53 protein-coding genes and 4 tRNA genes (1 of these 57 running past the window's edge) are annotated in these 57,671 nt (G+C 33.5%); 38 read left to right on the plus strand and 19 right to left on the minus strand.

The genetic code is table 11. The features are described 5' to 3' along the window. Positions 1-113 precede the first annotated feature (113 nt). A complete protein-coding gene (locus OH814_RS18635; RefSeq protein ID WP_308829195.1) occupies positions 114-998 on the minus strand; it encodes a DUF4349 domain-containing protein in 885 nt (294 codons plus the stop codon). Between the two features lie 68 nt (positions 999-1,066). Between OH814_RS18635 and OH814_RS18640 the strand changes: the two genes are divergently transcribed. The 6 genes from OH814_RS18640 (at position 1,067) to OH814_RS18665 (ending at position 9,368) form a co-directional block, all read left to right on the plus strand. After that, the gene (locus tag OH814_RS18640; RefSeq protein WP_308829196.1) at positions 1,067-2,134 is read left to right on the plus strand and encodes a DUF2891 domain-containing protein; all 1,068 of its coding nucleotides are present in this window, start codon (positions 1,067-1,069) and stop codon (positions 2,132-2,134) included. 6 nt (positions 2,135-2,140) lie between these two features. Further along, positions 2,141-2,992, plus strand: coding sequence for an AraC family transcriptional regulator (locus tag OH814_RS18645; RefSeq protein WP_308829197.1), 852 nt, complete (start codon positions 2,141-2,143; stop codon positions 2,990-2,992). Positions 2,993-3,084: 92 nt separating this feature from the next. Beyond that, positions 3,085-4,395, plus strand: coding sequence for a TolC family protein (locus tag OH814_RS18650; protein ID WP_308829198.1), 1,311 nt, complete (start codon positions 3,085-3,087; stop codon positions 4,393-4,395). Positions 4,396-4,419: 24 nt separating this feature from the next. Then, positions 4,420-5,535 carry an HlyD family secretion protein gene (locus OH814_RS18655; RefSeq protein WP_308829199.1) on the plus strand — a complete coding sequence of 372 codons (1,116 nt, stop codon included), beginning with the start codon at positions 4,420-4,422 and terminating at the stop codon, positions 5,533-5,535. 94 nt (positions 5,536-5,629) lie between these two features. Continuing rightward, on the plus strand, positions 5,630-7,222 hold the full coding sequence (locus OH814_RS18660; protein ID WP_308829200.1) for an MFS transporter: 1,593 nt from the start codon (positions 5,630-5,632) through the stop codon (positions 7,220-7,222). 262 nt (positions 7,223-7,484) lie between these two features. Next, entirely contained in the window at positions 7,485-9,368 is a 1,884-nt protein-coding gene (locus OH814_RS18665) for a PEP/pyruvate-binding domain-containing protein (RefSeq protein WP_308829201.1), read from the plus strand. A 459-nt stretch (positions 9,369-9,827) separates the two neighbouring features. On the opposite strand, the gene OH814_RS18670 is transcribed toward OH814_RS18665, so the two are convergent. The 4 genes from OH814_RS18670 to OH814_RS18685 all read right to left on the minus strand — a co-directional run bounded on the left by OH814_RS18670 (position 9,828) and on the right by OH814_RS18685 (position 14,548). Next, a complete protein-coding gene (locus OH814_RS18670; RefSeq protein WP_076559686.1) occupies positions 9,828-10,385 on the minus strand; it encodes a DUF4956 domain-containing protein in 558 nt (185 codons plus the stop codon). Between the two features lie 255 nt (positions 10,386-10,640). After that, positions 10,641-12,095, minus strand: a complete 1,455-nt coding sequence (locus OH814_RS18675) for a sigma 54-interacting transcriptional regulator (protein WP_308829202.1) — start codon at positions 12,093-12,095, stop codon at positions 10,641-10,643. 214 nt (positions 12,096-12,309) lie between these two features. Continuing rightward, positions 12,310-13,452 carry a VWA domain-containing protein gene (locus tag OH814_RS18680; protein WP_308829203.1) on the minus strand — a complete coding sequence of 381 codons (1,143 nt, stop codon included), beginning with the start codon at positions 13,450-13,452 and terminating at the stop codon, positions 12,310-12,312. A gap of 106 nt (positions 13,453-13,558) precedes the next feature. Beyond that, positions 13,559-14,548: a PDDEXK nuclease domain-containing protein gene (locus tag OH814_RS18685; RefSeq protein ID WP_308829204.1), complete on the minus strand. Its 990-nt coding sequence runs from the start codon at positions 14,546-14,548 to the stop codon at positions 13,559-13,561. A 177-nt stretch (positions 14,549-14,725) separates the two neighbouring features. On the opposite strand from OH814_RS18685, the gene OH814_RS18690 reads away from it, so the two are divergent. The 6 genes from OH814_RS18690 to OH814_RS18715 all read left to right on the plus strand — a co-directional run bounded on the left by OH814_RS18690 (position 14,726) and on the right by OH814_RS18715 (position 20,626). Continuing rightward, entirely contained in the window at positions 14,726-15,430 is a 705-nt protein-coding gene (locus OH814_RS18690; RefSeq protein ID WP_308829205.1) for a class I SAM-dependent methyltransferase, read from the plus strand. Between the two features lie 379 nt (positions 15,431-15,809). Then, on the plus strand, positions 15,810-16,361 hold the full coding sequence (locus OH814_RS18695) for a ferritin (RefSeq protein ID WP_115618781.1): 552 nt from the start codon (positions 15,810-15,812) through the stop codon (positions 16,359-16,361). A gap of 153 nt (positions 16,362-16,514) precedes the next feature. Then, positions 16,515-17,606: a redox-regulated ATPase YchF gene (gene ychF, locus OH814_RS18700; RefSeq protein ID WP_308829206.1), complete on the plus strand. Its 1,092-nt coding sequence runs from the start codon at positions 16,515-16,517 to the stop codon at positions 17,604-17,606. Positions 17,607-17,690: 84 nt separating this feature from the next. After that, positions 17,691-18,791 carry a hypothetical protein gene (locus tag OH814_RS18705; RefSeq protein ID WP_308829207.1) on the plus strand — a complete coding sequence of 367 codons (1,101 nt, stop codon included), beginning with the start codon at positions 17,691-17,693 and terminating at the stop codon, positions 18,789-18,791. 47 nt (positions 18,792-18,838) lie between these two features. Continuing rightward, a complete protein-coding gene (locus tag OH814_RS18710) occupies positions 18,839-19,777 on the plus strand; it encodes a helix-turn-helix transcriptional regulator (protein ID WP_308829208.1) in 939 nt (312 codons plus the stop codon). Positions 19,778-19,861: 84 nt separating this feature from the next. Further along, a complete protein-coding gene (locus OH814_RS18715; protein ID WP_308829209.1) occupies positions 19,862-20,626 on the plus strand; it encodes an SDR family oxidoreductase in 765 nt (254 codons plus the stop codon). A gap of 88 nt (positions 20,627-20,714) precedes the next feature. Here OH814_RS18715 and OH814_RS18720 read toward each other — a convergent pair whose 3' ends face one another. Further along, positions 20,715-21,863 carry a methionine aminotransferase gene (locus OH814_RS18720; RefSeq protein ID WP_308829210.1) on the minus strand — a complete coding sequence of 383 codons (1,149 nt, stop codon included), beginning with the start codon at positions 21,861-21,863 and terminating at the stop codon, positions 20,715-20,717. A 173-nt stretch (positions 21,864-22,036) separates the two neighbouring features. Between OH814_RS18720 and OH814_RS18725 the strand changes: the two genes are divergently transcribed. The 4 genes from OH814_RS18725 to OH814_RS18740 are packed head-to-tail and all read left to right on the plus strand — an operon-like array spanning position 22,037 to position 27,684. Continuing rightward, positions 22,037-23,920: a DNA topoisomerase IV subunit B gene (locus OH814_RS18725; RefSeq protein WP_279195949.1), complete on the plus strand. Its 1,884-nt coding sequence runs from the start codon at positions 22,037-22,039 to the stop codon at positions 23,918-23,920. A gap of 33 nt (positions 23,921-23,953) precedes the next feature. Continuing rightward, entirely contained in the window at positions 23,954-24,436 is a 483-nt protein-coding gene (locus OH814_RS18730) for a hypothetical protein (RefSeq protein ID WP_308829211.1), read from the plus strand. Between the two features lie 3 nt (positions 24,437-24,439). Then, positions 24,440-27,025, plus strand: a complete 2,586-nt coding sequence (locus OH814_RS18735) for a DNA gyrase/topoisomerase IV subunit A (RefSeq protein WP_308829212.1) — start codon at positions 24,440-24,442, stop codon at positions 27,023-27,025. A 5-nt stretch (positions 27,026-27,030) separates the two neighbouring features. Then, complete coding sequence (locus OH814_RS18740; RefSeq protein ID WP_308829213.1) at positions 27,031-27,684, plus strand: rhomboid family intramembrane serine protease; 654 nt, start codon at positions 27,031-27,033, stop codon at positions 27,682-27,684. Between the two features lie 78 nt (positions 27,685-27,762). Here OH814_RS18740 and OH814_RS18745 read toward each other — a convergent pair whose 3' ends face one another. From OH814_RS18745 to OH814_RS18765, 5 genes are all read right to left on the minus strand, one after another. Continuing rightward, on the minus strand, positions 27,763-28,221 hold the full coding sequence (locus tag OH814_RS18745; RefSeq protein WP_308829214.1) for a hypothetical protein: 459 nt from the start codon (positions 28,219-28,221) through the stop codon (positions 27,763-27,765). A gap of 99 nt (positions 28,222-28,320) precedes the next feature. Further along, on the minus strand, positions 28,321-29,253 hold the full coding sequence (gene prmC, locus OH814_RS18750) for a peptide chain release factor N(5)-glutamine methyltransferase (RefSeq protein WP_308829215.1): 933 nt from the start codon (positions 29,251-29,253) through the stop codon (positions 28,321-28,323). Continuing rightward, complete coding sequence (gene yaaA, locus OH814_RS18755; protein WP_308829216.1) at positions 29,253-30,011, minus strand: peroxide stress protein YaaA; 759 nt, start codon at positions 30,009-30,011, stop codon at positions 29,253-29,255. The genes prmC and yaaA overlap by 1 nt, the downstream gene beginning before the upstream one ends. Continuing rightward, positions 30,008-30,715 carry a CPBP family intramembrane glutamic endopeptidase gene (locus OH814_RS18760; RefSeq protein WP_308829217.1) on the minus strand — a complete coding sequence of 236 codons (708 nt, stop codon included), beginning with the start codon at positions 30,713-30,715 and terminating at the stop codon, positions 30,008-30,010. The genes yaaA and OH814_RS18760 overlap by 4 nt, the downstream gene beginning before the upstream one ends. A gap of 13 nt (positions 30,716-30,728) precedes the next feature. Further along, positions 30,729-31,340: an L-threonylcarbamoyladenylate synthase gene (locus OH814_RS18765; RefSeq protein WP_076559723.1), complete on the minus strand. Its 612-nt coding sequence runs from the start codon at positions 31,338-31,340 to the stop codon at positions 30,729-30,731. A gap of 100 nt (positions 31,341-31,440) precedes the next feature. Between OH814_RS18765 and OH814_RS18770 the strand changes: the two genes are divergently transcribed. The 5 genes from OH814_RS18770 to OH814_RS18790 all read left to right on the plus strand — a co-directional run bounded on the left by OH814_RS18770 (position 31,441) and on the right by OH814_RS18790 (position 32,213). Beyond that, positions 31,441-31,513 (plus strand) — tRNA-Met (locus OH814_RS18770). Positions 31,514-31,550: 37 nt separating this feature from the next. Next, positions 31,551-31,623 (plus strand) — tRNA-Met (locus OH814_RS18775). Positions 31,624-31,662: 39 nt separating this feature from the next. Beyond that, positions 31,663-31,735 (plus strand) — tRNA-Met (locus OH814_RS18780). Positions 31,736-31,772: 37 nt separating this feature from the next. Beyond that, a tRNA-Met gene (locus OH814_RS18785) sits at positions 31,773-31,848 on the plus strand. A 128-nt stretch (positions 31,849-31,976) separates the two neighbouring features. Beyond that, the gene (locus tag OH814_RS18790) at positions 31,977-32,213 is read left to right on the plus strand and encodes a hypothetical protein (protein WP_076559836.1); all 237 of its coding nucleotides are present in this window, start codon (positions 31,977-31,979) and stop codon (positions 32,211-32,213) included. A gap of 48 nt (positions 32,214-32,261) precedes the next feature. Here the strand turns inward: OH814_RS18790 and OH814_RS18795 are convergent, their stop codons facing one another. Beyond that, positions 32,262-32,834 carry a hypothetical protein gene (locus tag OH814_RS18795; RefSeq protein ID WP_308829218.1) on the minus strand — a complete coding sequence of 191 codons (573 nt, stop codon included), beginning with the start codon at positions 32,832-32,834 and terminating at the stop codon, positions 32,262-32,264. A gap of 329 nt (positions 32,835-33,163) precedes the next feature. Between OH814_RS18795 and OH814_RS18800 the strand changes: the two genes are divergently transcribed. From OH814_RS18800 to OH814_RS18815, 4 genes are all read left to right on the plus strand, one after another. Further along, positions 33,164-33,529, plus strand: a complete 366-nt coding sequence (locus tag OH814_RS18800) for a BlaI/MecI/CopY family transcriptional regulator (protein WP_066679295.1) — start codon at positions 33,164-33,166, stop codon at positions 33,527-33,529. 1 nt (position 33,530) lies between these two features. Beyond that, entirely contained in the window at positions 33,531-35,336 is a 1,806-nt protein-coding gene (locus OH814_RS18805) for a M56 family metallopeptidase (RefSeq protein ID WP_308829219.1), read from the plus strand. Between the two features lie 183 nt (positions 35,337-35,519). Beyond that, positions 35,520-36,350 (plus strand): GLPGLI family protein, encoded by an 831-nt coding sequence (locus tag OH814_RS18810; RefSeq protein WP_308829220.1) that lies wholly within the window; start codon positions 35,520-35,522, stop codon positions 36,348-36,350. A 1-nt stretch (position 36,351) separates the two neighbouring features. Beyond that, positions 36,352-37,248, plus strand: a complete 897-nt coding sequence (locus OH814_RS18815; RefSeq protein WP_308829221.1) for a GLPGLI family protein — start codon at positions 36,352-36,354, stop codon at positions 37,246-37,248. A 103-nt stretch (positions 37,249-37,351) separates the two neighbouring features. Here OH814_RS18815 and OH814_RS18820 read toward each other — a convergent pair whose 3' ends face one another. From OH814_RS18820 to OH814_RS18845, 6 genes are all read right to left on the minus strand, one after another. Beyond that, positions 37,352-37,696 carry a hypothetical protein gene (locus OH814_RS18820; RefSeq protein WP_308829222.1) on the minus strand — a complete coding sequence of 115 codons (345 nt, stop codon included), beginning with the start codon at positions 37,694-37,696 and terminating at the stop codon, positions 37,352-37,354. Between the two features lie 256 nt (positions 37,697-37,952). Further along, on the minus strand, positions 37,953-39,809 hold the full coding sequence (locus OH814_RS18825) for a peptidase M61 (protein WP_308829223.1): 1,857 nt from the start codon (positions 39,807-39,809) through the stop codon (positions 37,953-37,955). Between the two features lie 128 nt (positions 39,810-39,937). Beyond that, positions 39,938-41,566 carry a M1 family metallopeptidase gene (locus OH814_RS18830; protein ID WP_308829224.1) on the minus strand — a complete coding sequence of 543 codons (1,629 nt, stop codon included), beginning with the start codon at positions 41,564-41,566 and terminating at the stop codon, positions 39,938-39,940. A 131-nt stretch (positions 41,567-41,697) separates the two neighbouring features. Further along, a complete protein-coding gene (gene tatC, locus OH814_RS18835; protein WP_308829225.1) occupies positions 41,698-42,528 on the minus strand; it encodes a twin-arginine translocase subunit TatC in 831 nt (276 codons plus the stop codon). A 47-nt stretch (positions 42,529-42,575) separates the two neighbouring features. Further along, positions 42,576-43,145 carry a hypothetical protein gene (locus OH814_RS18840; protein ID WP_308829226.1) on the minus strand — a complete coding sequence of 190 codons (570 nt, stop codon included), beginning with the start codon at positions 43,143-43,145 and terminating at the stop codon, positions 42,576-42,578. 1 nt (position 43,146) lies between these two features. Next, positions 43,147-44,106 (minus strand): KpsF/GutQ family sugar-phosphate isomerase, encoded by a 960-nt coding sequence (locus tag OH814_RS18845; RefSeq protein ID WP_308829227.1) that lies wholly within the window; start codon positions 44,104-44,106, stop codon positions 43,147-43,149. Between the two features lie 146 nt (positions 44,107-44,252). On the opposite strand from OH814_RS18845, the gene recQ reads away from it, so the two are divergent. The 11 genes from recQ to OH814_RS18900 all read left to right on the plus strand — a co-directional run bounded on the left by recQ (position 44,253) and on the right by OH814_RS18900 (position 53,355). After that, positions 44,253-46,457, plus strand: a complete 2,205-nt coding sequence (gene recQ, locus OH814_RS18850) for a DNA helicase RecQ (RefSeq protein WP_076559851.1) — start codon at positions 44,253-44,255, stop codon at positions 46,455-46,457. Between the two features lie 16 nt (positions 46,458-46,473). Further along, complete coding sequence (locus OH814_RS18855) at positions 46,474-46,722, plus strand: hypothetical protein (RefSeq protein WP_308829228.1); 249 nt, start codon at positions 46,474-46,476, stop codon at positions 46,720-46,722. After that, the gene (locus tag OH814_RS18860) at positions 46,710-47,033 is read left to right on the plus strand and encodes a hypothetical protein (RefSeq protein ID WP_201133942.1); all 324 of its coding nucleotides are present in this window, start codon (positions 46,710-46,712) and stop codon (positions 47,031-47,033) included. Before OH814_RS18855 ends, OH814_RS18860 begins: the two co-directional genes overlap by 13 nt. 39 nt (positions 47,034-47,072) lie before the next feature. After that, on the plus strand, positions 47,073-48,158 hold the full coding sequence (locus tag OH814_RS18865; protein ID WP_308829229.1) for a glycosyltransferase: 1,086 nt from the start codon (positions 47,073-47,075) through the stop codon (positions 48,156-48,158). Positions 48,159-48,219: 61 nt separating this feature from the next. Then, a complete protein-coding gene (locus tag OH814_RS18870) occupies positions 48,220-48,564 on the plus strand; it encodes a hypothetical protein (protein WP_308829230.1) in 345 nt (114 codons plus the stop codon). 227 nt (positions 48,565-48,791) lie between these two features. Beyond that, positions 48,792-50,195 carry a dihydrolipoyl dehydrogenase gene (gene lpdA / locus OH814_RS18875; protein WP_076559861.1) on the plus strand — a complete coding sequence of 468 codons (1,404 nt, stop codon included), beginning with the start codon at positions 48,792-48,794 and terminating at the stop codon, positions 50,193-50,195. Positions 50,196-50,326: 131 nt separating this feature from the next. Next, on the plus strand, positions 50,327-50,611 hold the full coding sequence (locus OH814_RS18880) for a hypothetical protein (RefSeq protein WP_308829231.1): 285 nt from the start codon (positions 50,327-50,329) through the stop codon (positions 50,609-50,611). Positions 50,612-50,685: 74 nt separating this feature from the next. Beyond that, positions 50,686-50,928, plus strand: coding sequence for a hypothetical protein (locus tag OH814_RS18885; RefSeq protein ID WP_308829232.1), 243 nt, complete (start codon positions 50,686-50,688; stop codon positions 50,926-50,928). A gap of 149 nt (positions 50,929-51,077) precedes the next feature. Then, positions 51,078-51,953 (plus strand): DUF4476 domain-containing protein, encoded by an 876-nt coding sequence (locus OH814_RS18890; protein ID WP_308829233.1) that lies wholly within the window; start codon positions 51,078-51,080, stop codon positions 51,951-51,953. A 9-nt stretch (positions 51,954-51,962) separates the two neighbouring features. Next, positions 51,963-52,451: a hypothetical protein gene (locus OH814_RS18895; protein ID WP_308829234.1), complete on the plus strand. Its 489-nt coding sequence runs from the start codon at positions 51,963-51,965 to the stop codon at positions 52,449-52,451. 79 nt (positions 52,452-52,530) lie between these two features. Further along, positions 52,531-53,355: a S1 RNA-binding domain-containing protein gene (locus OH814_RS18900; protein ID WP_076559866.1), complete on the plus strand. Its 825-nt coding sequence runs from the start codon at positions 52,531-52,533 to the stop codon at positions 53,353-53,355. Positions 53,356-53,412: 57 nt separating this feature from the next. On the opposite strand, the gene OH814_RS18905 is transcribed toward OH814_RS18900, so the two are convergent. Then, positions 53,413-56,607 (minus strand): T9SS type B sorting domain-containing protein, encoded by a 3,195-nt coding sequence (locus OH814_RS18905; protein WP_308829235.1) that lies wholly within the window; start codon positions 56,605-56,607, stop codon positions 53,413-53,415. A 168-nt stretch (positions 56,608-56,775) separates the two neighbouring features. Between OH814_RS18905 and OH814_RS18910 the strand changes: the two genes are divergently transcribed. Further along, positions 56,776-57,369, plus strand: a complete 594-nt coding sequence (locus tag OH814_RS18910; protein WP_076559870.1) for a TetR/AcrR family transcriptional regulator — start codon at positions 56,776-56,778, stop codon at positions 57,367-57,369. Between the two features lie 92 nt (positions 57,370-57,461). Then, positions 57,462-57,671, plus strand: the beginning of a protein-coding gene (locus tag OH814_RS18915; RefSeq protein WP_076559872.1) for a TolC family protein. 1,143 nt of this gene lie beyond the right edge of the window; only the first 210 of its 1,353 coding nucleotides appear in the window; it begins with the start codon at positions 57,462-57,464; the stop codon falls past the right edge of the window.

Genomic DNA, 57,671 nt, shown 5'->3' on the forward strand with positions numbered 1-57,671 from the left:
TCAAAATGCTCAATCAAGAGTTCAGGTAAAAATAATTTGAGGAGTTCGGCATCGTTTAACATTCCACAAAATTATCAATATTTTTTTTCTCCCCAAGTTTTGTGATTGATCCATTATTCTATTTTCTTTTTGTTTCTCCATTTTTTCCAGATTAAAATAACAAGTGGGATTAATAAAAAGAATGGCCAAAGAGAAATAATTCCAAGGAAAAATGCTACAAAACTGTTCCAGCCTTCTGTGAAAGAATCTCCGAAAAGATTTCCAAAACCAATTTTCGAAGTTGCAGAGCTCCTTACTTTTTCTTTGTACAGCATTAAATTCAAGGTACTATAATTTACTCTATCGTCAATAAAGCGAAGTCTGCCTTCTGCAACGTCGATTTCATCTTCAAGTTCACGAATGTTTTCCTGAATTTCCAGCATGTCTTTCGTAGTTTTTGCATTTCGAAGCATATCTCGGTATTTTTCGAGATATATTTTTTTGTTGGCTAATTTTATTGAAACATCGGTGTATTCCTCGGTTACGTTATTGGAAGCAATATTTTTTGATAAAACAGAACCAATTCCGTTTGAAAAAGAATTGATTAAAGCATCAAAATTTTTATGTGGAACACGGATGGTGAAAAACTGCCTTTCATCAATATCAGTATTATTAAAACGTTCAGTTTGTATATAAGCGTTGTTGCTTTTTATAATTTCATTGACTTGTTGATGTGCTTTTTTAATATCACCCACCTGAATATCAAGATCGCCATTTTTGATAACTTTTTTAACAATAATAGTATTACTTTGTAATGGAGAAGATTTTGGTTCTGTATTGACAGATTTAGCCGAAACCATTGCATCTACGGGTATTTCTTGAGCAGGTGAAGCATTTATATCCATTACTTTATCTTCTGAGATAATCTCAACTAAATCAGATTTTATTTCTTGTGGATTGCCAGATTTATTGCAGTTAATAAGAATTAAGAGAAATAAAGGGATAAATAATTTTTTCATAAATCGATTTTGTGAATTTGAGCAAAAACTATGCTTAAAATCTAGAATTACTTTTATATTTTTATTGAATGAAAAAAAGTCTTTTAGCATTGGCATTTTTACCGGTTTTAATTTTCGCTCAGGAAAACCCCAAGTTGACGGATGAAATGGCAATAAAACTATCCGAAAAACCGCTTCATTGCATCAATCAGGAATATCCGAATAAAACGGCACACATTATTAATAATGCTAATGAAGTGATTTTGACACCGAAAGATCTTCATCCTAGTTTTTATGGTTGTTTTGATTGGCATAGCTCCGTTCATGGTCATTGGATGCTAGTTCGATTGCTAAAAACAAAACCGAATTTATCAGTTGCTAAAGACATTGAAAAAATATTAGACAATTCATTTACAAAAGAAAATTTACAGACTGAAGCTGATTATTTTACGAAATATCAGTTAACAACGACTTTTGAAAGAACTTACGGTTGGGCATGGTTATTAAAGTTAGATGAAGAATTAATGACCTGGAACCATCCGAAAGCTAAAATCTGGCATCAGAATCTAAAGCCTTTAACAGATAAAATTCTGAGCTCCTGGAAAACTTATCTTCCGAAGCAAACGTATCCCAACAGAACTGGTGTTCATCCCAATACGGCTTTTGCAATGGTTTTTGCATTAGACTGGGCAAGAGCAACAGGTGATAAAACTTTTGAAAACGAATTGATTGAAAAAGCAAAATATTTCTATTTAAATAATACCAAAACTCCGGCATATCTCGAACCGGACGGCTCTGATTTTTTCTCGCCAAGTTTGGAAATTGCAGATTTAATGAGAAGAATTCTTCCTCAGAAAGAATTTGTAAAATGGCTTGACCAATTTTATGAAAAAAGAAGTATTGAGAATATCGAAAAAATTCCTGTAGTAAGTGATTTGAGCGATTATCAAACCGTACATTTAGTTGGTTTATCTTTCACTAAAGCTTGGTGTATGAAAGGCATCGCAAACTCTCTTCCAGATAATCATCCACTAAAAAAGCAATTCCAAAATACGGCAAATATCTTTTTAAACAATGGTCTTCCCTTATTATTTCAAGGGAATTATGGTGGAGATCATTGGCTGGCAAGTTTTGCGGTGTATGCTTTGGAAGATTAAATTGAAATGGATAAAATGACTGCTTTAGAAAAATTTGGAGTTGATGTTTTTACGCAACATAATATTTTCGAAAGAATATCTGTGGATAAACCTTTCCGCCCAGATAATCCGGCTTTTATCTTTATTAAAAGTGGGTCTATAAAGCTTCGTCAACATTTCAACGATCTTGAGCTTACTGCCAATACATTTATGGTGACAGATCCGCAAACGGTTTATGAGATGATTTCTGTGAGTGATGATTTCCAATCGAGAATGGTTTCTTATAAACGTGAATTTATTTCTGCTTTGTCGTTGAAATTCAATAGGTTGATTACGTACCGGTATTTTCGACAGCAAATGAATGTAGGAGTTCCTTTTTCTCAGAATGATTTGGATTTAATTTGGAAAAGTGTCAATTTTTTAAAATATATTTTAGATTCTGAAACCGAAATGACTTATAAAAAAGAGATTGTAGAGCATCTTTTTTCGGTGTTCTGTTATCAGATAGCAGGAATTATTTCTAATGAAGATAGCCGTGCAATGAATCAGATGTCGAGACAGCAAGAGATCGTTTTTGTTTTCCTAAATGATTTATCGTCTCACCATCTTAATAATAGAACAGTAGAGTTTTATGCCGAGCGACAGTCGATTACAACCAGACATCTTTCATCGGTTGTGAAGTCGGTAACAGGTAAGTCGGCAAGTCAGATTATTGCTTCTATTGTAATCAATGAAGCAAAGGTCTACTTAAATTCTTCAAAAATGCCTATTGCAGAGATTTCTACAATACTTGGTTTCAGTGATCAATATTCTTTTTCTCATTTTTTTAAGAAACATTTAGATATAAGTCCGACTCAGTACCGACAACAATATCAATAACTGAATCCTACATTTGAACATCTTTTTCCAAAATTCAAACATTTGTTTGAATGTATGCATCGCCTAACTTTGCATCTGTAAAGCAAGGTAAAATGGTAAAAAACATAAAAACAGCACTATCAGTTTTGATAGGTCTTTTTCCTGCGCTGTTTTTTTCACAAGAAATAAAACAGATGACAGCGAGTGAAGTTGCCGAATTGGCAATTCAGAATCATCAGCAAATTAAAGTTTCTGCTCAGAATATCGATATTGCAAAACAGCAGACAGATATTACAAAACTTCAGAAACTTCCTACAATCACAGCTTCTACGAGCCAATTTTATTTGGGAAATGTGATCGCAATTGACAAAGATTTCTCGAATTCAACGACTATTCCGATGCCGCATTACGGAAGTTCGTATACTGTACAGGCGACTCAATTGATTTTCAAAGGCGGATTGGTCAATAAGTCTATTGAATTGGCAGGACTTCGTGAACAGCTTTCGGAATTAGATTTAGAGAATAGAAAACAGGATATAAAGTTTTTGGTGATCTCTAATTATTTAGACATTTATAAAATTTTAAATCAGGAAGTTGTCATTCAAAACAATAAAAAGCTGGGCCAGGAAAGGCTGAAAAATATTCAAAAATTTTATCAGCAAGGAATGATTACCAGAAATGAAGTCATTCGTGGCGAATTGGCGATTAAAAATTTAGACCAGGGAATGCTAACTTTAGTCAACAATAGAAAAATCCTCAATTATAATCTGAATATTGCTTTAGGATTAGATTCTGAAACACAGATTATTCCCATAGAAAATTTAGGCAATAAAGAAACCGGAATCGGGATGGATTATTATCTGAATTTGGCTCACGAGAACAATCCACAAATAAAATCTGCAAAAACCAACATTGCCGTTGCCGATAAAAATATAGAAATCATCAAAACGGATAAAATGCCGACAGTTTCAGGTTTTGGAGGTTATAGTTTGCAACGGCCTATTACGACAAGAAATCCTGTGTTGGATATGTATTCAAGCGGTTGGCAAGGTGGGGTTTCTTTGAGTTATAATATTGATAATTTATATAAAACCAAAGAAAGAGTGAAGCTTGGTGAGATGCAGAAAAATCAGGCAAATGATGCGATGACATTGGTACAGCAAAATCTTGATATGGCAGTGAATGCAGCATATACAAAATATCAGGAAGCGATACAGCAGGCTGAGATTCTGAATGATGCTAAAAATTTGGCGGATGAAAACTACAAAATTACGGAAGCCAAATATCTGAATCAATTGGCTGTACAAGCAGAAATGCTTGATGCACAAAACCAAAAACTGCAGTCGGAATTAGATTTTGCCAATGCAGAAATCAATGTTCTGTATCAATATTATAATCTGCTAAAATCTACGGGAACACTTTAATTTTTAAAACTGAAAATCAAAATAATGGAAAACAAGGAACAAAATACTCAAGATACACAGCCTGCAGTTTCAAGTGCAGAAGCTAAGAAAAAACAAAATAAAAAGAATAAAATAAGAGCCATCATCTCAAATATTATTGTTTTTCTGGTGATTGGTTTTGGACTGTTTTGGCTGATTCGTCAATATTTTCATATCGGCGATAAAACCTATACAGAAGCTGCTCAGGTGGAGGAATTTATAAATCCAATCAACACACGAGTTTCAGCTTATATCAAAGAAATTAAGTTCATCGAACATCAACAGGTGAAAAAAGGCGACACTTTGGTCATATTGGATGAGAGAGAAATTATGACGCAGCTTGGTCAGGCAGAAGCTGCTTATCAAAATGCTTTGGCACAAAAATCGGCGACAAGTTCATCGGTAAATACAGTTTCCAACAATGTAAGTGTTATGGAATCTAATATTGCCGGAGCAAAAGCCAGACTTTGGAATGCCGAACAGAATTTAAACAGATACAAAAACCTTTTAGCTTCGGAAGCGGTCACAAAACAACAATTTGACCAGATGAAAACAGAGTATGATGCCCAAAAAGCAGCATACGAAACATTAGTCAATCAAAAGCAGTCAGCCAATCTTTCTACAACCGAAGTGAAAAGCAAATTAGGAATCAACGATGCAGAAATCAAAAGAACAAAATCTGCGTTGGAAATGGCAAAAATCAATCTTTCTTATACCGTAATTACTGCGCCTTACGATGGCGTGATGGGAAGAAGAGTAATTTCTGAAGGTCAGCTGATTCAGCCGGGACAACAGGTGGGAACCATTGTTTTAAATAATCACAAATGGGTTACTGCCAACTTTTTGGAAAGCCAGATGCCGAATATTAAAATCGGACAAAAAATCATGATGACCGCAGATGCTTTGGGTGGAAAACAATTTGAAGGAACGGTAACTGCAATTTCTGCAGCAACGGGTTCGAGATATTCTAGTGTTCCAACAGATAATTCTACGGGTAACTTTATTAAAGTGCAACAGAGAATTCCTGTAAGAATAGAATTTACATCATCAAACAAAAAAGAAGATATTGCCAAGCTGAGCGCCGGGATGAATATGAATGTTTCTATTTCAAGTAAAAAGTAAAAAGTAAAAAGAACCAAGTAAGATGTATAAAAATCTTAAGTAGTTCAATAACTTGACTCTTTTACCTTTCACTTGGCTCTTAATAAATAAAAAAATGTATAACAAAGGTCTTTTCAGCGATTGGGTTCCGAAACCTGTTCAGCTGTTAATTATAGTTTTATTGCTTATTGTCGTGATGCCTTTAGGAGGCGTTTATACGGGAAATTTGAGTTTTATGGTCAGTGGAACCGGTCAGCTTACCGAATATTTTATGTGGGCAAATTATGCCACAACAATTGGGATGGGTGCTTGTATGCCGGTCGTTCTCAGATTTAAAATGCGATATAAAGTACGTGATAAAGTAGTGCTTTTATTGGTACTTTTAGGACTGCTAAGTTACATTAACGGAACTACGATGGAGCCTGTAATTATCATTGCAAGTGCTTTGGTTATTGGGTTTTTTAAAATGATGATCACGATCGAGCTTTTTCTTCCTTTGATGGCAATGATGGGTGGAAGAGGGGTTTTCTATGGCGTATTTTATACATTTGTTTTGAGTTTGACACAGATTTCTGGTTATTATGCGGTAGAAGTTTCGATGCTTTACAATTGGCAGCAGTTTTTCGTTATCGCAGCGTTTTTATGTTTTGTAATGGCTTTGATTTGCTGGATTTTTATGCACAATAAATATTTTGCTTTAAAAGTTCCGTTGCATTATATCGATTGGCTGAGTATTCTGTTATTTGTTTCCACTTTTATGTTTTCGGCTTACGTTTTTTCATTTGGAAAACAGCAGGATTGGCTGAATTCTACAAGAATTATCAATGCAAGTATTGCCGCGTTTGTAAGTTTTGCTTTGTTGGCAATTCGTCAGATGACTTTAAAAAGACCTTATTTATCTTTTAAAATCTTCAAGCGAAGCAATGTTCAAAACGGATTGTTTATGCTGTTTTGTTTGGGAATGTTTTTAGGAACCGCTTCCATTCAAAATATCTTTTCGGTCGGAGTTTTAGGATATGACCAATTGACAAATGCTAAACTGAATCTGATGATGATTCCCGGATTAATTCTTGCCGGAATTGTCGCTGTTTATTGGTTTAAAAAAGAGAAACCTCTCAAAATGTTCATCTTTTCAGGGTTTTCCGCGATGATCGGTTATGCTATTATTATGTACTTTTCAATGGTTCTCGAATTTAATTATGAGAAATGGTATTTGCCGATGTTTCTGAAAGGTTTTGGGATGGGCTCGCTCTTTATTTCCGTTTGGTATTATACTTTAGATAAGTTGGAACTCGATGATATGTTGGCGGCCATCGGATTGGTTTTGGTTTGGCGTACATTCCTTGCGGTAGGATTTTTCTCAGCATTATTTTCATGGTTTCAATATCAGTTTCAGATCGAGAGTTTGGGCAATTTAGCAGTCTATTTAGATGGAATGATACTCACTCCGCAAGATCTTTCGGCCAATTTAAAAAGCATTCAACTAAACGCAATTCTTTCTGCCAACAAGAAAATTTTCGGTTACATCATCGTTGCAGGTCTTGGAGTATTGCTGTTCGTTTTAACCCATCATTTTGGGGAAGAAAAATTCAAATATCCAAGATTTATAAGACTCATCAATGGTAAATCGGTCATTGCCAGAAGAAGATTGCAGGAACGCAAAAAGTTATTAGAAGAAATAAAAGATGCGGCAGGACCTGTCGTTTAAAGATACCTTGTTTTCACTTGTAAAGTCTCGTTTTATTTTCAAAGCGGGACTTTACTTTTAAAATACAGTCATCAAAAGTAAATATTAATCATTATTTATTAATCATTACCGATTACTTATATTTTCCGGAGCTTTTTCCCGCTATCCACTATATCTTTTGTTCCGCTTTGCTTCACAAAAGGATGTCGTTTCTATCGGGGCTAATTACTATTTGCCACATTCAGGATAATGTCTACATTTGTGAGGTAATCTTCACAAACACATGAAAAATATTTTAGTATTCTTATTTCTCACTTTGTCACTTTTATCGTATTCGCAGGATAATTATGTGCATTCTATTACCAAGAAACAGCAGTTTCTAAATCTTGCAGGAAAACCGCTTACAGATAAGTTTACGAATATGAAATCTGTAAAAGTGGTCTACGACTACGGTGCGAAAAAAATGTATTTCTTTAACAGTACAAGATATACCTATCATTACGATTTCTGCGTGCAGGTTTTGGGGTATAGCCAAGAAATTGGTGAGTTTAATAAAGAATCTTACAATCCAACCAATAAGAGAACTTATCTTCTTGCCAATATTAATTATCTGGAAGATTCTGATGATTGGGTGATGGAACTGGCTGCGTCAGACGAGATGAATGCAAGTTTGATCAATTTCTTTTTTAATGAAGTCAATAAAAATGTGTTTTTTAAAGATAAGCTTAAGTTTTATCTGAATTCTCCGCATGTAATCGGCCTAAATTCAAAAAAAATGTTGAAAATTCCAACTGTTTTCTCAGATTTTATTTTTAAAAGAATTACAGAACAGTCGATTGAAAATACTTCCAGTATCGGGATTCTTAAAAAATATGATTTACGGAAGAAGGAAGATTTTAATCCTAAAGCTGATGAAATTATCATCATTAATACAACTCCCGAGTTTATTCCAACCGTTCGTGGAATTATTATTACAGAACTTCAAACCCCTTTAAGTCATTTGGTTTTGCTGGCAAAAAACAGAAATATTCCGGTGTATGTTGATACAAAAGTTTGGGAAAAGCAATCAGTTAATAATCTTTTAGGTAAGAAAGTAGAATTGATTACCAAAGAAAATTCTTATTTATTAAAAGCTTCACAAAAACCAATTCCAGTTAAAAAAGCGGTGAAAGAAATTATTCTGAAAAGAGACCTTTCGGTAACCGATTTAGTTGATCTGGAAACCGTAACGCCTTTAAATATTGTCAATTCTATCGGATCAAAGGCTACAAACCTTGGACTTTTAAAGCAGATTCAAAAAGAAATAAAGTCCTATAAAACTCCGGAATATGCCTTTGCAATTCCGTTTTATTATTTTGATCAGCATATTAAGGATAATCATTTTCAGGATAAAATCAATGCATTGTATGCGATTCCGAAAGATTCTGTGAAACTTTTAGAAAAGGAATTAAAAGCATTTAGAAAAACGGTGAAAAATTCTAAAGTGAATCCTGAACTTTTAAAGAAAATAGAAGAAAAGCTCAATGCTCAAAATGATTTTAAAAACTTTAGATTCCGTTCTTCAACCAATGCTGAAGATATGGAAGGATTCAACGGGGCTGGATTATACGATTCTAAAACCGCGATCATCGGAGACACTGAAAAAACTGTAGAAAAAGCTATTTTGGAAGTCTGGTCAAGTTTCTGGAATTTCCGTGCTTTTCAGGAACGTGATTTGTTTGGAATCAATCATGAAAGCTGTGCAATGGGCGTGTTGGTACATCGTTCTTTCCCGGATGAGAAAGCTAATGGAGTTTTGGTTACAAGAAATTTATACCGCGACCGATATGCAGGAATTACCGTGAATGTTCAGTTGGGTGAAGAATCTGTTGTAAAACCTGAACCAGGCGTAACCTGTGATGAATTTTACTGTCACAATTTCAACGGATTTGGTTCTTTTGTTGTTGATTATCGTTCTACATCAAGCCTAAATAACGGAAAACCTATTCTTACAGAAACTGAAATTAAAAAGTTATTTGATATTTCTCCTGTTTTAGAAAGAAAACTTTATCTTCTTTGGCAGAAACGAAAAATGGCCAAGAGAAGTTATCCTTTAGATATTGAATTCAAATATTTGGGTGATGAAAAGCAATTGTATATTAAGCAGGCAAGAGCTTATATGGATTAAGTTTTCTCTCGCAGATTGAGCTAATTTCGCAGATCATTAAATTAAAAATCTGCTCAACTTGGATAGTCCTTCATAATAAAATAACGCATATTCTTCAAGCTTAAGCAACTTGTTTGCTACTCTTTGCCCCTTAAAATAAGAAATTGTTTTATTAAACTTTGCGTGGCAAAAAAATCATTTTCATTTAAAAAGCTAAACCACTAAAATTGGTTAGGCTCTAAAATAAATGTTTTATAAGTGTTCATAAATTTTGATTAGATGAATTGAGTTTTAAATTTTCACGGTTTATAATAAACGCAAAGATGATGTTTCTATTATAATAAGTAAAGGAGCAAAGATAAATCAATAAAATTGATTTTATAAAGCTTACTAATATTCCTTACGCTTAAGCGACTTGTTCGTTATTCTTTGCTTCTTAAATATGCTCCAGTTTTATTAAAACTTTGCGTTATAAATGCATTAATGCGAAACCTTTAAAATCACAATATTATCATTCAGATTAATACTCTTAATATTATAGCTGAAATTTTTCAGTTTGGTTTTTTCGGTTAAAACTCTTTTACGTTCTGCTTCTTCAAGCTGAAGGAAATCTAATGAAGAAATAACTTCAATATAATTTTTTTCAGAAACGATAGGTGACTTTTTTTCAAAATAATTTAAGATTAAATAAATCACAACAATTGAAATATTGATTCCTAAAAGAATTTCAAGGTTTTTAATGGGTAAAAGCCCATCTAACAATGAAAGTGTGATGGAAACAAAAAGGAAAACAATGGTCTGAATGGTAAAAGTTTCCGTTCTGAAACGAAGGATTGAAAAGATGGCAAAAAGACCAAAACCCACTCCGAGACTATATTCGGCTTTGGTAAAAACCAGACACATGAAAAATGTGCAGACACTAATCAATCCTAGCAAAGGATGCAGCCTGATGTTACGGTTTCTGTTTGAAAAATAGTAAAGAGTGAAAATCGATATGCAAAGTATCGCTAAACGTTCAAAAAGTTCCTGTAATTCCAAAATTGTGCTTTTAGTTTTGACAAATATACAATTTAGAATGAATGATTTTTAGAAAAAATGAAATTCGTCAGTTCGAGTGTTTTTCCGTAACGAAGAGAAGGAAAAATATATCGAGAACTTTTTATAATGCCTGTTCTCGATACAAAATTCTTTCAGAATTTTTACTCGAACTGACGTGTACATAAAAAACAAAAAAAGGAAGCACAAATCTCAAAGATTTATGCTTCCTCTATATCATAATTATTGTTTCAAAAATTAATTTCTGAACAATTGTCTTACATCTGCAGAATCAAAAGTATACGCTGTTGAATTTTCAGACTTATCTAATTTTTTACTGATGGTCAAAGCCCATAAAACCAATTCTTTACAGAAGTTTTTATTTTCTTCATTGAGTTCAGAGGCATTTTCTTCAACAACGGTTGTTAAAGGTGTAATGCTGTTGAGTTTCTTATAGAATTCTTCATCCGTATCCGTATAATTAAGTTCCAGCTGATTTTTGTTGAACCATTTGATTAAATCAGTGTATGGCGTCTTGATGCCCTCTTTTTCTAATTTTGAAATGCGTGGGAAAATACTTTCAAACTGTACCATCACGGCTTTATCAATCAAAATTTTGGCAACATAATCAGCACCTTCCTGTTCGCCTTCGTAAACCAATTCAATCTTTCCGGTAATTGAAGGAATAATCGACATGAAATCAAGCAGACGAACAGTAGTTTTTTGAGCATCAGATTCTATTAAACGTAATTTTGCTGCAGCAACAAGGTTTTCCATCGCACTGATCGTCAATCTTGCACTTACACCACTTTTCGCATCTACATATTCGCTGTCACGGGCTGCAAAAGCAACTTCTTCTAAAAGATTTTTCGCCAAATCCGGAATTTGAATCTGTTTTTTATCTTCAACAGAAATCTGAGCTTCCTGTTCGGTGATTTGTTTTGCTAAGGCAATGGTTTTCGGATAATGCGTGAAAATCTGCGATCCGATTCTATCTTTCAACGGCGTTACAATACTTCCTCGATTGGTATAATCTTCAGGATTTGCCGTAAATACAAACTGAATATCAAGCGGCATTCTCAATTGAAATCCACGAATCTGAATATCGCCTTCCTGCAAAATATTAAATAAAGAAACCTGAATTCTAGCCTGTAGATCGGGCAATTCATTTAAAACAAAAATGGAACGGTTGGCTCTTGGAATCATTCCGTAATGCAGAACACGTTCGTCAGAATAAGGAAGTTTTAAAGTTGCTGCTTTAATAGGATCGATGTCACCAATTAAATCGGCAACATTCACGTCGGGAGTTGCCAGTTTTTCAAAAAAACGATTGGAACGGTGAACCCAAGAAATCGGGGTTTCGTCGCCTAGTTCAGCAATCAGATCCCTTGCAAATTTTGAAATCGGCTGGAACGGACTGTCATTGATTTCAGAGCCATTTACAATCGGCATATACTCATCTAAAAGATTCACCATACTTCTTGCAATTCTGGTTTTTGCCTGTCCGCGTAAACCTAATAAATTGATGTGATGGCCTGCTAAAATCGCCTTCTTTAATTGTGGAACTACAGAATCTTCATAACCCCAAAGTCCTTCAAAAACCGGCTCTTTAGCTTTGATTTTTGCAATCAAATTTGCCTGAATTTCCTGACTGATGGTTTTATCTGTATATCCTGATTTTTTTAATTCTTTAAATGTAATATCGTTTTTCATTTGTTGTAATGATGTTGTTTGTTAATGGTTGGGTGTTGGAAGATGGAGGCTTGATGTTCGAAATTTTTAAAGACATTTTGTTTTCTCCAACTCTAAAGGGAGCAAAAATCTCATTAAAATTTCATCAAAATTACTCCCTTTAGGGTCGGGGAAATAATTTTGATGAAATTTCCACATTGATTTCCTGCTTCAAGCTTCCATCTTCTGGGCTTCCTCAAATTCTTTTAATCCTGTTCTTTTCGTAGTCCTCAAAGATCATTTGTCCTAATCCTGAAAGACCTGTGAGAAAAGCTTTTCCTTTATTCTGAGCAGTAAATGCATTCACAAATTGTCGTAGATAAGGATCTTGGGCAATCATAAATGTTGTAATAGGGATTTTAAGTTTTCTGGCTTGTGCAGCTTTATTGAGGCATTCGGAAACAATTTTTTCGTCTAAGCCAACACTGTTCATATAATATTCTCCGGTAGGAAGTTTCAAGCAGCTTGGTTTTCCATCGGTAATCATAAAAATCTGCTTATTGGTATTTCTTTTTCTACGAAGAATATCCATTGCCAATTCCAATCCTGCAACCGTATTGGTGTGATACGGACCAACCTGTAAATAGGGAAGGTCTTTGATTTTAATAGGCCAAGCTTCGTTTCCGAAAACAATAATATCGATGGAATCTTTTGGATATTTTCGCTTAATCAGTTCAACCAAAGCCATCGCAACTTTTTTGGCAGGCGTGATGCGGTCTTCACCGTACAAAATCATCGAATGACTGATGTCGATCATCAAAACCGTGCTCATTTGGGCTTTGTGTTTGGTTTCTTCTACTATGAGGTCGTCTTCGGTCATTCGAAGGTCAGAAATTCCATTGTTGATTTGAGCGTTTTTCAGACTTTCCGTCATGTTTATTGAGGATAAGTCGTCGCCGTACTGGAAATTTCTGTTTTCACCATCCCGTTCATCGCCAACTCCTGATTTGTTGGTTCTGTGATTTCCAATGCCACTTTTTTTAAGCTTTCCGAAAATCTGGTCTAAAGCATATTCCCGTAAAGCAGCTTCCAGTTTGGCCGTAAGAATGTTTTTTCCTTTTCCAGTTCCGGAATTGCCATCTTCAGAATCGTCTTCTTTTTTAATGTAACCTCGCTTTCTTAAATCTTCTTCAAAATCCTCAAGCGTATATTCATCGGTGAAAATATCATATTCTTTATCGAGCATATCAAGCCACTCAAAAGCTTCTTCGATATCACCGGAAGTGTGTGTCAGCAAGTCTTTGAACACATCAAAAACCCGGTCAAAATGCGAAATTTCTTCCGGAATATGTTTGCTGAATGTAAAACCCTGTTGAAAAGTAAATTGTTTATCTGTCATGAGATGAATCTCGTTTTTAGAAAAGACAAGTTAGGTATTTTTTGTAGGAATGAGGTGGTCTTAAAAATAGAAAAAACTGATTGTGATGATAGGAATTAAATTATTCTTATGACTGATGTGAATGTTCTCCGTCGAATAATTCGTGAAGTTTCTGTTGCAATAATTTTTTATCCGGAAGTTGAGTTTTATATTCGGAAATCATGGTAGGAGAAAGACTTCTGCTTAACGCATACTCTACAACTTCACTATCTTTATCTTTGCAAAGTAACATGCCAATACTTGGGTTTTCATTTTTACGTTTTACATCACGGTCGAGTGCTTCTAAGTAAAAATTTAACTGACCTAAATGCTCCGGTCTGAATTTATCTGCTTTCAGTTCAAAAGCAACCAAACATTGCAAACCTCGATGAAAAAACAAAAGATCAATATAGAAATCAGAATTTCCAACCTGCACTTTATATTCTTGGCTAACGAAAAGAAAATCTTTCCCTAATTCCAAAATAAAGTTTTTCATCTGTTGCAGCAATCCTTTTTGCAAATCACTTTCGTTGTGAGGTTCCGGAAGATTTAGAAAATCAAAAATATAGGTGTCTTTAAAAATTTTTGTGATGTCCTGATTAAATTCTTTTTCAATGATGGGAAAGAAATTAGAATTTCCAATCATTGTGCGTTCAAAAAAACTGCTTGAAATTTGACGGTCTAATTCTCTTTTACTGTAACTTTCTTTTTTAACAAGTTTGAGGTAAAATTCCTTCTCCTCAATCGATTTGCATCTTGAAAATATAATGAGATTGTGTGTCCAGCTTATTTGTCTCACCAGTGGTGAGAGTTTTGGAAAGTCTTTGTAAGTTTCATAAAACTGCTTCATTCTCCAAAGGTTCTTATCTGAAAAACCTTTGATATCAGGTTCCTTGGTTTGTATAAATTCAGATAATTCTTTTACGACCGATTGTCCCCATTCGCTTTGGAGTATTTTTTCACTGATATATTCCCCAATATTCCAGTAAAGATTAATCAATTCTGCATTAACAGTTTTGATGGCATTTGCTCTGGAATTTATTATAAGATTGATGATATCAGTAAATCTATTGTCCATTTAAGTTTTCGCTTATTTACAAATCTACAAATTATTTTAGATGCTTTATTCTAATAATATTTCTTAATGAAACTCTTTCTAAGACATGCATTATTGGTGAGATCATTATATCCGAATCTACGATTACCTTATTAATTTCCCATATAATATTTTATCTTTGCACTCTTAAAATTCAGCATGAAAGACTTAATGGGACGCGCAATCTGGGATTATTTTCACAATGAAAACCCTGAAGATTTGCAGACTGAAACATCAATTTCTGAACTCGATGAGCTTCCGGTAAAATATCTTTTCAGAGATTTTGAAGAGATGAATAAAATCGAAAAGAAAGCTTTAAAATTATCTCACGGAAAAGTTTTGGACATTGGAGCAGGAGCGGGTTCGCATTCGTTATATCTTAAGAATGAAAGAAATTTAGATATAACCGCTTTAGATATTTCGCCAAAGGCGATTCAGGTTTGTCAGTTAAGAGGAATACAGAAAGCAATTGCTCAGAATATGCTTGAGTTTTCTGGCGAAACTTTCGATACCATTCTTTTGTTAATGAACGGAACCGGAATTTTTCAAAGCCTGAAAGTAATTGATATTTACCTTAAAAAACTTCATTCTTTGTTAAATAAAAATGGGCAAATTCTGATTGACAGCACTGATATTCTGTATATGTTTGATCAAGATGAAGATGGCGGAGTTTTGATTCCAGCAAATGGGTATTATGGGGAATTAGATTATATTGTTCATTATAAAGGTGAATCTGAAGATCCAATTAAATGGCTGTATCTTGATTTTAATACCTTAAAAAATGCTGCTGAAAATAATGGTTTTACTATTGAAAAAGTTTTGCAGGATGAGGATTCTTATTTGGCAAAGCTGACAAAAAAATAGGGCTAAATCAAAAGTCACAAATATATTTTAAAAAAAAGGTAGCGCTCCTACACAGTCCACCATCATCATTTCAATAATTTGCTACAAAGGTTACGCTTCTTCGAGCGATCATTCTTTAAACAAATTCTTATACTATTTAAAAGGGAAATTTTCAATCTAATCATCATTGAATATCAAAAATAATGATTGTTATTGTGATCAGATTTAAAGCTAATTCTTTAAATTATACATCATTTTATTTTAGACTAACTATAAATTGCGTTGTTAAGTATTTGTTTTATAGTTAATTGTATTATGATGTTTTTAAAAGGGTATAAAAAATACATTTCACGGAATCATTTTTGTATCCATATTGATAATCACATTTAAATATACAATTATGAATACCAACAGACTTTCACCTGCGCTGGAAAAAGCATTGAGTGACCAAATGAATAAAGAAATTCACGCTTCACACACATTTTTATCTTACGGAATTTGGGCAGATGATAAAGGATATCAGGGAATTGCCAACTTTCTGTACCGTCATGCACAGGAAGAAAGAAATCATTCCATAAAATTTATGGAATATGTTTTAAACAGAGGCGGTAAGCCAAAAGTGGAAGCCATCCCGGAACCTCCTGTTGATCCCGAATCTTTAACTGCTTGCTTCGATGGAGTTTTTAAGCACGAAGTAGATAATACTACGGCGATTTACAGATTGGTCGATTTAGCGTTAGAAGAAAAAGATTGGGCAACGTGGAATTTTATGCAGTGGTTTGTACAGGAACAAATTGAGGAAGAAACATTAGCTGCGAATTTGATTGATAAATTAAAAATTGCAGGCGGTGACAGAGCAAGCAATGAATCACTTTTTACATTGGATCGTGCATTGGAAGCGGCTCCAAATGATGTTCCCCTTGCTCAGGAAGCGACAGGAGATAATCCGTAAAAGTAAACGCACAAAAATAATTCATAGAATCTGTCACAATAGTGGCAGATTTTTTTTATTATGAAATCCACCGTAAAATCACTATCTTTGCCCGCTGAAAGTGAAAGGTAATATCACCTTACACTTTAAACCTTAAACTTTGAATCTAACGTTATGAAATGTGGAATCGTAGGCTTACCGAATGTAGGTAAATCAACTCTTTTTAACTGCTTAAGCAATGCTAAAGCGCAGTCTGCCAATTATCCTTTCTGTACTATCGAGCCTAATTTAGGAACGGTTTCTGTACCGGATCAGAGATTATTTGAGCTTGAAAAATTAGTAAATCCTGAAAGAGTTTTGCCTGCTGTTGTAGAGATTGTAGATATTGCTGGTCTTGTAAAAGGAGCAAGTAAAGGAGAAGGTTTAGGAAACCAATTCTTGGCAAACATTCGTGAGTGTGAGGCGATTATTCATGTTTTGAGATGTTTTGAAAACGGAAATATTATCCACGTTGAAGGTTCAGTAGATCCTTTGAGAGATAAAGATATTATCGATATCGAGCTTCAGTTAAAAGATTTGGAAACAGTTGGAAAAGCTGTTGAAAAAGCTAAAAAATTCATCAAGTCTGGTAAGAAAGAAGATTTATTAACATATGAGACACTTCAAAATCTTCAGAAACATCTCGAAGACGGTAGAAATGCAAGAGAATTTGCAATGGATGATTTTGCAAAATCAGTCATTGGTGAAGTTCAGCTTTTGACAAATAAACCGGTTCTTTACGTTTGTAATGTGGATGAAAATTCAATTAAAAACGGAAACGAATGGATTGCAAAGATTGAAGAAATGGCGAAAGGTGAAGGTGCTGAAGTTGTTGTTTTGGCAGCTCAGATCGAAGCTGATATCAATGAGCTTGAAACTTTTGAAGAAAGAGAAATTTTCTTGGACGAACTGGGTCTTACAGAGCCTGGAGTGAACCGTTTGATCAGAAAAGCTTACGATTTATTAAAGCTTCAAACCTATTTTACAGCAGGTGTAAAAGAAGTAAGAGCTTGGACAATCGGACAAGGTTGGACGGCTCCTCAAGCTGCAGGAGTAATTCACACAGATTTCGAAAAAGGTTTCATCCGTGCAGAAGTAATCAGATACAATGATTATGTGACGTTTGGTTCTGAAGCAAAGGTAAAAGAAGCTGGAAAGCTTTCTGTAGAAGGTAAAGAATACATCGTTCAGGACGGTGATGTGATGCACTTCAGATTTAATGTTTAAAAATATTAAAAGTTAGTTATATAGTATTTTAAAGACGCTTCCATGAATTTGGAAGCGTTTTTTATATATTAGTAAAAACATTTTATGAGATATTTATTTTTCTTGTTTCTGATTGTTTCGTGTTCAAAGAGTTTGGAAGAAAGGTGTTTTACAACTTCTGATGATATCTGGACTAAGTATTTTAAAAATAGTGAGGATTTAATCAATGATAATTATTATGCACACGCACAAAAATATAATGTAAAAAAGATTATTACTGAAAAGCCGAATTATCTACAGATTGTTAATCTCAAAAAATTTAGAAGCTTTAAAAAAGACAGTCTAGAATCGAAGTCGGAAGAGATTATGGAAAAGAAATGGAAAGAATATGATTCGGAATTTAAAGCATTTAATAATAAATTTTCAGAACAATTTGCTTTTTCTAATCAGCAAAAAATCGGAAATGTAATGTATGCTTTTGGTAGAAACCAGCTCGGATTTTGGCTTTGTAAAATAGAAAATGAAAAGCCTTCTGCTTATTTTTTAGGATTAAGCTTTAGTCATTATTATATTAATGAAGTTCAGGAAAAGCCGATTGTTAATAATGGTTTTTTAGAGCTTGAGGGAAGTTTTGTTAAAATCGTAAAAGTTCCAGGTTTGCCAGGTTATGATGATTATTCAGCAATTGAAGATGGAAAACTATTCAAAATAAAATTAGAAGATTTAGTAAAAGATTCTGACCACGACGGTTATAACGATATTTTTGAAAAAAGCTTTGGGTTAAATCCCAATAATAAAGATACCGATGGAGATGGAATGGATGATTTTAATGATTTGAATCCAATGTTTAAATCTGAAAAGAATAAGTTTACCCAGCTTTATGAAACGTTGTTACCTGATTACGGATCTGAAAATCTTAGTAATAAAAACTACTATTTTGAAATTTTCATTAGTGATTGTGATTATTTTCATCAGATAAGCCCTAAATATCATGTGTTGTTTAGTCCTGAAGATTCAAAATCAAAAACTGATTATTTAAAAGTTACGGATGTCTCATCACACGGAATCGGAAAAATTAAAAGAAATAAAAATAATCTTAATATTTTTTATATAAAAGAATGGGGAAACAGTAGCTCTACGGATTATTCTGCAGAATATAAAAATGGAAAATGGATTTTAGAAATTGCTGGAGGATATGTAATTTAACTCATATTTCATAAATTCCTATATTTGAATTATACAAATTCCACATCATGGAAAAACTAGCTCATGCTTCTCTGGAAGATTTTTACCTTGAGATGACCAAAGGACTGGGAAAAGATATCGAAAGCATCTTTCCGAAAGGTCTTCATAAAGATATTGGTCATTTTAATGTGTTTGATATTGCGCAGACCATTGCCAATGTCAAAAAAACTTCCGAAATGCCTTACAACAGGAGGAAATATTATAAAATCAGTTTAATAAGAGGGAAGAACAGGGCTGAATATGCCGATAAAGTGATCTCTATAAAAAAGAATGCTTTGCTTTTTGCAACCCCGAAAGTTCCTTATCATTATGTACCTGAAGATGAGAATCAGTCAGGGAATTTTTGCGTTTTTACGGCTGATTTTTTTACTAAAAATTCGTCTAAAAATATTCTTGAAGATTTGCCTTTATTTCAGCCGGGTACCATTCCTGTTTTTGAAATTGATGATGAATTGTCCGATGAGGTTGATTTGCTATTCGGAAAAATCAAAAAAGAAATTGATTCTGATTATGAATTTAAATATGATTTAATACGAAATTATGTTTCCGAACTGATTCATTACGGACAAAAATTACAACCCGCAGAAAAAGTTGGTCATTCACACAATGCAGCGGTAAGAGTAGTTTCTCTGTTTATCGAATTGTTGGAAAGACAGTTTCCGATTGAATCTTCCAATCAACGAATTCAGTTGAAAGTAGCCAAAGATTTTGCAGATCGATTGTCTATTCATGTGAATTATTTAAATAAAAATGTAAAAGAAAAAACCGGGAAAACAACTACAGAATTTATTGCAGATCGATTGATTCAGGAAGCTAAAATATTATTAAAACAAACCAACTGGAATATTTCTGAAATTTCATATGCTTTAGGTTTTGAAGAGGTTGCTCACTTCTCTAATTTCTTTAAACGAAAAACTTCATTTGCACCTATGGAATTTCGTGCCTGATTTGAATTTTGCAAATTTCAGATTGATTGAAGTAAATCATCAAGGCTGAAATTGACTCAACTTTGTAACATCAAAAAATCAAATATGAATAACAAAACAAAAATTGCCCTTGTAACAGGCGGAAGTAGAGGTTTAGGTAAAAATTCAGCTTTAAAAATTGCTGAAAAAGGATTGGACGTAATCATTACGTATCACAGTAATAAGCAAGAAGCTGAAAATGTTGTCGCAGAAATTCAGGTTTTAGGTCAAAAAGGGATCGCTTATCAACTGGATACGAGAAATACAAAAAGCTTTGACGAATTTATCAAAAAAGTGACGGATCATTTGGAGGAAAATACAGGAAGCAAAAATTTAGATTATCTGGTAAATAATGCAGGAACAGCATTGTATTCTCCGATTGCTGAGACTACAGAAGACCAACTTGATGAGATGGTTGATATTCACTTCAAAGGAGTTTTCTTTTTAACTCAGAAATTTTTGCCATTCATTAATGATGGAGGAGGAATTATAAATATTTCTTCAGGTTTGGCAAGATTTGCTTTGCCGGGATCGTCTGTTTATGGCTCATTGAAAGCGGGTGTTGAAATGTTGACCAAATATATGGCGAAAGAATTAGGGCCAAGAAAAATAAAAGCGAACGTAGTCGCTCCGGGAGCAATTGAAACTGATTTTGGTGGCGGAAGAACAAGAGATGATGAAAATGTGAACTCTATGATTGCCGGAAATACTGCTTTAGGCAGAGCTGGTTTGCCGGATGATATCGGTGGAGTGGTAGCATTTTTATGTACCGACGATGCGGGTTGGATCACTGCACAAAGAATTGAAGCTTCCGGCGGAATGTTCTTTTAAAAATAATTTATTTCCTCTCGCAGATTGAGCAAATCGAGCAGGTCTTTACCTGATCTGTGTCATCTGTTTAATCGGCGAGAGATTTATTTTAAAGTTTAGCTAAATTTTCGATAGCCTTTTCCAGGGTCTCATTCTTCTTTGCAAAGCACAATCTGATCACATTTTCATTCAGCTTATCTTTATAAAAAGCCGAAAACGGAATACTTGCCACTTTATGATTAATCGTTAATTCAGTTGCGAAATCAAAATCATTTTTATCTGAAATTTTATCGTATTTCAAAGCCTGAAAATAAGTTCCTTCACAGTCTAGAAGTTCAAACGATGTATTTTGAAGTCCGGCTCTCAAAAAATCTCTCTTTTCCTGAAAAAACTGATTCAGCAGATTATAATGCTCGTCATTTTTCATGTATTCTGCCAAAGCCATCTGAAGTGGAGTATTCACGCAGAAAACATTGAATTGATGTACTTTCCTGAACTCATCAGTCAGAGCTTTCGGGGCGGCACAATATCCGATTTTCCAACCGGTAATGTGGAATAATTTCCCGAATGATGCTACTAAAAGACTTCTTTCTTTAAGCTCAGGATATTTACAAATGCTTAAATGTTCGTTACCGTCAAAAACAATATTTTCATACACTTCATCGCTCAAAATTAAAATATTAGTGTCTTTTACGATTTTAATTAACTCCTGAATATCATTTTCTTTTAAAATCTTCCCGGAAGGATTGTTCGGATTATTCAGAATAATCATTTTTGTTTTTTCTGAAACCAGTTTTTTTACAACATTCCAATCGATTTCGTAATCGGGAGCTTTCATTTGGAAGCGTTTTACAACTCCTCCGAAAAGTTCAACGGTAGGTTCATAACAATCATAAGCAGGTTCGAAAATTATCACTTCATCATTTTCCTTTACAAAGGTCGCAATTGCTGTAAAGATCGCCTGAGTTCCGCCTGCTGTGATGGTGATTTCAGTTTCGGGATGATAAATTGCTTTGTGGCTGTTCTCAATTTTTCTTGCAATTTCTTCTTTTAAACCCATGATTCCGCCTAAAGGAGCGTATTGGTTGAATCCCTTTTGAATGAAATTATTCGCTAAATCAAGTAATTCAGAATCAGTCGAAAAATCAGGAAATCCCTGTGATAGATTGATGGCTTGATGCTGATTGGCCAGTTGAGACATTTGTGTAAATATGGTGGTTCCTACATTTGGGAGTTTCGAAGAAGGAAGTTGTATCATTTTAAAATCTTTACGAATCTAAATTAGGTCAAATTTTCAATATTTCTGATTTAAATTTCAATAAATGTGTGATTGTACTATTAAAATTTAACTAAAATGTTAATAAATAGAAACTGAAAAATTCGGATATTTTTGTCCGTTTTCGTACTTTTGTATGTTTGCTGAAATAATATATGTCACAAGAAATACAACCTATCTATTCCGAAGATAATATCAGAACCCTCGATTGGCAGGAACACATCCGTTTGCGTCCCGGTATGTATATCGGTAAGCTTGGCGATGGCTCGTCTGCTGATGATGGTATTTATATTTTACTGAAAGAAATTCTGGATAACTCGATCGATGAATTCAGAATGAAATCCGGTAAAAGAATCGAAATAAAAGTAGATGACGGAAAAGTCACGATTCGTGATTTTGGTCGTGGGATTCCTCTTGGAAAAGTAGTTGATGCTGTTTCAAAAATGAATACCGGTGGTAAGTATGACAGCAAGGCCTTCAAAAAATCTGTCGGACTGAATGGTGTCGGTACAAAAGCTGTAAATGCGCTTTCAGATTATTTCCGAGTACGGTCTTTCCGTGAAGGAAGAATGAAGATTGCAGAGTTTTCCAGAGGTATAATCACTGAAGAACACGATGAAAAAGAAACTTCAGACAGAAATGGAACCGAAATTTCTTTTATTCCCGATGCTGATATTTTTCTTCATTTTAAATACAGAAAAGAGTATATCGAAAGAATGCTCCGTAATTATGCGTATCTGAATCCGGGATTGAAAATTCTTTTTAACGGCGAGACGTTCTTTTCAGAAAACGGATTGAAGGATTTGTTGGAAGAAGAGCTGGAAAGTGACACCTTATACCCGATTGTTCATTTGAAAGATAACGATATCGAAGTTGCGATTACGCACACCGATAAATCGCAGACAGAAACCTATTTCTCATTCGTTAACGGACAAAATACAACACAGGGTGGAACGCATCTGAATGCTTTCCGTGAAGCGTATGTAAAAACAATTCGTGAATTTTTCAATAAAACTTTTGATGCATCAGATGTAAGAAAATCGATTGTTGCTGCCATCTCCATCAATGTTGAAGAACCTGTTTTCGAATCTCAGACCAAAACAAAATTAGGTTCGAGCGATATGGGACCGAACGGCCCGACTGTCCGTACCTTTATCATCGATTTCTTAAAAAATAAATTAGATAATTTCCTTCATAAAAATCCTGAGATTGCAGAAGCGATACAGAGAAAAATTTTAATTTCTGAAAGAGAAAGAAAAGAACTTTCCGGAATTCAGAAGCTGGCAAGAGAAAGAGCCAAAAAAGTTTCTCTTCACAATAAAAAACTTCGTGACTGCAGACAGCATTACAACGATCAAAAAGCTGAAAGAAAAGCGGAGACACAAATCTTTATTACCGAAGGAGATTCTGCATCAGGATCTATCACAAAATCGAGAGATGTAGAAACGCAGGCTGTATTTTCGCTAAAAGGTAAACCGTTAAACTGTTATGGTTTAACCAAAAAAGTGGTGTACGAAAATGAAGAATTCAACTTGCTGCAGGCTGCTTTAAATATTGAAGAAAGTCTGGAAGATTTAAGATACAATCAGGTAATTATTGCAACCGATGCCGATGTCGATGGAATGCACATCAGGCTTCTGATGATTACATTTTTCCTTCAGTTTTTCCCTGATGTGATAAAAAACGGACATTTGTATATTCTTCAGACTCCGTTATTCAGGGTTAGAAACAAAAAAGAAACGAGATACTGCTATTCTGAGCAGGAAAGGGTGAAAGCTTTAAATGAATTAGGCAAAAATCCTGAAATTACACGATTTAAAGGATTAGGAGAAATTTCACCAGACGAATTCAAACATTTTATTGGAAAAGACATTCGCCTGGAACCTGTAGTTATCGGAAAAGATCAGACAATAGAGCAGATTCTGGAATTCTACATGGGAAAAAACACACCAGACCGACAGGTTTTCATTCTCGAAAATCTAGTAGTAGAAGACCAGGATATCAATAAAAAAGAGGTTTTAGATGAAGCAGAGCTTTAAAATTTGTAATCACAACAAAAACTAATATTTACCATGAGACTCAGTAACAGGAAGAAAGTACCTGTGTATAATTTTTTCAATATATTGTTATTGATGATGCTATCTGCGGGATACGTATGTTTTATTATTGATAGAATGAAGTTTGATGTTTTGGAAGAGAAAAGTTATCTTTTAATAATTATTCCTATTATATTGCTGATCATTAATTATTTATATGGAAGGCAGATTTTTGAATATGATAGTCAAGGTGAAGCACTTCACTTCAAAAACAGAAATATTATTCCTTTTATAGATAAACCGCTGAATGATGAATTTCCAAAGTATAAACTGATTAAATTTGAAATGATTTCCGTATTGTTTTTCAGGAGACTTTATGTGACTGTTTCTAGCAAAAACGGTGGCTCGGCAATCTTAAAATACGAAACTTCTTATTTAACGAGAAAAGAAGTTAATGATTTAAAAACATCCCTCAACAAAGTAATAAATGCTAATAAAGAGAAAAGACATCAAGAATAAATAATGATAGAAGACAACTCTCACGAAGGCGAAAGCTTAAAAAAAGTTTCAGGACTGTACAAAGACTGGTTTCTGGATTATGCATCTTATGTAATTTTAGATAGAGCCATTCCGTCTGTTTACGATGGTTTCAAACCGGTACAACGTAGAATTATGCATTCTATGCGTGAGCTGGAAGACGGGCGGTACAATAAAGTGGCAAATATTGTCGGTAACACGATGAAATATCACCCTCACGGTGATGCTTCTATTACCGATGCAATGGTGGGGATCGGGCAGAGAGAACTATTGATAGACACACAGGGAAACTGGGGAAATATTTACACCGGAGATTCTGCCGCTGCTGCAAGATATATCGAAGCAAGATTGACTCCTTTTGCATTGGAAGTTGTTTTTAATCCTAAAACCACCATCTGGTCAAAATCTTATGACGGCAGAAATAACGAGCCTGTAGATTTACCTGTAAAATTTCCTTTGCTTCTGGCGCAGGGTGTTGAAGGAATTGGGGTAGGACTTTCCACAAAGATTCTTCCGCATAATTTCAACGAATTAATTAATGCGTCTGTTGCTCATTTGAAAGGGAAAAAATTTGAAATTTATCCTGATTTTCTTACCGCAGGTTTTCTCGATGTTTCAGAATATAATGACGGTCACAGAGGCGGAAAAGTAAGAGCCAGAGCCAAGATTTCTCAGGTAGACAAGCATACTTTGATGATTTCTGAGCTTCCTTTTTCTAAAAATACCAGTGATTTGATTGATTCGATCATTAAGGCTAATGAAAAAGGGAAAATCAAAATCAAAAAAATTGAAGACAATACTTCAGATAAAGTTGAAATTCTGATTTATCTTCACAATGAAGTTTCGCCAGATAAAACGATTGATGCGCTATATGCATTTACCGATTGTCAGGTGACGATTTCTCCCAATGCCTGCGTAATTGTGGGCGATAAGCCAATGTTTTTAAACGTTTCCGAAATTTTAAGAATGAATACCGATCATACGGTTTCGTTGCTGAAAAAAGAACTGGAAATTGAGCTTAATGAATTGCAGGAAAGCTGGCATTTTTCTTCATTAGAAAGAATCTTCATCGAAAACAGAATCTATCACGACATCGAAGAGGTAAAAAGTTGGGAAGAAGTGCTGAAAACCATTGATAAAGGCTTAAAACCACACACCGCACATCTTTTAAGAGAAGTTACCGAAGAAGATATTTTAAGGTTAACTGAGATTAGAATTAAAAGAATCTCAAGATTCGATTTAGATAAATTTAAAGAAAATATTGCTGCATTAGAAGGCAAAATTGAGCAGGTAAGATTTCATTTGGCTAATCTTATAGCCTATGCGATTGATTATTATCTGAATATTCAGAAAAAATACGGAAAAGGCAAAGAAAGAAAAACAGAATTAAGGATCTTCGATACCATTGATGCGACAAAAGTTGCAGTAGCCAATGAAAAATTCTATGTTAATTTTGAAGAAGGCTTTATCGGAACTTCGCTTAAGAAAGACCAATATTTGTTTGACTGCTCAGACATCGACGATATCATTACGTTCAGAAAAGACGGAAACATGAAAGTCGTGAAAGTAGAAGCCAAAACCTTCATTGGTAAAGATATTCAACACGTTGCTATCTGGAAAAAGAACGATAAACGCACCGTTTACAACATGATTTATCGTGAAGGCAGAGACGGACCTTATTATATGAAGCGTTTTTCGGTGACGGGGGTTACCCGAAATACAGATTATCCTTTAGCATCGGATGTGAAAGGCTCAGAAATGCTTTATTTTTCGGCAAACCCGAACGGTGAAGCTGAGGTTGTAACTGTTTTATTAAAACCCAATCCGAGAATCAGAAAGAATAAAATGGAAATCGATTTTTCTGAACTTGCGATTAAAGGAAGAGATTCTAAAGGGAATTTGGTAACCAAATATTCTGTAAAAAAAGTTGATTTGAAGGAAGAAGGCGTTTCTACCTTGGCACCAAGAAAGATCTGGTTTGACGAAACGGTAAGAAGACTGAATGCGGATGTAAGGGGAACGCTCCTCGGAAACTTTAAAGGGGATGATAAAATCTTAACCATTAATGCACAGGGCGAAGCAAAACTCGTAAGTTTTGATCTTGGAAACCGCTTTGATGACGAGTATATTATTTTGGAAAAATGGCGTCCTCATCAACCGGTGACCTGCATTTATTATGACGGAGAAAAAGATATATATTTCATCAAAAGATTCTTGCTGGAAAACAATACCAATGTACAGACTTTTATGCCATCTGAACATCCGAAGTCATTTGTCGAAAGAATTATAGTTTCTAATAATTCTACGGCAGAAATTATTTTCGCAAAAGATAAAGGAAAAGAAAGAGAGCCTGAAATTGTGAATATCGACGAATTTATAGCCGTAAAAGGAATTAAAGCGATCGGAAATCAGTTTACAAAATTTAAGGTTAAAAATATAAACATCACCATTCCTGAACCTGAAGAAGAGGAGCCGGAAGTGTACGAAGAACCAGATCTTACCTCTCCCATCATAGACGATGAGGGTGGAACAATCGGCGATTTGTTTGACAGTGATGATAACGAAAAATAGAAAATATGAATATCATAATATTAATTATTGCAATCACTGCAATTATCAGTTTTATCGCATTTAATAATAAAGAGATATTTGAAAAATACAAATTCAATGTTGGTGCAATTCTCCATAGAAAAGAATATGTAAGAGTGCTCTCTGCCGGATTTCTTCATGCAGATATAATGCATTTATTGTTTAATATGATGACATTGTATTTCTTCGGTCCGGTAATTTTACAGGGATTCGGAAACGTAGGATTTCTTATTATTTATTTTGGATCTATTCTTTTAGGAAATATTTTTTCATTATTTATTTATCAAAAACAACCATGGTATTCTGCAATTGGAGCGAGTGGTGGAGTTTCAGGGATTTTGTTTGCCGCAATTGCTATGATGCCGAATATCGGAATTTACTTCTTTTTCATTCCTATTCCAATTCCTGGTTTTATCTTTGGATTACTGTATTTCAGCTATTCTGTTTATATGATGCTAAATCCTAAACAATGGGATAATCTGGGGCATGCTGCCCATTTGGGAGGTGCATTTTTCGGCCTTGTGTATGCTGTGATTAGTCAGCCTGAAAGTGCAATTCACAACTCTATGTTTATTGGTATTATGTCACTTCCGTTACTTTATTTAGCGTATGAAATATTTATTAGAAAAAGAATTAATTAATAAACTCTTTCAAATTATTTGAAATAAAAAAGACTGTTCTCTATTTGAAAACAGTCTTTTTTATTGTGTTGAAAATTACTATTCTTCCCAGGCAATTGGAATATATACATTCACATAACCGTCTTGTCCCACTGAAGATGGCGTCAGGGTAACTGTTGTAGAACCGTAGCCAACCCAGCCTCCTTGTCCCTGATAAGCAGAGATTTCATAAGTTCCAGCTGGAAGATCGGTAAAATATCCGGGTAGTTTGGCGTATCCGTTAGAATAAGTGATATATCCGTCATAAACAATCCCTGTATTCACATCGGTTGCATAAATTCCGCCCATATCATAACTTCCGTTCATATAGTTTACCCCGTTGTGGATGGTACCTACTTTTAACTGATAAGTCTGCTGTTTTTTACTATTCTCACTTTTATTTGCGAGATTAGCATTTGTCATTTCAGCATCCGTTAAAGTTGTTGCATCAGTACTGCAACTGGTAATTGTTAATAGAACTCCGAACGCTAGTAATGCGCTTTTCATTAAATTTTTCATAATAATATAATTTTATTGTTTGGTGGGATAAAATTAAGAATATAAAAATAAAACGGAATTTGATTACAATTAATTTTATATGAACTTTTGAATTTAATATTATTTTATTCCAAAAATAAAACGGTCATTCTCACTAAGGTCTTTTATGAGTTCAGCTTGTGAAAAATTTTTGTATAGTTCTAGCGTTTCTTTCCCTAATTTCTGATTGATTTCTAAGAAAAGTAAACCGTTTTCATTTAAATATTTTTTAGAATCTTCGGCAATTTTTCGATAAAAAATCAAAGCATCGGAAGTCGGAGAAAAGAGCGCCATTGTTGGTTCAAATTCTTTTACAGAATCTGCAATTTCGTTCTCTTCATCAATCCCAATATAAGGCGGATTTGAAATAATAACATCAAAATTCTGATTTAAATCTAAACTCAGATAATCGGCATGAATAAAATTGATATCAAGCTGGTGAAATTCTGCGTTCTTTTTCGCTGTTTTTAAAGCTGCTTCCGAAAAATCAATGGAAGTAATTTCTGCTTCCGGGAAATATTTTTTTAAAACCAAAGGAATAATTCCGCTTCCGGTTCCGATGTCTAAAATTTTGACTCTTTTTAATTCCTGTTCTTGCGAAGGTGGATATTTTGCTTCTTCAGTCCATTTATAATCTGTTTGTTTCGATCTTAAATGAATGTATTCAATTCTTGAAATATATCTTTTTATCTCTTTAATCGCCATTTCTAGCAATTCCTCCGTTTCCGGACGAGGAATCAAAACATTCTCATCAACAAAAATTTTCATTCTGTAAAATTCAGTTTCACCTAAAATCTGTAAATAAGGTTTTCCTGTTTTTAATTCTGAAATGATTTGCTGGAATTTATTTATATTCTCATCAGACAGTTCCAAATCTGCAGATTGTCTTTGCTGAAAATTATTTAAGTCTAAAATATTTTCAGTAAAAATCTGAAATATAAAGGTACTTTCAGAATCTGTATAAACTTCCGAAAGTGAATCTGAAAAATGCTTTTTAAGTAGTGATAACGTCATTATCTTGTGAAAACGAGTTTTGTATCGGTTGATTTTTCTTCATCAATTAAATACCCTTCATAGTTGAATGCTTTTACATCATTTAATGTTTTTGCATTGTTTTCTGCACAAAATCTTACAAGCATACCTCTTGCATGTTTGGTGTAAACTACGATTGTTTTCAATTTTCCATCTTTCATTTCGTAGAAATCAAAATCGATAACTTGATGATTTAGTTTTTTTCGGTCTACAACTTTTACATACTCACCGCTTGCCAAATTCAGGAGAATTTCGTTCTTTTTCATTTCAGAATTAAGTTGATCCGTTACTTTTTCTGTCCAGAATTGGTAAAGATTTTTATAGCTTTCAAATTCGAAATTTCTGCCCATTTCAAGACGATAAAGCATTACTTTGTCTGAAGGTTTCAGCAAACCATACAGCCCGGAAAGCATTCGGTAATTTTTCTGAAGATAATCAATCGCATTTTTATCTAAGGTTTTTGCATCCAGACCGCGATATACTTCGCCAGTAAAAGCAAACATTGCGGGAGCAGATTCTTTTGCAGTGGGTTTAGCTTTCCATTTTTGGTTTCTTTCCCAGTTTTCGTCTGCCAGTTTTGACGAAATTTCCATTAATTCAGAAAGATATTTTGGAGATTTATGCTTTAAATGAGATTGAATTAATGCTGCTTCTTCGATGAATTTCGGGGTAGAACTTCTCAATAAATCTGTTGAGTTTTCTACGTTCATTAATTTTGCAGGAGAGGTTATGATTTTCATAGGTTGAGTAAAGATAAATGTTTAGGATCAATAAAATTCATAAGCATCATCGAGATAAAGTCGATCAGAAAATGACAGACAATTAGAATTTTAATGTTTGAATATTTTTTATAAAACAGAGCAAATACAATCCCAATAAAAAATGGGACAACAACCTGACCGATTGTTCCGTAAGTACTGTGTAAAATTCCGAATAAAAGAGATGAAACAATCACTCCCAACATCGGACTGTTGTATATTTTTTCGATTCGTGGCTGAATGTAAGCCCGCATCAGTAATTCTTCAATAACTCCGGCGGTAAGGCAGGTGAAAATGATCAGAAAATAATTGTTTTTAAATAAATTTTTAAGGTCTAAAAGTCTTTCGCTAGGTTTTTCCTGAGTTAAAAAAATAATAATCGCATTCAGAAAAGCACCACCAAATAAGCAAATAAAATACAAGCTTATTACTGCGCCTAAATAAAATAAAGGCGAATACTTTTTTTCTTCCCAAACAAAAAATGATCTGTTTTCTAAGAAAAAATTATAAATCAAAACAAGAACTAAAACCAGCCACAATGAAAGCCTGTTATAGAAAAAAAGATCAGCGGTTAAAGTTTTATAATTGAAAAATAAATTGATTAATGGGATTGAATACAGCATTGAAGCGGCAAGCAATACAAAAGTAAGTACAATGCCTAAAGAATATCTTCCGTTCAGACTCATCTCAATAACTGTTCTAAATTTCTCCTTTTCCCTGACGGATTATTTCCGGTTCGCCCGAAGTAAGATCTACAATGGTTGATGCGATGTTATCACCATATCCTGAATCTATTACAATATCAACCAAATGATCATATTTTTCAGCAATCAGTTCCGGATCTGTAGAATATTCAATAATTTCATCATCATCTTTAATGGAAGTTGATGCGATTGGATGGCCCAATTTTTCAACAATCAATTGCGGAATTGAATGATCGGGTACACGGATACCGATTGTTTTATGATTTTTATAAGCTAAAGGAAGACTTTTATTTGCTTCCAGAATAAATGTGAAAGGACCTGGAAGATGACTTTTTAGAAACCTGAAAACTGAGGTGTCAATAGGTCTTGTAAAATCTGATAAATGGCTTAAATCATTACAAATAATTGAGAATTTTGATTTTTCTAATTTCTGTTTTTTTATTTGTGCTAATTTTTCCATGGCCTTGATATCAAAAATATTACAGCCTAAAGCATAAACAGTATCAGACGGATAAATAATCAATCCGCCATTATTCAGGGATTTAATGACCTCATTGATAAGGTTTTCCTGTGGATTGTCCGGGTAGATTTTCAAAATTTTTGCCATAAACAAATGTACGAATATTTAAATATATTTCATGAAAATGCTTTATTTAAAAGGATCGCTTGCGGTTTTGAAATATATTCGTATATTTGCAATCCAATATCGCGGGATGGAGCAGTAGGTAGCTCGTCGGGCTCATAACCCGAAGGTCATCGGTTCGAGTCCGGTTCCCGCTACTAAGTAACGTTTTCGGTAAACGTTTTAAAAATATACCGCGGGGTAGAGCAGTAGGTAGCTCGTCGGGCTCATAACCCGGAGGTCGCACGTTCGAGTCGTGTCCCCGCTACTAAGCTAAGTGTTTTCGGTAAACACTATAAAGATATATCGCGGGATGGAGCAGTAGGTAGCTCGTCGGGCTCATAACCCGAAGGTCATCGGTTCGAGTCCGGTTCCCGCTACTAAGTATAACGTTTTCGGTAGACGTTTAAAATATACCGCGGGGTAGAGCAGTAGGTAGCTCGTCGGGCTCATAACCCGGAGGTCGCACGTTCGAGTCGTGTCCCCGCTACCAACAGGAGAATCAGAAATGGTTCTCCTTTTTTTGTGTCTTAATTGATGAATTTATCAGCCTCAAAAAATCCTCAGTTTAAATAAATAATGGTTTATTAATTGCTTATCGTAACAATAAAATAAATAATTATGGGAAGTATAAATTTTAGCAAACAAGATTTTGTAAAAGATGATACAAGATACAAAGTAGCAATTGATCAGGGAGTGGGAAAGGGTGTAGACCTTATTGTTGAAAGACAAGATGAAAATGGTGAATATGAAGTAATTCAGGCAGAAATAAAAAGATCTGCAGACGAGAAAGTTTTCGTTGTGTGGAGTGAGCCTTTTGACGGAAGAGTAGTAAGTGACGAATATAAAAAACTATAAAAAAAATCCCGTTTCAATGAAACGGGATTTTGTATGTTTAAGTAAGATTTATTTAACTAAAGTATCGAAAGGAGCCAGCTTAAAATCTTCAGATTTTACCTGCTCAAAGTATGATGCTTTTGCGGTACCTTTTAATTTTCCTGCTGTTTTTGCTGCTGCTGTAAAGTCGGTATCGATTTTAGTTGCAATTTCTGTAGGTTTAAAATCTTTTTTTATAGCCTCGTCTTCCACTCCTAAATATCCGTTTTTCTTTGTAATATAATTGATGAAATTATCATAGATTCCCAAAGTATTTCTGAAATACTGCGTATGATAATTCATACATTTTGTTGATTTTTTAGAAGATTTATTAACAATACAGCTCGCCATATTTCCTCTGTAAAGATCAAATTCTAAAGCAACAGCATCATATTCCTTTTTAAGAGCAGCGGTACCATTGGTAAGAATGGTGTTGTCATTCTGTGATTCACTTATTTTTTTCAGATGTCCCAAAACTAAAGGAACGGTGTTTTCAATTTTTGTTTTTGCTTCAGTAACCGACCCGAAAACAGAAGATGTCTGCGCTGATGTTACATTAAATATCAACAACATTAAAACAGAAAGTAGAGTATATCTTTTCATTAGAAATTTTTAAAGCACTAAAATAAATATATTTTCTCATTCTGTGCGCATTCATTTTAATTTTATTTAATAAAATTTAACAAGTTTTAAGAATTTTAACAAATAATCACGTTTTCTCTGAAGATTAGTAACTCCATATTTTCTATTAATTAAAAATTTAACATATTTTAATGTTTTTTATGTAGCTGATTACCAATTACTTATTTATTTTTAATCTTTATCACTAAAAAAATAGTTGTACAGTTTAAAAATATTTCTACATTTGTATAACTAATTTATTAGTGATACGATTTTTTTAGTAATTTTATCGCTTACTCTAAATTAAAATTATGATCATCCAGACTTTAACAAAAGCAGAAGAACAAGTAATGCAGTTTTTATGGAAACTCGAAAAAGGTTTTCTTAAAGATGTTTTGGATCTTTATCCTGAACCCAAACCGCATACCAATACGGTTTCTACAATTCTAAAAGTTCTTAAAGATAAAGAGTTTGTAGATTATAATGTGTACGGAAGACAGCACGAATATTTTCCTTTGGTAACAAAAGAACAATATTCGGGGAAAACGATGAAGAGCCTGGTGAAAAACTATTTTAAAGGTTCTTATAAAAGTGCCGTTTCTTTTTTGGTTGAAAAAAACGAAATGACCGTTGAAGATCTTGAGATGTTATTAAGCGAACTTAAAAACAAAGACTAATATGGAAGCTCTTATTTTTTATTTCGGAAAAGTAACAATCTGTTCGGGTGTAATGTTTTTGTATTATCGGTTGTCTTTAAAAGACAAGACCTTTCATCATTACAACCGATTTTATCTTTTGTCTGCAATGCTGATCTCGATTTTGCTGCCCCTTATTAAAGTGGAAGATTTTACGATTGAGGTGAATGAGAATCTTTTTGTTTTGCTTAATAAGCTACAAAATTTAAATACAAATAAAACCATAAGCCATGACGACATTTATTTTAGAATTATTTTTTCAGCTTTGGGATTGGTTTCTCTCTATTTTTTAGGGAAATTCATGTACGGGATTTTTAGAATCCAACAACTCAAAAGGCAATTTAAAAAAGAAAGTTTTGAAGGTGTAAATTTTTACCAGACCAATCTTTCTGAAGCTCCATTTTCTTATTTCAAGAATCTTTTCTGGAAAAACACGATTGTCATCAATTCAGAAGTAGGAAAGCAGATTTTAAAGCATGAAATGGTTCATATTGAACAAAAACACTCTATCGACAAGATCTTTATAGAGGTTCTCACTTCTGTTTTTTGGTTCAATCCGTTTTTTCATATTATCAAAAAAGAAATCAATTTAATACACGAATATCTGGCTGATAAAAAAGCCGTCAAACAATCGGACACAAAAGCATTTGCGCAGATGCTTTTAGCAAGCCACTTTTCCGGAAAACCGTTGCCTGCGACTAGTCCGTTTCTAAGTTCAAACCTTAAAAAACGCCTCAAAATGTTACAAAAACCACAAACGAAATTCGGGTATGCGCGAAGAATACTTGCCTTACCGGTTTTATTCACTGTTGCATTTGCCTATATGGTTAATGCGAAAAATAAAGAAATAAAAGAAGTCAATAACGAAATTGAGAAAGCTGTTTCTGAAATTAAACAAGATACTGTAAGACCACAAAAGGTAGAAAAACCACAGGAAATTGTTACTCCAAAAGCATCATTTAAAGTTGATGTACACCAGAAGAAAATTACAGAACTGAGTAAAAAAATTGAAGAGAAATCAAAAGTTTTGAAAACTCTTAAGCCGGAAAGTGAAGATTTCGAGAAAAATATAGCAGAAATTGGCAAGTTATCTGAAGAAATTGGTAAAATTTCAACTTTAAACTACAATCATGCTGAAGCTCTTCAGAAAATGAGAGAGCAGTTGAAAACATCAAGAGAATATTTTAAATCTGATGATTATAAGAACGCAGCCAGAGAATATGCTAAACTTGGTTTTGATTTTCCTGAAGTTCCGTTACCTCCTGCTTCACCAGCGGCTCCAAATTTTCCGAAAGTAAAGATGTATTCTTATAATATTCCCAATATTGATTATAAAAATCTTCCGGGTCTTAGTAAGAAAGAAATAAGAAAGCTGGAAAAGTTGGCTAAAGAAAAAGCAGAACTCGCTGCAAAACAAGCTGAAGTGGCAAGACAACAGGCTGAAATTGTGAGAGAGCAAACAAAAAAAATGCAGGGAAATCCTTGGATAATTGCTGTTGATGCACATGCTCCAAAAGGAAAATATTATGGAACTTCTACCTACACAGAACTTCCAATGCCACCGAAAAGTAAAATTCTTTCTAATGGTGCTACTTTCAAAACAAACGTAAAAGATATGATTAATGCTAATTCTGCTGGTGATGTAAAATATTTCATCGATGGGAATGCAAGCTCAAATGCAGAAATGCAAAGTCTTGATCCAAAGAACATCGAATCTATTAACATTAATAAAACGAAAGTTTCGGGCAAAGACACCGGGGAAATCCATATCAAAACAAAACAAAAATAATCTTAAGTTTTAAGAGCCTTTTTAAATTGCATCAAAATTATTCCCCAGTCCTAAAGGGGGCAATTTTGATGCAATTTTCAAGATAATTTCCTCCATTTAGATGGGGAGAAAAGAAGATTATTTAAAAATTTTATTTTCAAATAATCTTTAAACAAGCCTTAAATATTTTCAAAATAATTTAAAATGAAAAAACTAATAACCGTTTTCTGTGTATTGATGATTGGTGTTTTTGCCGATGCTCAAAACAAACGTTTTACTTACGAATACCGTTATATACCAGACTCTACCAACACAGGCGATATAAAAACGGAGATGATGAATCTTGATGTTGCTGATTCGGGATCCAAGTTTTACAGCTATACGGCTTACCATTCCGATTCTATTATGAGAGTTGATTTGGAAAAACAATTGGCTTCAACGGGGATGATGAATGTTAAGACGGATGGACGAAAAGGCTCCATCAGATATTCGATTTCCAAAAAATATCCGAAATATGAAGTCTTTTTTCATAACAGAATTTTGAGGGATCAGTATAAAGTTGCTGATGACCGACAAATAGATTGGAAAATAAGTTCCGAGAAGCAAAAAATCGGAGAATGGAATACACAGAAAGCCGAAACTGAATTTGGTGGAAGAAAATGGGCAGCATGGTTCACTTCAGATATTCCGATTCAGGATGGCCCCTACAAATTTCATGGTCTTCCGGGTTTGATTGTGAAATTAGAAGATCAAAGCAAATCACATGTCTTTAACCTGCAGGCTGTAAAAAATCTGACAGAAATTCCAAAAGATGTGTTTGGCGAAAAAGAAATTTTAGTCAATCAAAAACAATATGACAAATTGGTTAAAGAATATGAAAATGATCCCACAAAAGGTTTAAAACAAATACAAATGAACGGTATGACAATGATTATGAAAGAGGGAACCGGTAATCAAATGAAGGATCAGGAAGAACGCCTGAAAGAAAAAATAAAAAAAGATAACAACAGAATAGAACTTAATAAAACAAAGTAGAATGAAAAAAATATCTTTAGCGCTGTTATTAATAATAGGATTCACAAGTTTTGCTCAAAACCGTTTTTTCTATGATTATAAATTTATTCCCGATTCTACGGATAAAGCAAACGTTTTGAAAGAAATAATGCTTTTGGATATTGATAAAAGCGGATCAAAATATTACGGTCAGGAAAAGTTTATTGCAGATTCTACTTCTCAGGCAGATTTGGAGAGACAATTAAAATTGAGTCCCAACAGCATCAGTATAAGTAGAAACGATAAACCGGGAATGATTACTTACAAGATTACCAAACAATATCCTGATTTTAAAACTCACCTTTTCACAAAGATTTCCAGCGACAGCTATAAAATTGAAGAAGATAAAAAACCGGAATGGAAAATTCTTCCTGATAAGCAGAAAATTGGTGAATATAATGCTCAAAAAGCAACAACAAAATACGGGGGAAGAGAATGGACGGCTTGGTTTTCGACAGATCTACCTTTCCAGGACGGACCGTATAAATTCTACGGACTTCCCGGTTTGATTGTGAAAATTGAAGATAAGACAGGTTCGCATTCCCTGACTTTAGTTGGAAATAAAACGATTCAAACTACTACAGAAAAAGAGATGAATCTTCCGCAAGGAGTTCAACTTTACGGAATGGGAAGGAAGGATATTGAGATCAATAAATCTCAATTTAAAAAAGCCTGGAAAGCGTATAAAAACGATCCCACGAAAAATATGCGCGAGATGATGATGAAAAACACAGAAACCAATAAAGTTGTGTTTAAAACTAAATCTGCAGACGGAAAAGAAATTTCAGATCCTAATCTGGTTTTCAGAGAAATGGAGAAAAAAGCAAAAGAAGGTTTCAAAAAGAATAACAATCCTATCGAACCGGAATTGTATAAATAAAATAGTATAGCGAGGAAGATTTCCCTCGCTTTACTATTTTTAAAATACTATTATCGTTATCATAATTTTCGTTTCCGTGAATATGAAATCATTGTAAAGGAAATTATTTATAACCAATCTGGAAAACAGCATTTTCTAACAAAGATGCTGTTTTTTCTTTGGCAGACAGATGATGTTCCTTGTAAGTCAGACAACAGTCCCCAACAGTCAGACGACATTCCTTTGCGGTGAGACGGCTTTCCTTATCGGACAGATGACATTCCGTGGTAATCAGATGATATTCCTTAAGAGACAGACGGTATTTATCAACGGAAGGACTCATTTCTTTAAAATAAGATGGTTTTACGACCAATACACATGACATTGCATCATAGACAGATGATTTTGCGACACTGACACTTCGTTTTGCGATACGATAAGACGACTTTGCGAAGCATACATGTGACATCGTGTCATATACAGATGATTTTGCGAGGTGTACAACAGGTATTGCGTTATGATGAGATCATCTTCTGAGGCATACAGATGATTTTGCTGCTCATATACATTATTGTGCAGAACTGCTGAAATGTAATTACAAAAAAGCGAGGAAAATTTCCCCGCTTGTTTTATTTTAAATTCGTTGAATAATATAATTTTTGATTATTACATAGCATGTCAAACCATCAACTATCAACTCAAAACTATCAACAATTTCAATTAACTTACTTTTTTCCGGTCAACCATTGATCCTGAAGTTTCTGTTCTGCAGGAGTAGGATTGGCTTCAAATTGTAATGTTTCCATTGTTATTTTATCTAAGACCGCTTTTCCTTTCAAATCAATTTTATCCATTTTATCACCGTTTTTACGAAGAACGGTTACGGTAACATTTTGACCTTCTTTGATCGATTGTGCATAGCTGATAAATTCCTGAGCATTTTGAATATTAATGGTTTTTCCGTCTAAAGCAAGAACCTGATCGGTAATTTTAAATCCGATACTTTTTGAGAATGAAGATAAAGCAGAGTGATCATCAAAGGCAAAAGCATTGTTCTTCTCATCATATCCGGTTTGCGCAGGATCTTTGATAAACCAAAACATCGGCGGAGTTCCCTGCTTCTTGATTTCTACACCCACTTGAGCTAAATATTCTGCATAAGGCGTTGGCTGGCTTCCTGCAATGTATTTATTGTAAAAATCTTTTACCTGCGGATATCCTGTAATGGTTACCAATTCGTCGATCAGTTTATCATCTTTAAAAGGTTTGTTCTCACCAAATCTCTGAGATAATTTTCTGATCATATCGCGATAACCCATTTCTCCGTTTGATAATTTTCTCAGCTCAATATCAAGACACATCGTCAAAAGAGTTCCTTTTTCGTAGACATTTCTGTACTGATCTTTATACTGATCCTGAAGAATATTTTTACTCATTACCGTAAAAGGCATGGTATCGTCGTAGTTTTTAGAATTTTTAATTTTATCGCCAATTCTCTGTAAAAACTGCTCTTTTGTAATCAAACCTTCCTGAATCTGGAATAAATTGGCAAAATATTCGGTTCCGCCTTCATACATCCAAAGATGTTGAGACATTTTAGGATCTGCATAATCGAAATAATGAATTTCTTCAGAATGCGTCTTCAAAGGATTCACGGTGTGGAAAAATTCATGAGAAACTACATCGACAATAGCTTCATCAATCGCTTCTTTAGGCATCATTTCGTGAAGCACAACACTTGTAGACTCGTGATGTTCCAAAGCGCCAAAACCTTTGATTTGAGGACCTTCGGTTCCTGCAAGATAAAGCATTATTGCATATTTCTTATTGGTATTCATATCACCCAAAAATTTCTTTTGAGCAACGACCATTTTTTCTAAATTTTCTTTAAAATCTGCTGCTTTATATTTTCCAGTTGGAGAATAAACACCCAAAACAAGATCCATTCCGCCAGCATTGAATGTGATGTAATCAGGTTTTGAATACATCAAAGGAGAATCTGTCAGTTTAGCATAATTGGCTAATGTAAAAGTATCGGTTGCTTCAGATTTATCCTGATCAACCAAAGCGGTAGTTCCGTAAAAATCATTAGGTTTTTGAATCACCAATTGGTAAGGAACATCCTGCATATTATCGATGTAACCCACAAAACCGTGTGTATTAATTAAATAAACTTTCCCCTGTTCGATATCAGTTCCGGAAGGTGAGAATACGGCTTTATGCTTATCCGTACCATTTTCTTCATCAAAACTGTCGTTTACCAAATACGTAATTTTACTTAATGCTTTTGCATTTTTCAGAGAATACGTATTGTCATTCACTTTGGTAAAAGCGATTTCTTTTCCTTTGTTGTCTAAAAATTTTATTCCTTCTATAAATCTTCCGTAATCATCCACAGAATAAGTTCCGGGAACTGTTTTTGGAAAGTGAAATTTCACGTCATTCGATTTCATTTTCGGAAATTCCATCGTTACGGCTATTTTATCGTCTTTTACATTCACCAGGTCGATGTTTGTTTTTATAGATTGCGCTTGTACGAAAGCCACCGCAAGAATTCCTAAGCTTATTGCTATTTTTTTCATTAGGTTTATTTTATTGATAAGTAGTTGATTTTAAATTGAAATTGTTACAGAAGGATTTATAATTTTTTGCTAAACTTTAGTTAAAAAAAGCAAAACCATTATTATGATTTTGCCTTTTAAATTTTTCATTAAATCTTTTTATATCTGATATAATAGTTCTTGCTAAACTCTACCGGATTTGAATTCTTAAGCTTCAGCGTTTGCCAAGATTCATTCGGTGAAATGGTATATTCACCAAATCTTATCGGAAGGTTTAAGTTTTTTACACCATTTACAAAACGGAATTTCAATTCTGTACCTTTTTGAGCATATTCTAAAACAGGAACATCGGTTGTACGCAAATATTGGTTGAAAATTGTTGTAAAGTCGAAACCGGCTTTTTCAGAAATATATTTTTCAACTTGTTCGGTTGTTACTGTTTGATGATAAAAATCTTTATTTAAACCTCTTAAAATCTGTCTGAATTTTGCATCATCATTAATGATCTGTCTCATCGTATGAAGCATACTTGCGCCTTTGGCATACATATCGCCGCTTCCTTCATTTCGTACGTCGTATTTTCCTATAATAGGAACATCGTTTTCAATATTATTCTGAATTCCCTGAGCATAAATATCCGCAGATTTTTTATCCATATAATTTTCGGTGAAAAGAACTTCAGAATAATTGGTAAAAGCTTCATGAATCCACATGTCGGCTTGATCTTTTGCTGTAATATTATTCGCAAACCATTCGTGCCCGCTTTCGTGAATAATGATGAAATCCCAGTTTAAACCAACTCCTGTTCCTGAAAGATCTCTTCCTAAATAGCCGTTCTGATAACCATTTCCGTAAGCTATATTGCTCTGATGTTCCATTCCCAAATAAGGTGCATCAACCAATTTGTAAGAATCTTCATAAAAAGGATAAGGACCAAACCAATATTCAAATGCTTTCAACATTGGCTTTACCTGCTGAAACTGTTTTTTTGCTTTCTCTAAATTATAGTCGATTACCCAATAATCAAGATCAAGCTTTCCTTTTTCTCCGGTATAAGAATCTTTAAAATTTACATATTTTCCAATATTCGGAATGATAGAATAGGCGTTGATTGGATTCTTAACTTCCCAAGTGAAAATATTTTTATTGTTTTCGGTTTTTTTGTTAATTAATCTTCCATTTCCGACTCCAACTAAATCTTTTGGAGTAATAATTTTCATAATGATTCCATTATCGGGTTCATCACTCCAGATATCTTTTGTAGGAAGCCATATTGAAGCGCCAATTCCTTCATCGGCAACGCTCATCCAAGGATTTCCTTTTTCATCTTTTGTGAAAACCCAGCCTCCGTCCCAGGGTGCTCTTTTGGCAATCGTAGGATTTCCGGAATAGCCAATATCAATGGTGTATTTTTCTCCTTTTTTAAAGTTTTTATGCGATGAAATAAATATAAAATCACCTTCTCTTTTAAATGGTTTAGGAGTAGGGAAACTGCATTGTACCACATCAACTTTCATCGGTTGTTGCAGATCGATTTGAAAAACAGGATTTGAAATATCTTTGGTAATCTCAAAACTTATTTTATTGTTTCCGGTAATACTTTTTTGCTGAAAATCGGGTTCCACAGATAGTTCATACTTTTTTACATCCCAGAAATTTCTGAATTCGGTATTAGAACCTTTTAAGGTATCCTGTTTTGTAAACGTTTTACCTTTTTCGAAAAACTGCCCGAAAGCTAATCCGGAAACCAATAAAAGTGAGTATGAAAACTTCTTCATCTGATTTTAAATTTAATTAAATCAAAATTAAAGAATATTATTTAAGAATGTCTGTTTTTTGATGAGTATTCTGAAAACAAGCGGCGCGAAAATCATCGATTTTCGCGCCGCTATTATGTTATATTAATTTTTTAAGATTTTTGAACCGTTTTTATAGCGGCATCTCGTTTTTGCACCTTTTTATAAGTATAACCACACATTACAATACTGAATTCATAAAGCAATAAGAGTGGCAACGCAGCCATAATCATGCTTAAAACATCGGCAGGAGTAATAATTGCTGCAACAACCATAATCAAAACAATAGCGTGTCTTCTGTAAGTTTTCATAAACTTGGGATTCAGAATTCCGATATTGGTCAGGAAGTAAATTAAAACCGGAAATAAAAAGACAACACCCATTCCTAAAACAACCTGCAAAAACAGAGTAGTATAATCACTAAGGTCATATAACGGAATAATGATGTCTGAAATTTTAAAAATAACTCCGAAATTGACGGCAAAAGGTAAAATCAGGAAATACCCGCATAATACTCCGGTCATAAATAAAATCCAAACCGAATTAATAATAAAAAGCGAATTTTTTCTCTCGTTAGGATGTAGAGCCGGACTGATAAATCGCCACAATTCCCAAACAATATAAGGGAAAGCCGCCACAATTCCTCCAAAAATAGAAACCGCCATCATCACATTAAACTGTTGATACAATCTCTGAACTCGCACCGGAAATTCATCAGGCAACGTAATACTGTCTTCCCCTAAAATCCATTGTGAAAACTCGTTTACGACTTTAAAAGTAGGGAAATCATTACGTGTGGGACCAAAAAATATATGATCCATAATCCAGTTGATATTAAAACCGACAACCACTGCCGCTATAACGATTGCAAGAATAGAACGGATCAAATGCCCCCTCAATTCCCCAATATGTCCAAAAAAAGACATGTCTTTATCTTCGCTCATTTAAAGAATTAAATTATGTTGTGAAATTATGAAATTATATATGGAACTCAAAAGTTATTTCCATTCCAGTGTAAATTTAATTGATATGGAATGTTATTTTGTAATGAAATATTTTTTAAGTGTTCTATTAATGTTTTAGAATTTTGATTGTTTTTATTAATAATTAATACACTTCGATTTAATATTTTTATGAAAACACATTCATTTATCTCAATAATATCATTAAAATCCTTATAAGAGATTTTACTCTCACTATTGCTCTCATTGATTAAAAGAAAGCTCTTTGCAAAAGTTATTTCTGACGTGGTATCTGAACTTTCGCTATTTTGATTTTTAATATATTTTTCCAATCCTTTTACATAAGTGTTTCTTACGGTTATCTCTCTAACTAAAAACATAACTATAGTAAAAGGAATAAAAAATATTAAGAATGCGATGTTGAAACTTGTGAAATAAACATATATAAAAATAGATAAGAACAAGAAAATAAAGATTATTCTATTTCTAAGTCTTGTTCTAATGACTTTTTTATTATTCGAAGATTCATAAAGCAAATAAGTTAGATGATCTTTTGTGGATAGCTTGAAATTTTGAATGGAGAAAATCACTTCTTCCATCTTAATTAATTCCTTCGTCCAATAATGTATGAAGATCAATAATTCCGAAATATTGTCCGTTTTCAGTAACAATTAATTGTCCGATATTATTGTCTTTTAAAACTTTCATAGCTTCTTTTGCCAAAACATCTTTCTCAATTGTTTTAGGATTTGCAGACATAATATCTTTCGCCAAAACTTTAGAAATATCGTCACCTTTCATCAACATTCTTCGCAAATCTCCGTCGGTAACAACGCCGGTGATTTTATCGTTATCTGTAACAACGGTTATACCGTGACTTGATGCGCTGATCGAAATAATAACATCCCTTATCGAAGAATCCTCATAAACTTGAGGTTTTTGTGAAGAAAGAAACTGCTCAACTCTTGCCGTTAAGTTTTTACCTAAACTTCCTCCCGGATGAAATTTAGCAAAATCATTTTCTTTAAATTCATTCAGTTCCATCAGGCAAATTGCCAAAGCATCTCCTAAAGCCATTTGATTGGTCGTAGAGCTTGTCGGAGCCAGTTTATTCGGGCACGCTTCCAGATCTACATGAGTATCTAAAATGACATCAGAAAATTCTGCAAGTTTGCTTTTTCTGTTTCCCGTCATTCCAATTAATGCAGAAGAATAATCTTTTAAATAAGAAACAAGATTGGTGATTTCAGGGGAATTTCCCGAATTTGAAATGCATAAAACTACATCCTGCTTTTGGATGACACCCAAATCTCCGTGAATAGCTTCTGAAGCATGCAAAAATTGAGATGGAGTCCCGGTAGAATTTAGCGTGGCAACAATTTTATTTCCTACGTGAGCCGATTTTCCGATACCAACCACGATGAGTTTCCCTGTAGCAGAATGAATAAGCTGTACTGCTTTTATAAATTCGTCTCCAATTCTTTCTTTTAATTTATCCAGTTCGGAAATTTCTATGGTCAGTGTGCTTTTTGCTATTGAGATAATTTTGTCTCTTTCCATTTTTATAACGAAATTAGTATGTAGATTGCCAAAGATTTCAATTTATACTTAATATAAATTTGGTTACTAAAAAATTCTATTGCTTTTATTTTCAGTAAAAATTTTATAACTTTGGATTGGATGCAAATTTAGCAATACAAAATTAGATGAGCGCAAAAAAAGCCAATTTATCAGGCGAATTAAAAAAATACTTCGGGTTTTCTACCTTTAAAGGACAGCAGGAAGAGATCATTAATAATCTCTTAAACGGAAAAGATATTTTCGTACTGATGCCTACAGGAGGCGGTAAGTCGCTGTGTTATCAGCTTCCTGCTCTTATTTCTGAGGGTACGGCAATCGTTGTTTCACCGCTTATTGCCCTGATGAAAAATCAGGTAGATGCAGTAAATGGTCTTTCTTCTGAAACCGGTGTAGCCCACGTTCTTAATTCTTCTCTTAACAAAACTCAGACCAAACAGGTCTTTGATGATATAAAAAGCGGTAAAACAAAGCTTCTTTACGTAGCTCCGGAATCTTTGATCAAAGAAGATTATCTGGAATTTCTGAAAGATGTAAAAATATCGTTCGTTGCAATCGATGAAGCGCACTGTATATCCGAATGGGGGCATGATTTCAGACCAGAATACAGAAATTTAAAGCAAATCATTGATAAAATTGCAGATGTTCCGGTAATTGCCTTAACAGCAACTGCAACCCCGAAGGTACAGGATGATATCCAGAAAACTTTAGGAATGACCAATGCTTTGGTGTTTAAGGAAAGTTTTAACAGAGCTAATTTATTTTACGAAGTCACTCCAAAAGTTAATATTGATAAAGAAATTGTAAAATTTATTAATAAAAATAAAGGGAAATCCGGAATTGTTTACTGTTTAAGCCGAAGAAAAGTGGAAGAATTTGCCCAGCTTCTTCAGGTAAACGGAATCAATGCACTTCCGTATCATGCCGGTCTTGATCAGAAAGTGAGGGTTGCCAATCAGGATAAGTTTTTGATGGAAGAAGCGGATGTTATTGTAGCAACAATTGCATTCGGAATGGGAATCGATAAACCTGATGTACGTTTCGTTATTCATTATGATTTCCCAAAATCTCTGGAAAGTTATTATCAGGAAACGGGTCGCGCAGGCCGTGATGGAGGAGAAGGATATTGTTTGGCCTTTTATGATCCTAAAGATATTGAGAAATTAGAGAAATTCTTGGCTCAAAAACCTGTTTCTGAACGAGAAATCGGTTTGCAGCTTTTAAATGAAGTAGTCGGCTATGCTGAAACTTCTATGAGCCGAAGACAGTATATATTATATTATTTTGGTGAAACTTTCGATCCGGTAAATGGTGACGGGGCCAAAATGTGTGATAATGCATCAAATCCGCCAAAGCTGAAAGATGCTACAGACGATTTAAGAAAAACACTGGAATTAATCAACGAAACAAAAGAAAAATTTAAATCAAAAGATTTAATTTCTGTAATTGTTGGAAAAGAAAATGCTGTTACAAAATCGTACAAATTAGAGCAAAGTTCATTTTTCGGTTTTGGAAAATCAGAAAAAGATAATTATTGGAAAACAATTCTAAGACAGGCAACCGTACAAAATTTTTTACAGAAAGACATCGAAACATATGGTGTTTTAAAAATCTCTGAAAAGGGTAAAAAAGTTTTAACCGGTGATTTAAAAGATCCATTTTTAATCGCTGAAGACCGTGAATTTGATCTTTCACAAACAAAAGCTGAAAGTGACCAGGTACAGATGCAGTCGAGTGGAGGTTTAGACCAAAATTTATTTGCACTTTTAAAAGATCTTAGAAAGAAAGTAGCCAAAAAACATCAAATTCCACCTTATACGGTTTTTATGGATCCTAGTTTGGAAGATATGACTGTGCAATATCCAATTACTGTTGAAGAGATTGCTAAAATCTACGGAGTTGGAGAGGGAAAAGCCAAAAAATACGGAAAAGAGTTTGCCGATTTTATAGCAAAATATGTTGAAGACAACAATATAGAGCGTACTCAGGATATGGTTTTGAAACAGGTTGCGAATAAATCTAGCCACAAGGTTTTTATCATTCAGAGTACCGATAAAAAAATTGATCTTGAAGATATAGCAAGAGCAAAAAATCTTTCGATGAATGATCTCCTGAAAGAAATGGAGCGTATTGTTTATCAGGGTACAAAACTAAACATCGATTACTATATCGAAGATAATTTTGATGAAGATGTTGTAGATGATTTTATGGAATTTATGAACGAATCTGAAAGCGACAGCATGAAAGTTTTGCTTGATGAATTCGGAGATGAGCTTTCTGACGAAGAAGTAAGAATGCTGAGAATAAAATTTATCAGCGATGTTGCCAATTAATTTTGATTAAATTAAAATGGAAAATCCAATAACAGAAGCTAAAAAAGAACTCATTCAGTGGATAAAAGAAATGGATGAGCTTGAAGATATTGCAGAGTTGCTTGAGATTAAGAATAGAAAAACTTCGGTGAGTCACGTTGCAGAATCTCAAGCTGAATATGCTGTAAAAGATGATTTTGATGAACGATTTGCGAAAGGATTAACATCAGAAGAATCAAGGAGAAGAACAAGGAAATTTATTGATAGTTTACCTTGGAAGAAATAGTTATTTATTCTGAAGAATTTCATCAATCTATTGAAGAATTAGTTGAGATTTTATATGCTAAAGAATATTTCGGATTTAGAGTTGATTGTCAGTTTTATGCAGATAAAATTTATGATTTTATAGATTTTAATGTTATGAAACCTATCAGCAAAAATTCACCATTAGCTTATCAGAAATTTGGTAAAAAGTTTATAAAATACAAAGCAAACAACAATACGTCTTGGTATATATTGTTCGATCAGAAAGAGCATAAATTTTTAATAAATCATATTACAAATAATCATTCTCAGGACTTTCCAGACCTGTTGTGAGAACTGAATTCCTTTGAAGTACTTTAAAAAAATCTTAGGATGAATAAGAAAATTTCTGTCATGTTTATTCTGCCGGATCTCGAAACCGGAGGTGCAGAAAGAATCGTTACCACCATTGCAAATCATCTTTCCAGAGATCGTTTTGAACCTAAAATTTTGCTTTTACGGAAACAAGGTGGTTATCTGGATTTTCTTAACAAAGACATTGAAATTATTGATCTGAATATTGAACGAATCAGAAATTCTTTAAAACCTATTCTTTCACAAATTTACCGCAGAAAACCGGATATTGTTTTTTCAGGATTTGGTGAGGTGAATGCCTATTTATCTTTATTTATCAAGCTTTTCCCGAGAATTAAATTTATTGCAAGAGAAACCAATGTAGTTTCTGAGCATGTCACCAGAAAAGAAATAAAATTCTTCTATAATTTTTACAACAATTACCAGCAGATTATTGCGCAAAGCGATGATATGATGAATGATCTTGTACATAATTTCAATATAAAAAAACATAAAATCACCAAAATCAATAATCCTGTAGATTTTGATTTTATCAATGAAAAACTTCTCATTTCTACAAAACCTGAAAGCTTTCAATACAATTATAAAAACGTGGTTGCCATCGGCAATTTGTCGGCAAGAAAAGGTTTCGACAATTTGCTTAAAGTTTTTTCAAGGCTTAAAAATGAAAAAATTATCCTTCATATTTTAGGAGATGGAAGAGATCGTGAATTGCTGAATCAGATGAAAGATTTTTTAGGTTTAAAAAAGGTTGTTTTTCATGGAAGACAAGAGAATCCGTATCAATTTCTGAAGTTTGCTGATTTGTTTATTCTTTCTTCGCGTTACGAAGGTTTTCCCAATGTCTTATTGGAAGCGGGAGCCTGTGGAACTTATTCTTTGGCTAATAATTGTCGTGGCGGAATCAACGAAATTATTCAAGACAGAATCAACGGTGAGATTTCTGATATTGAAAACCACGAAGATTTCTCACAAAAAATTATGCAGATCTTGCACGGAAGTTACGATGCTGATTCTATTAAGAACTCTATAAAATCAAGATTTTCTAAGGAGATTATTTTAGATAGATATGAGAAGATTTTGTTGGAATTGATGAAGAAATAAAAAATCTTTATATTTCCTTAAATTTGCATCTCAACTTTATTTAAAAATCAATATTTCATTCATGAAAAAACTTCCGAAACTGGGTTGTGCTTGCGAAAAACACGACTTAAGTGAATCTGAATATAGAACTTCAATAGTTGGTACAGATTTTACCAGTGATAAAAATGCAGAAGTAAGCATCATTCAATGCAGACTCTGTCAAAGAATTTGGCTTAAATACACTGTTGAATCCGAAACCTCTCCAGAATTAAGCAGATGGTTCAAGGGAATTATAGCTAAAAAGGAAGTTGCAGAAATGAAACCTGAAAATGCAATAGAATATTTGGAAAATCTCCAATGGTACATTGGCGGTGGAAACTTTTTTGGAAATAAAGAAGTTTTTGGAGAAGGGAAATTGAATTTGTAAATTAGGCTAGATGTCAGATGCTTAAAAAATATTCTCAATCATTTAAACATCCATCATCCATCTTCAAATTTCCTGCTTGAAAAAATATCCTCGATGAAATAAACTCCCTTCGTCTAACCCCATCATCCCGCAACAAAAAACTTGACAAAACTCACTTGGGTGCGTGATAATTAATCATTAAATTTGTAAGAATTAATCAATCAGATAATAATAAATAAAAATATAAAATGAGTCAATTCGATGTTACCGTAATCGGTTCTGGTCCTGGAGGTTATGTAGCTGCTATTCGCGCTGCACAATTGGGTTTCAAAACAGCAATTATTGAAAAATATTCAACTTTAGGCGGAACTTGTCTTAACGTTGGATGTATTCCTTCAAAAGCGCTTTTAGACAGCTCTGAGCATTTCGAAAACGCAAAGCACAATTTTGAAAACCACGGAATTATCATTAACGAGCCAAAAGCAGATATTGCAAGAATGATTGCGAGAAAAAACGAAGTGGTAGAGCAGACTACAAAAGGTATCAACTTTTTGATGGACAAAAACAAAATCACTGTTTTTGAAGGTCTTGGAAGCTTCGAATCTGCAACTCAGATTAAAGTGACTAAAAACGACGGTTCTACAGAAACGATAGAATCTAAATATACCATTATTGCAACAGGTTCTAAACCTTCATCTTTACCTTTCATCACGTTAGATAAAGAAAGAGTGATCACTTCTACAGAAGCTTTAAATTTAAAAGAAATTCCTAAGCATTTGGTAGTAATCGGTGGTGGAGTTATCGGTCTTGAATTAGGTTCAGTTTATTTGAGACTTGGAGCTCAGGTTACTGTGGTTGAGTTTATGGACAAAATCATTCCTACAATGGATGGAGCTTTAAGTAAAGAATTGACTAAAGTTCTTAAAAAACAAGGAATGAAATTCATGCTTTCTACAGCGGTTTCTGCAGTTGAAAGAAATGGAGATTCTGTAAAAGTTACGGCTAAAGATAAAAAAGGAGAAGAAGTAACCGTTGAAGGAGATTACTGTTTGGTTTCTGTAGGTAGAAAACCTTACACAGAAGGTCTTGGCCTTGAAAAAGCAGGTGTTGAGCTTGACGAAAGAGGAAGAGTGAAAACAAACGATCATTTACAGACTAATGTTGCAAACATTTACGCAATCGGTGATGTAATTAAAGGGGCGATGTTGGCTCACAAAGCTGAAGAAGAAGGAGTTTTCGTTGCTGAAACTTTGGCAGGACAAAAACCTCACATTAATTATAACTTAATTCCGGGTGTTGTATACACTTGGCCTGAAGTTGCCGGAGTTGGTAAAACTGAAGAGCAATTGAAGGAAGAAGGTGTTGCTTACAAAATCGGAACTTTCCCAATGAGAGCATTAGGAAGAAGCCGTGCAAGTGGTGATATCGACGGTTTGGTAAAAATTATTGCTGACGAAAAAACGGATGAGGTTCTTGGTTTCCACATGATCGGAGCTAGAGCTGCCGATTTGGTCGCTGAAGGGGTAATTGCAATGGAATTTCGTGCAAGTGCAGAAGACATCGCAAGAAGTTCTCACGCTCACCCGACTTACGCAGAAGCTGTGAAGGAAGCTGCATTGGATGCTACCGGAAAAAGAGCATTGCATATGTAATGATTTGATTAAAAATTTAATCACTTAAATATTAAGACTGCCATCAATTTGACGGCAGTCTTTTTGTTTGTTAAAATATTGTTTATAAATTAGTTAAGGAATTAATCTGGACAAATCACAAAAAACAAATTTTGAAAAAATTATTATATCTGAATATTATTTTAATCGTCTTAATACTTGTTGCAAGTGTTGCGACATTTTATGGTTATAATTTCCCAATACCTTTTGATTTTATCGGTAATTTTAAAGATTACGGAACACAATATATTTTAATTTTTTTACTAATAATTGGGTTTTTAGCTTCTCTAATTGCATCAGTTAAAATCAAAAAATATAATTTTAAAAATAGATTTTTGTGTGTTTTTTTAATACTGAATTGTCTGTTTTTAGGTTTTCTTGTTTTTGAAAATATATAAAAAGGAGAAAAGCACTCACACTGCTTGAAAAAGAATACATACAGCAAGCTAAAAAAGATATTGAAAAAGATAGTGTGACCTATAAATTTGCAGGTGGATTTACTGTTCCTGTTTATAATGAAGAAACAGTAAATAAAATTGACAGTATCTGCAAAAACTATGGGGTAACTTATTTTAATACAGGTTGTATTATAGATTTTATGGATATTAAAGCCCAGGAAAAATATCATGAAACTGTAAAACCATATTTAATAAAAAGAAACGGGAAGAACTGGGAACAGAAAATGAAATCTGAAATAGAAAAAATAAAAAATTGATTTTATTTCTCTTCTTTTTTGTCTGAATTTCGCTTGGATTCAATATTTTCAACAAGGTTAAATGGATTAATTTTAAATTTTATTTTAATTAAAATTATCCATTTTTGGCATGGAAATAGACATCGAATTCACTATGAAATGAAATCATTATGAAAAAAATATTTACAATTTGTTCAATCTTATCTGGTCTATTATTTTTTGCGCAGGAAGCAGGAAAAGCAGGAGAGCTTTTAAAAAATGAAGTCTCTAAAAGGGAAATTGAATCTACAACCTCCAAAAAGCAAGATTCTCGAAATGATAATTCAGCTAATTCTTCAGGATACAGAAATTCAAATAATCAGAATAACACAAACAAAAGACCTGCAAACTCAAATTACCAATGGAATAATAATTACGGATATGCGGAAGTTTTCCTGAGAATTCCGGAGCAGGGAAATTTTTCTGTGGAATTGGCAGATCAGTTGATTGCGAACAATTCGGACAAGTATAGATTTTTTGATTTACCATCGGGAAGAGTTCCTATCTCAATCTACGAGAACGGATTTTTGATGTACAGAACAACCTTAAACGTTAGAAATAACAGCAGACTGGTTCTCGATTTTTTCACGGACGAAGGTTTATATCTTTTAGATTCTTATCCGCTTCAAAATGGCTATTACGGCTTTAATGATTGGAATGACATCTGGAACAATCCTTACGGAAATTCAGGAAACATGGGAAACATAAATTATCCTAATGTAATGGATAATCAAACGTTCCAGCAATTTTTAAGTACGATGAAACAAGATGCCTGGTTTGATGATAAAAAAATAACTTTTATTAATCAACAAGGTCGTCACGCAATGTTTACATCGGAGCAAATTAGCGTTTTGGTAAAAGATCTGAGCTTTGACAAAAATAAAATTGCTTTGGCTAAATCATTATTTTCGAAATGTGTTGATAAGCAAAAATATTTTGTCGTTGGTGATGCATTTGATTTTGAAAGCAGCAGACGAGATTTGATGGATTTTGTATCTAAAAATTAAAATTCTTTGATGAAAAAATTGATTCCATTTTTACTCATTATGTTATCGGGATTGAGTTTTGGTCAAAATATTGAACCTGTAAGGAAAACTGTTCAAAAAATTAATCAAACCAAAGATTTTAAAATTACAACAATTCCTTATTCATATTTTATGGATAATAATCAGGTAACAGATAACGGAATTGAATTAAAAGGATTTTATAAAAACGGTGAGCTTAAAAAGATAGAGCATTTTGTTGGCTTATCAGCCTGGAATATTGTAACTGAATATTTTTTTTCAAAAAATAATCAACTGATTTTTGTTCACTCAATAAAATATCAAACCATTGATGAAAACGGATATTTAAAAAAGCCTCAAAAACTTTCTGAATTAAGATGCTATTATGAAAATAATAAACTGATAAAATCTGTTGGAACATTTAATAATGATGAAAAAACAGATTATCTGAAAGAATCTCAAAATCTTAAAAATGATTTGAAAAATTATAATAAACTCTAATTCTAAAACTCTCCAAATCAAAAACCCTTAAAACTCTCCCACTTATTTTCCTTACCTTTGCCAACTAAATTTATCATTAATGCAACTCGGAAAAACCCAAACTTTAAAAATTTCAGAAAAAAACAATTCAGGATGGATGCTTGAATCAGAGACGGGCGAAAGCGCTTTTATGTCTAAAGTTTTTATTCGTGAAGAAAAAGAAATTGGTGATGAGATTGAAGTTTTTGTGTATCAGGATGATAACAAACTGAAAGCAACTACCGAAATTCCTTTGGCTGAAGTGGGTGAGTTTGCGGTGATGAGCTGTGTGCAAAGTCTTCCAACCGGTGCGTTTATGGATTGGGGGATCATCAAAGATGTTTTCATTCCTTACAAACAGCAGAAGACAAAAATTATTGAGGGTAAAAGATACCTTGTTCATCTTTATGTAGATGATGAGCTGAAATTGATTACCGGAACTACAAAATTTAAAAGAAATCCACAATATGAAGATCTTCCTTTCCAAAAAGGAGATAAAGTAGATTTATTGATGATGAATGAAAGCGAATTGGGCTGGAATGTCGTTATCAACAAAAAATATATCGGATTAATTTATACTTCTGATGTTTACAAAAAACTATATCCGCTTTCAGAAGAAGAAGGATATATCAAGGATATTCGTGAAGATGGGAAAATTGACGTTTCACTTCAGCCTGTAGGTTTTGAGAATATTGATGAGTTTAAGCAGAAAATCCTAAATAAATTAGAGGAAAATTTCGGGCTTCTTCATCTTTCAGACAAATCTTCACCGGAAGAGATCAAAGATGAATTGCAGATGAGTAAAAAGAACTTCAAAAAAGCCTTAGGCGGTTTGTATAAAGATAAAATCGTCGATATTTTAGATGATAAAATCAAGTTAGTTTAAAACGAAATTAATTTACCAAAACAAAAGCGAGCAGAAATTTCTGCTCGTTTTTTTGTGTTATTCTCTGTTCTTTATCAAAAGCCAGCCTGTATAATTTCTGCCGTCTGATACTTTTATAGAATACCAGTAATTTCCTGTAGGAATTGGTGAACCTTTGATTTTAGCATCCCATTCTAAAGGCTTTTTATTGATGATTTGTTTGAAAACCAAAACTCCTTTTCTATCGAAAACATGAATTTCCGATCCTGTATAATTTTCTAAGCCTGCAATTTTCCATTTGTCATTTATTCCGTCTCCATTCGGGCTGATCGCATTTGGAATATTAAAGATAGAAAAAGGTTTCTGGCCAATGATACAGCCAGATTTTGTTCTTACATAAACAATATATTCTCCCATTCCTAGATTATTGAATATATTAGACTCCTGCCAAGAAGAATTATCTAAAGAATATTCATAGTTTCCGGAGGCTGAAAGAACAATCGTGGCTGAATTATTATTGATATTCACCGAAACAATTTCCGCTAAAACAGAATAACTCAACTGAATAGTATCGGTATTGGTACATCCAAACATATTGGTAACGGTTACAGAATAATTTCCGGGACTTGAAACGGAAATTGTTTGTGTGGTCGCTCCGGTATTCCATAAGTACGATGTATAGCCTGTTCCTGCATCTAGAGTTACCGTTTTGCCTTTACAGAAATCAAAATCTTCTGGAAGTGTAATAATTGGTTTCGGATTTAAGACTAATTCTAAAACAACATTTTTAAAACATCCATCCGCCGTTGCAACTTTTACATTGATCACATTTGAGCCTATATTTAATGTATAATTTGCCAGGTTCGGAATTGGAGCTCCTGCTTGAGTGGTAAAGGTGAAAATATAATTATTAGGATTTGCAATAATGTTGCTTTGGTATGAAGTAAGATCTACAACCATGGTAATGTCTGTAGAAATATTACAAAGTGACGTTCTGTAATTGTCTGCCGGAACATTGTTTTGCGAAAGTGTTACGGTAATTGCCAGTTTTTCAGATTCACACCCATTTAAAGTTTGGGTAACGAAATAAGTTTGCCCATGAACGAGTGGAGTGGTAAGCGGTAAAATATTTCCTGTGGCATTGTAATAAATTAAACCTATTCCGTTTACCACTAAATTTGCTAATGTAGGATTTGCAGATTCACAGAAATCCTGATTTACATTTGCGACAGGTTTTGGTGTATTGTTTACCGTAACCTGAATAGAGATTTTATTACTTTCGCAACCGTTAATCGTTTGTGATGCAAAATAAGTTTGCCCGTTTACAAGTGGAGTAGTTGTAGGCAAAATATTATTTGCAGCATCATACCATTTGATATTTTGACCTGTGATTTGAAGGTTTGCTATTGTTGGTTGATTGGTTGCACAAAAAACTTGATTTGTAATTGTTGTCGTTGGTAATGCAGGAGAATTTACAATTACATTTTGATTCTGTGTGGAGATATTTCCGTTTCCGTCGCTGTAAGTCCAATGAATGATATAAGTTCCCGGAATTGAATAATTAAGCGTATCTGTAGTTGTAGCAATAATAGTTCCAACGCAATTATCTGTTGCAGTCGGAATATTAGAAATTATGGTGTTGCAATCTCCTGAAATGTCGGGAAGTTGTGCTGTATTTGGAACTGGCGCGATGTTGTCACCAACTACAACATTTACAGTGAAACTTCCGTCGCATGCTCCCGATCCTGAAATCTGACATGTATAAGTTCCTGCATTTGCTAAAGTAGAATTAGGAATAGTCGGGTTTTGGAGACTAGATGTAAACCCGTTTGGTCCTGTCCAGTTGTAAATTGCTCCTCCTGTCGCATTTAATTGAATGTTTGAATTGATACAAACAGGAGAATTTGAAGAAACTGAATTTTGCGAATTTGCATTATATTTATAAAATAAAACATCGGTATCTCCATTACCACTATTATTGTTTATTGTAGTGCCATTCATTACAATAGGTTTAGCAGTAAAGTTTGCCGAGACATATACTTCATCATTATGAATGAATATTTCATCGGCAGCATTTAATGATCCATATTGATTGGGCTGCATTGTTGTATTCGATTTAAATAAAACCTCTGGCTGAAAATTACTTAGATTTATTTTAAATAAAACTAAATCTTCATGATTGTAAGTGTAGCCTGAACTTGAAAGAGTACTAGATGATGTTAAATTAGTATTTCCTAAAGTCATATTTTTAGAAAAGCTACCAAATCCGTAAAGATAATCATTAGTCTCAGCAAAGTAAGCGTTATTAAGTGTGTATGTATTATTATTGTACTCTTGAGGTATTTGCAAATTAGAATTATTGTAAAACTGTAAATGTCTTGTAAGATTTAAGGTTGAGATATCAAATTCTGAGATGATACTTTGTATAACTCCGTTATTAGGATTTCCTGTAGAAAAATTTACATTGTCTATTTTAGTAGCAATTGAAAAACTACCATAAACATACATTTTATTGTTCAATTTATTATAATGTAAATTAGTTGGGCAATAAGCCCAATAAACTCCAGTGTTATTTGAAATCTCTTTTGAAAGTATTAGTTGTAAGTTGGTGTTAAATTTTTCAATTTTGCTATATTGAAAGTTGGCATCTACTTTAGAAATATATATATTTCCATCATTATCCATCGCAGAATCTTTAAAGTTTTCAATATTTTGTCCCAACTGAATAGCATTGTAAAAGTTTCCATCGGTATCAAATTTAGCGAGAAAAGCTCGGGCATACGGTGATGTATTTCCGCTGTTATTAGTAAAGTTTATCAGACCAAAAAAATTTAAATTATAATTATACACACCAGTAACTATTACAGTGTTTTGATGTATAAAAATGTTTTTTGCGAGCCTTCTTACTTCTCCAGTGAATTGCTTTTGCCATATCAATACACCATTTGAATTGTATTTGGTCAATTTATTTACATAATTCATGTAATATCCATCAGTTCCTAATGTATAAATATTTCCATATTCATCTACATTAAATGATTGTATCACTTCTGTTTTTTCCCATTGAAGATTACAATTAAAATCATATTTCTTCATTTTTGCTGTAGTGTAAGAATTGTTTGGATGGTATACGAATAAAAATCCATCATTTGTTTTTTTCATTCCAACAGTATCATCAAAAACCCACTCGCCAAAATTTTTTGCACAATTATTACATTGTGCATTTATTGAAAATGAAAATAAAAGAATAATCAGTAATAAAATTTTTCTCATCATTATAATTTCTGCAAATATAATCAAACAAAGATCTTATACGAATTAATAAATCATGAATATGTGATCCGCAGAAAAAATATGACGAAAATCACATTAATTATTTTGTTTAACAATTTTGTCAAAACGAATGATTGATTTATATTTGCACAAAATTGTTTAACAAAAATGTCAAAACAAGAAAAAAAAGATCAAACCCAAGAGTTAATCAAGCAAACTGCAAAGAATTTATTCTTTGTACAAGGTAAGTTTGATGCTACAACACAGGAAATAGCTGATGAAGCAGGTGTCAACAGAACACTTATTAATTACTATTTCAGATCAAGAGATAATCTGATTCAGATTATTTTTGATGACGCACAAAAAGTAGAAAAAGAAAAATCTGAAATCATTATGAATTCTGATCTTCCTTTTAAAGAAAAAATAGGTCAATTTATTGAGGGAAGCCTTTCTACAAGCCTTCAGTATCCTTATCTGGAAACTTATATCGTTTCACAAATTAATAAAGGAAACTGTCGTAAAAAAGATATTGAAACTGACGATCTCGAAAAGCTTTATAAAGATATTGAAACAGAAATGGAACTGGGAAACATCGAAAAAATGAAACCGGTACATTTTATCCTCAATATGATCGCCTTACTCATTTTCCCAAGTGCCATCAGACCATTATTTATGGAAAACATGAATGTCACAGATAAAGAATTTGATGAGTTGATTGCAGAGAGAAAAGATATCATTCTTAACATGCTTTTTAAAAATTAATTAAAAACTGTTAAAGTAATTTAAGAATTAGATCGTCCTTTAGGAATAAAGATTCAAACAGAGAAAACAAAAAATAAACGAAGTATAAAATTATGAACAGAAAACGTATAACTGCAAAGAAGCTAAAAATTGGGATAGCTGCTGCATTTATGATTTTCGGCTCTTCATCTGCCTATGCACAGCAACAGGTGTCGCTGCAGGAAGCTATTAAGCAGGCTTTACAAAATAAAGCTGAGGCAAAAAAAGCAGCTTTGCAGATTAAAAAAGCAGAGTACAAAATCAATGAAGCAAGAGCCGGAGCT

The organism is Chryseobacterium sp. CFS15, from assembly GCF_031118795.1.
Classification (GTDB): domain Bacteria; phylum Bacteroidota; class Bacteroidia; order Flavobacteriales; family Weeksellaceae; genus Chryseobacterium; species Chryseobacterium indoltheticum.

Coding starts and splice junctions, on each gene's coding strand:
- OH814_RS18635 (WP_308829195.1), bottom strand. CDS start 998: ATGAAAAAATTATTTATCCCTTTATTTCTCTTAATTCTTATTAACTGC.
- OH814_RS18640 (WP_308829196.1), top strand. CDS start 1,067: ATGAAAAAAAGTCTTTTAGCATTGGCATTTTTACCGGTTTTAATTTTC.
- OH814_RS18645 (WP_308829197.1), top strand. CDS start 2,141: ATGGATAAAATGACTGCTTTAGAAAAATTTGGAGTTGATGTTTTTACG.
- OH814_RS18650 (WP_308829198.1), top strand. CDS start 3,085: ATGGTAAAAAACATAAAAACAGCACTATCAGTTTTGATAGGTCTTTTT.
- OH814_RS18655 (WP_308829199.1), top strand. CDS start 4,420: ATGGAAAACAAGGAACAAAATACTCAAGATACACAGCCTGCAGTTTCA.
- OH814_RS18660 (WP_308829200.1), top strand. CDS start 5,630: ATGTATAACAAAGGTCTTTTCAGCGATTGGGTTCCGAAACCTGTTCAG.
- OH814_RS18665 (WP_308829201.1), top strand. CDS start 7,485: ATGAAAAATATTTTAGTATTCTTATTTCTCACTTTGTCACTTTTATCG.
- OH814_RS18675 (WP_308829202.1), bottom strand. CDS start 12,095: ATGAAAAACGATATTACATTTAAAGAATTAAAAAAATCAGGATATACA.
- OH814_RS18680 (WP_308829203.1), bottom strand. CDS start 13,452: ATGACAGATAAACAATTTACTTTTCAACAGGGTTTTACATTCAGCAAA.
- OH814_RS18685 (WP_308829204.1), bottom strand. CDS start 14,548: ATGGACAATAGATTTACTGATATCATCAATCTTATAATAAATTCCAGA.
- OH814_RS18690 (WP_308829205.1), top strand. CDS start 14,726: ATGAAAGACTTAATGGGACGCGCAATCTGGGATTATTTTCACAATGAA.
- OH814_RS18695 (WP_115618781.1), top strand. CDS start 15,810: ATGAATACCAACAGACTTTCACCTGCGCTGGAAAAAGCATTGAGTGAC.
- ychF (WP_308829206.1), top strand. CDS start 16,515: ATGAAATGTGGAATCGTAGGCTTACCGAATGTAGGTAAATCAACTCTT.
- OH814_RS18705 (WP_308829207.1), top strand. CDS start 17,691: ATGAGATATTTATTTTTCTTGTTTCTGATTGTTTCGTGTTCAAAGAGT.
- OH814_RS18710 (WP_308829208.1), top strand. CDS start 18,839: ATGGAAAAACTAGCTCATGCTTCTCTGGAAGATTTTTACCTTGAGATG.
- OH814_RS18715 (WP_308829209.1), top strand. CDS start 19,862: ATGAATAACAAAACAAAAATTGCCCTTGTAACAGGCGGAAGTAGAGGT.
- OH814_RS18720 (WP_308829210.1), bottom strand. CDS start 21,863: ATGATACAACTTCCTTCTTCGAAACTCCCAAATGTAGGAACCACCATA.
- OH814_RS18725 (WP_279195949.1), top strand. CDS start 22,037: ATGTCACAAGAAATACAACCTATCTATTCCGAAGATAATATCAGAACC.
- OH814_RS18730 (WP_308829211.1), top strand. CDS start 23,954: ATGAGACTCAGTAACAGGAAGAAAGTACCTGTGTATAATTTTTTCAAT.
- OH814_RS18735 (WP_308829212.1), top strand. CDS start 24,440: ATGATAGAAGACAACTCTCACGAAGGCGAAAGCTTAAAAAAAGTTTCA.
- OH814_RS18740 (WP_308829213.1), top strand. CDS start 27,031: ATGAATATCATAATATTAATTATTGCAATCACTGCAATTATCAGTTTT.
- OH814_RS18745 (WP_308829214.1), bottom strand. CDS start 28,221: ATGAAAAATTTAATGAAAAGCGCATTACTAGCGTTCGGAGTTCTATTA.
- prmC (WP_308829215.1), bottom strand. CDS start 29,253: ATGACGTTATCACTACTTAAAAAGCATTTTTCAGATTCACTTTCGGAA.
- yaaA (WP_308829216.1), bottom strand. CDS start 30,011: ATGAAAATCATAACCTCTCCTGCAAAATTAATGAACGTAGAAAACTCA.
- OH814_RS18760 (WP_308829217.1), bottom strand. CDS start 30,715: ATGAGTCTGAACGGAAGATATTCTTTAGGCATTGTACTTACTTTTGTA.
- OH814_RS18765 (WP_076559723.1), bottom strand. CDS start 31,340: ATGGCAAAAATTTTGAAAATCTACCCGGACAATCCACAGGAAAACCTT.
- OH814_RS18790 (WP_076559836.1), top strand. CDS start 31,977: ATGGGAAGTATAAATTTTAGCAAACAAGATTTTGTAAAAGATGATACA.
- OH814_RS18795 (WP_308829218.1), bottom strand. CDS start 32,834: ATGAAAAGATATACTCTACTTTCTGTTTTAATGTTGTTGATATTTAAT.
- OH814_RS18800 (WP_066679295.1), top strand. CDS start 33,164: ATGATCATCCAGACTTTAACAAAAGCAGAAGAACAAGTAATGCAGTTT.
- OH814_RS18805 (WP_308829219.1), top strand. CDS start 33,531: ATGGAAGCTCTTATTTTTTATTTCGGAAAAGTAACAATCTGTTCGGGT.
- OH814_RS18810 (WP_308829220.1), top strand. CDS start 35,520: ATGAAAAAACTAATAACCGTTTTCTGTGTATTGATGATTGGTGTTTTT.
- OH814_RS18815 (WP_308829221.1), top strand. CDS start 36,352: ATGAAAAAAATATCTTTAGCGCTGTTATTAATAATAGGATTCACAAGT.
- OH814_RS18820 (WP_308829222.1), bottom strand. CDS start 37,696: ATGTCACATGTATGCTTCGCAAAGTCGTCTTATCGTATCGCAAAACGA.
- OH814_RS18825 (WP_308829223.1), bottom strand. CDS start 39,809: ATGAAAAAAATAGCAATAAGCTTAGGAATTCTTGCGGTGGCTTTCGTA.
- OH814_RS18830 (WP_308829224.1), bottom strand. CDS start 41,566: ATGAAGAAGTTTTCATACTCACTTTTATTGGTTTCCGGATTAGCTTTC.
- tatC (WP_308829225.1), bottom strand. CDS start 42,528: ATGAGCGAAGATAAAGACATGTCTTTTTTTGGACATATTGGGGAATTG.
- OH814_RS18840 (WP_308829226.1), bottom strand. CDS start 43,145: ATGGAAGAAGTGATTTTCTCCATTCAAAATTTCAAGCTATCCACAAAA.
- OH814_RS18845 (WP_308829227.1), bottom strand. CDS start 44,106: ATGGAAAGAGACAAAATTATCTCAATAGCAAAAAGCACACTGACCATA.
- recQ (WP_076559851.1), top strand. CDS start 44,253: ATGAGCGCAAAAAAAGCCAATTTATCAGGCGAATTAAAAAAATACTTC.
- OH814_RS18855 (WP_308829228.1), top strand. CDS start 46,474: ATGGAAAATCCAATAACAGAAGCTAAAAAAGAACTCATTCAGTGGATA.
- OH814_RS18865 (WP_308829229.1), top strand. CDS start 47,073: ATGAATAAGAAAATTTCTGTCATGTTTATTCTGCCGGATCTCGAAACC.
- OH814_RS18870 (WP_308829230.1), top strand. CDS start 48,220: ATGAAAAAACTTCCGAAACTGGGTTGTGCTTGCGAAAAACACGACTTA.
- lpdA (WP_076559861.1), top strand. CDS start 48,792: ATGAGTCAATTCGATGTTACCGTAATCGGTTCTGGTCCTGGAGGTTAT.
- OH814_RS18890 (WP_308829233.1), top strand. CDS start 51,078: ATGAAAAAAATATTTACAATTTGTTCAATCTTATCTGGTCTATTATTT.
- OH814_RS18895 (WP_308829234.1), top strand. CDS start 51,963: ATGAAAAAATTGATTCCATTTTTACTCATTATGTTATCGGGATTGAGT.
- OH814_RS18900 (WP_076559866.1), top strand. CDS start 52,531: ATGCAACTCGGAAAAACCCAAACTTTAAAAATTTCAGAAAAAAACAAT.
- OH814_RS18905 (WP_308829235.1), bottom strand. CDS start 56,607: ATGAGAAAAATTTTATTACTGATTATTCTTTTATTTTCATTTTCAATA.
- OH814_RS18910 (WP_076559870.1), top strand. CDS start 56,776: ATGTCAAAACAAGAAAAAAAAGATCAAACCCAAGAGTTAATCAAGCAA.